Origin of the sequence: Pigmentiphaga sp. H8, from assembly GCF_003854895.1 — a bacterium.
Taxonomy (GTDB): domain Bacteria; phylum Pseudomonadota; class Gammaproteobacteria; order Burkholderiales; family Burkholderiaceae_B; genus Pigmentiphaga.
In genome coordinates this window covers 4,673,211-4,729,272 of sequence record NZ_CP033966.1, presented here as the reverse complement: position 1 = coordinate 4,729,272, position 56,062 = coordinate 4,673,211, and the positions used below count along the sequence as shown (strand labels likewise).

The 56,062-nt window shown below is 68.2% G+C and carries 51 protein-coding genes (2 of these 51 only partly in view); 20 read left to right on the top strand and 31 right to left on the bottom strand.

Annotated elements, in window-relative coordinates; translation table 11 throughout:
* The 9 genes from bcsA to groES form a co-directional block, all read right to left on the bottom strand.
* Positions 1-2,033, bottom strand: the 5' portion of a protein-coding gene (gene bcsA, locus EGT29_RS22250; protein WP_124691032.1) for a UDP-forming cellulose synthase catalytic subunit. 178 nt of this gene lie to the left of the window's left edge; 2,033 of the gene's 2,211 nt are visible here — the first part of the coding sequence; it begins with the start codon at positions 2,031-2,033; the stop codon falls past the left edge of the window.
* A gap of 35 nt (positions 2,034-2,068) precedes the next feature.
* Positions 2,069-2,473 (bottom strand): hypothetical protein, encoded by a 405-nt coding sequence (locus tag EGT29_RS22245; RefSeq protein ID WP_124691031.1) that lies wholly within the window; start codon positions 2,471-2,473, stop codon positions 2,069-2,071.
* A 7-nt stretch (positions 2,474-2,480) separates the two neighbouring features.
* Positions 2,481-2,954, bottom strand: coding sequence for a cellulose biosynthesis protein BcsD (gene bcsD / locus EGT29_RS22240; protein ID WP_124691030.1), 474 nt, complete (start codon positions 2,952-2,954; stop codon positions 2,481-2,483).
* Between the two features lie 348 nt (positions 2,955-3,302).
* The gene (locus tag EGT29_RS22235; protein WP_124691029.1) at positions 3,303-4,022 is read right to left on the bottom strand and encodes a 2OG-Fe(II) oxygenase; all 720 of its coding nucleotides are present in this window, start codon (positions 4,020-4,022) and stop codon (positions 3,303-3,305) included.
* A gap of 14 nt (positions 4,023-4,036) precedes the next feature.
* Positions 4,037-4,603 carry a methylated-DNA--[protein]-cysteine S-methyltransferase gene (locus EGT29_RS22230; protein ID WP_124691028.1) on the bottom strand — a complete coding sequence of 189 codons (567 nt, stop codon included), beginning with the start codon at positions 4,601-4,603 and terminating at the stop codon, positions 4,037-4,039.
* A gap of 102 nt (positions 4,604-4,705) precedes the next feature.
* On the bottom strand, positions 4,706-5,686 hold the full coding sequence (locus tag EGT29_RS22225; protein ID WP_124691027.1) for a bifunctional helix-turn-helix transcriptional regulator/GNAT family N-acetyltransferase: 981 nt from the start codon (positions 5,684-5,686) through the stop codon (positions 4,706-4,708).
* A gap of 76 nt (positions 5,687-5,762) precedes the next feature.
* Positions 5,763-6,281, bottom strand: coding sequence for a hypothetical protein (locus tag EGT29_RS22220; RefSeq protein ID WP_124691026.1), 519 nt, complete (start codon positions 6,279-6,281; stop codon positions 5,763-5,765).
* Positions 6,282-6,452: 171 nt separating this feature from the next.
* Positions 6,453-8,099 carry a chaperonin GroEL gene (gene groL, locus EGT29_RS22215; RefSeq protein WP_124691025.1) on the bottom strand — a complete coding sequence of 549 codons (1,647 nt, stop codon included), beginning with the start codon at positions 8,097-8,099 and terminating at the stop codon, positions 6,453-6,455.
* A 60-nt stretch (positions 8,100-8,159) separates the two neighbouring features.
* Positions 8,160-8,447 (bottom strand): co-chaperone GroES, encoded by a 288-nt coding sequence (gene groES / locus EGT29_RS22210; protein ID WP_087781765.1) that lies wholly within the window; start codon positions 8,445-8,447, stop codon positions 8,160-8,162.
* Positions 8,448-9,107: 660 nt separating this feature from the next.
* Here groES and EGT29_RS22205 point away from each other — a divergent pair.
* Positions 9,108-9,320, top strand: coding sequence for a hypothetical protein (locus tag EGT29_RS22205; protein ID WP_124691024.1), 213 nt, complete (start codon positions 9,108-9,110; stop codon positions 9,318-9,320).
* A gap of 176 nt (positions 9,321-9,496) precedes the next feature.
* Here EGT29_RS22205 and EGT29_RS22200 read toward each other — a convergent pair whose 3' ends face one another.
* From EGT29_RS22200 to EGT29_RS22175, 6 genes are all read right to left on the bottom strand, one after another.
* A complete protein-coding gene (locus tag EGT29_RS22200; RefSeq protein ID WP_124691023.1) occupies positions 9,497-10,807 on the bottom strand; it encodes an HdeD family acid-resistance protein in 1,311 nt (436 codons plus the stop codon).
* An 8-nt stretch (positions 10,808-10,815) separates the two neighbouring features.
* The gene (locus tag EGT29_RS22195; protein WP_124691022.1) at positions 10,816-12,051 is read right to left on the bottom strand and encodes an MASE1 domain-containing protein; all 1,236 of its coding nucleotides are present in this window, start codon (positions 12,049-12,051) and stop codon (positions 10,816-10,818) included.
* 83 nt (positions 12,052-12,134) lie between these two features.
* Positions 12,135-12,578 (bottom strand): copper resistance protein NlpE, encoded by a 444-nt coding sequence (locus EGT29_RS22190; RefSeq protein WP_124691021.1) that lies wholly within the window; start codon positions 12,576-12,578, stop codon positions 12,135-12,137.
* A 97-nt stretch (positions 12,579-12,675) separates the two neighbouring features.
* Complete coding sequence (locus EGT29_RS22185; RefSeq protein WP_124691020.1) at positions 12,676-14,307, bottom strand: sensor domain-containing diguanylate cyclase; 1,632 nt, start codon at positions 14,305-14,307, stop codon at positions 12,676-12,678.
* 87 nt (positions 14,308-14,394) lie between these two features.
* The gene (locus EGT29_RS22180; RefSeq protein ID WP_192901769.1) at positions 14,395-15,552 is read right to left on the bottom strand and encodes a D-alanyl-D-alanine carboxypeptidase family protein; all 1,158 of its coding nucleotides are present in this window, start codon (positions 15,550-15,552) and stop codon (positions 14,395-14,397) included.
* A 3-nt stretch (positions 15,553-15,555) separates the two neighbouring features.
* Positions 15,556-17,352 (bottom strand): chloride channel protein, encoded by a 1,797-nt coding sequence (locus EGT29_RS22175; RefSeq protein ID WP_238160167.1) that lies wholly within the window; start codon positions 17,350-17,352, stop codon positions 15,556-15,558.
* An 82-nt stretch (positions 17,353-17,434) separates the two neighbouring features.
* Between EGT29_RS22175 and EGT29_RS22170 the strand changes: the two genes are divergently transcribed.
* On the top strand, positions 17,435-17,887 hold the full coding sequence (locus tag EGT29_RS22170) for a MarR family winged helix-turn-helix transcriptional regulator (RefSeq protein ID WP_238160166.1): 453 nt from the start codon (positions 17,435-17,437) through the stop codon (positions 17,885-17,887).
* Positions 17,888-17,900: 13 nt separating this feature from the next.
* On the opposite strand, the gene EGT29_RS22165 is transcribed toward EGT29_RS22170, so the two are convergent.
* Positions 17,901-18,821, bottom strand: a complete 921-nt coding sequence (locus EGT29_RS22165; protein ID WP_124691018.1) for a LysR family transcriptional regulator — start codon at positions 18,819-18,821, stop codon at positions 17,901-17,903.
* Between the two features lie 119 nt (positions 18,822-18,940).
* Here EGT29_RS22165 and EGT29_RS22160 point away from each other — a divergent pair, with 119 nt between their 5' ends.
* A complete protein-coding gene (locus EGT29_RS22160; RefSeq protein ID WP_124691017.1) occupies positions 18,941-19,915 on the top strand; it encodes a tripartite tricarboxylate transporter substrate binding protein in 975 nt (324 codons plus the stop codon).
* A gap of 41 nt (positions 19,916-19,956) precedes the next feature.
* On the top strand, positions 19,957-20,481 hold the full coding sequence (locus tag EGT29_RS22155) for a heme-binding protein (RefSeq protein ID WP_124691016.1): 525 nt from the start codon (positions 19,957-19,959) through the stop codon (positions 20,479-20,481).
* Between the two features lie 21 nt (positions 20,482-20,502).
* Here the strand turns inward: EGT29_RS22155 and EGT29_RS22150 are convergent, their stop codons facing one another.
* Positions 20,503-21,249 (bottom strand): GntR family transcriptional regulator, encoded by a 747-nt coding sequence (locus tag EGT29_RS22150; protein ID WP_161567914.1) that lies wholly within the window; start codon positions 21,247-21,249, stop codon positions 20,503-20,505.
* A gap of 207 nt (positions 21,250-21,456) precedes the next feature.
* On the opposite strand from EGT29_RS22150, the gene EGT29_RS22145 reads away from it, so the two are divergent.
* The 8 genes from EGT29_RS22145 to EGT29_RS22110 all read left to right on the top strand — a co-directional run bounded on the left by EGT29_RS22145 (position 21,457) and on the right by EGT29_RS22110 (position 32,568).
* Positions 21,457-22,518 (top strand): aromatic ring-hydroxylating dioxygenase subunit alpha, encoded by a 1,062-nt coding sequence (locus tag EGT29_RS22145; protein WP_124691014.1) that lies wholly within the window; start codon positions 21,457-21,459, stop codon positions 22,516-22,518.
* Complete coding sequence (locus tag EGT29_RS22140; protein ID WP_124691013.1) at positions 22,515-23,681, top strand: ABC transporter substrate-binding protein; 1,167 nt, start codon at positions 22,515-22,517, stop codon at positions 23,679-23,681. Before EGT29_RS22145 ends, EGT29_RS22140 begins: the two co-directional genes overlap by 4 nt.
* Positions 23,682-23,848: 167 nt before the next feature.
* A complete protein-coding gene (locus EGT29_RS22135) occupies positions 23,849-27,598 on the top strand; it encodes a nitrate reductase subunit alpha (RefSeq protein WP_124691012.1) in 3,750 nt (1,249 codons plus the stop codon).
* Between the two features lie 16 nt (positions 27,599-27,614).
* Positions 27,615-29,159: a nitrate reductase subunit beta gene (narH, locus tag EGT29_RS22130; protein WP_124691011.1), complete on the top strand. Its 1,545-nt coding sequence runs from the start codon at positions 27,615-27,617 to the stop codon at positions 29,157-29,159.
* Positions 29,156-29,824 carry a nitrate reductase molybdenum cofactor assembly chaperone gene (gene narJ / locus EGT29_RS22125; RefSeq protein ID WP_124691010.1) on the top strand — a complete coding sequence of 223 codons (669 nt, stop codon included), beginning with the start codon at positions 29,156-29,158 and terminating at the stop codon, positions 29,822-29,824. The genes narH and narJ overlap by 4 nt, the downstream gene beginning before the upstream one ends.
* Positions 29,817-30,506: a respiratory nitrate reductase subunit gamma gene (narI, locus tag EGT29_RS22120; protein ID WP_124691009.1), complete on the top strand. Its 690-nt coding sequence runs from the start codon at positions 29,817-29,819 to the stop codon at positions 30,504-30,506. The genes narJ and narI overlap by 8 nt, the downstream gene beginning before the upstream one ends.
* A gap of 11 nt (positions 30,507-30,517) precedes the next feature.
* Positions 30,518-31,261: a peptidylprolyl isomerase gene (locus EGT29_RS22115; RefSeq protein ID WP_124691008.1), complete on the top strand. Its 744-nt coding sequence runs from the start codon at positions 30,518-30,520 to the stop codon at positions 31,259-31,261.
* 50 nt (positions 31,262-31,311) lie between these two features.
* On the top strand, positions 31,312-32,568 hold the full coding sequence (locus tag EGT29_RS22110; protein ID WP_370282552.1) for a nitrate/nitrite transporter: 1,257 nt from the start codon (positions 31,312-31,314) through the stop codon (positions 32,566-32,568).
* A 13-nt stretch (positions 32,569-32,581) separates the two neighbouring features.
* Here the strand turns inward: EGT29_RS22110 and EGT29_RS22105 are convergent, their stop codons facing one another.
* The 4 genes from EGT29_RS22105 to EGT29_RS22090 all read right to left on the bottom strand — a co-directional run bounded on the left by EGT29_RS22105 (position 32,582) and on the right by EGT29_RS22090 (position 36,646).
* Positions 32,582-33,643 carry an aromatic ring-hydroxylating dioxygenase subunit alpha gene (locus EGT29_RS22105; RefSeq protein WP_124691006.1) on the bottom strand — a complete coding sequence of 354 codons (1,062 nt, stop codon included), beginning with the start codon at positions 33,641-33,643 and terminating at the stop codon, positions 32,582-32,584.
* Positions 33,644-33,749: 106 nt separating this feature from the next.
* The gene (locus EGT29_RS22100) at positions 33,750-34,682 is read right to left on the bottom strand and encodes a LysR family transcriptional regulator (protein ID WP_124691005.1); all 933 of its coding nucleotides are present in this window, start codon (positions 34,680-34,682) and stop codon (positions 33,750-33,752) included.
* 33 nt (positions 34,683-34,715) lie between these two features.
* Positions 34,716-35,885, bottom strand: a complete 1,170-nt coding sequence (locus EGT29_RS22095; protein ID WP_238160165.1) for an ABC transporter substrate-binding protein — start codon at positions 35,883-35,885, stop codon at positions 34,716-34,718.
* A gap of 161 nt (positions 35,886-36,046) precedes the next feature.
* Complete coding sequence (locus tag EGT29_RS22090; RefSeq protein ID WP_161567913.1) at positions 36,047-36,646, bottom strand: MarR family winged helix-turn-helix transcriptional regulator; 600 nt, start codon at positions 36,644-36,646, stop codon at positions 36,047-36,049.
* A 169-nt stretch (positions 36,647-36,815) separates the two neighbouring features.
* Between EGT29_RS22090 and EGT29_RS22085 the strand changes: the two genes are divergently transcribed.
* Complete coding sequence (locus EGT29_RS22085) at positions 36,816-37,838, top strand: tripartite tricarboxylate transporter substrate binding protein (RefSeq protein ID WP_124691002.1); 1,023 nt, start codon at positions 36,816-36,818, stop codon at positions 37,836-37,838.
* 25 nt (positions 37,839-37,863) lie between these two features.
* Positions 37,864-39,045, top strand: a complete 1,182-nt coding sequence (locus EGT29_RS22080) for an aromatic ring-hydroxylating dioxygenase subunit alpha (protein ID WP_124691001.1) — start codon at positions 37,864-37,866, stop codon at positions 39,043-39,045.
* On the opposite strand, the gene EGT29_RS22075 is transcribed toward EGT29_RS22080, so the two are convergent.
* The gene (locus EGT29_RS22075; protein ID WP_238160164.1) at positions 39,011-40,000 is read right to left on the bottom strand and encodes a LysR family transcriptional regulator; all 990 of its coding nucleotides are present in this window, start codon (positions 39,998-40,000) and stop codon (positions 39,011-39,013) included. The genes EGT29_RS22080 and EGT29_RS22075 overlap by 35 nt on opposite strands.
* Positions 40,001-40,124: 124 nt before the next feature.
* Here EGT29_RS22075 and EGT29_RS22070 point away from each other — a divergent pair, with 124 nt between their 5' ends.
* On the top strand, positions 40,125-41,117 hold the full coding sequence (locus EGT29_RS22070; protein WP_124691000.1) for a tripartite tricarboxylate transporter substrate binding protein: 993 nt from the start codon (positions 40,125-40,127) through the stop codon (positions 41,115-41,117).
* Positions 41,114-42,085, top strand: a complete 972-nt coding sequence (locus EGT29_RS22065; RefSeq protein ID WP_124690999.1) for a hypothetical protein — start codon at positions 41,114-41,116, stop codon at positions 42,083-42,085. The genes EGT29_RS22070 and EGT29_RS22065 overlap by 4 nt, the downstream gene beginning before the upstream one ends.
* A 21-nt stretch (positions 42,086-42,106) precedes the next feature.
* On the opposite strand, the gene EGT29_RS22060 is transcribed toward EGT29_RS22065, so the two are convergent.
* The 5 genes from EGT29_RS22060 to EGT29_RS22040 all read right to left on the bottom strand — a co-directional run bounded on the left by EGT29_RS22060 (position 42,107) and on the right by EGT29_RS22040 (position 47,901).
* On the bottom strand, positions 42,107-42,862 hold the full coding sequence (locus EGT29_RS22060) for an SDR family oxidoreductase (RefSeq protein WP_124690998.1): 756 nt from the start codon (positions 42,860-42,862) through the stop codon (positions 42,107-42,109).
* Between the two features lie 139 nt (positions 42,863-43,001).
* Positions 43,002-43,643 carry a protocatechuate 3,4-dioxygenase subunit alpha gene (gene pcaG / locus EGT29_RS22055; protein WP_124690997.1) on the bottom strand — a complete coding sequence of 214 codons (642 nt, stop codon included), beginning with the start codon at positions 43,641-43,643 and terminating at the stop codon, positions 43,002-43,004.
* Positions 43,644-43,657: 14 nt separating this feature from the next.
* A complete protein-coding gene (gene pcaH / locus EGT29_RS22050; RefSeq protein WP_124690996.1) occupies positions 43,658-44,389 on the bottom strand; it encodes a protocatechuate 3,4-dioxygenase subunit beta in 732 nt (243 codons plus the stop codon).
* Positions 44,390-44,512: 123 nt separating this feature from the next.
* Positions 44,513-45,460 carry a LysR substrate-binding domain-containing protein gene (locus EGT29_RS22045; RefSeq protein ID WP_124690995.1) on the bottom strand — a complete coding sequence of 316 codons (948 nt, stop codon included), beginning with the start codon at positions 45,458-45,460 and terminating at the stop codon, positions 44,513-44,515.
* A gap of 68 nt (positions 45,461-45,528) precedes the next feature.
* On the bottom strand, positions 45,529-47,901 hold the full coding sequence (locus EGT29_RS22040) for a membrane-bound PQQ-dependent dehydrogenase, glucose/quinate/shikimate family (RefSeq protein ID WP_124690994.1): 2,373 nt from the start codon (positions 47,899-47,901) through the stop codon (positions 45,529-45,531).
* 245 nt (positions 47,902-48,146) lie between these two features.
* Here EGT29_RS22040 and EGT29_RS22035 point away from each other — a divergent pair, with 245 nt between their 5' ends.
* Positions 48,147-49,346: a multidrug effflux MFS transporter gene (locus EGT29_RS22035; protein ID WP_124690993.1), complete on the top strand. Its 1,200-nt coding sequence runs from the start codon at positions 48,147-48,149 to the stop codon at positions 49,344-49,346.
* A 7-nt stretch (positions 49,347-49,353) separates the two neighbouring features.
* Here EGT29_RS22035 and EGT29_RS22030 read toward each other — a convergent pair whose 3' ends face one another.
* Entirely contained in the window at positions 49,354-50,244 is an 891-nt protein-coding gene (locus EGT29_RS22030; RefSeq protein WP_124690992.1) for a LysR family transcriptional regulator, read from the bottom strand.
* Positions 50,245-50,345: 101 nt separating this feature from the next.
* Here EGT29_RS22030 and EGT29_RS22025 point away from each other — a divergent pair, with 101 nt between their 5' ends.
* Genes EGT29_RS22025 through EGT29_RS22015 form a run of 3 tightly spaced genes read left to right on the top strand, consistent with a single transcriptional unit; the run spans position 50,346 to position 52,993 of the window.
* Complete coding sequence (locus EGT29_RS22025) at positions 50,346-51,305, top strand: tripartite tricarboxylate transporter substrate binding protein (RefSeq protein ID WP_124690991.1); 960 nt, start codon at positions 50,346-50,348, stop codon at positions 51,303-51,305.
* Positions 51,306-51,309: 4 nt separating this feature from the next.
* Complete coding sequence (locus EGT29_RS22020; RefSeq protein WP_124690990.1) at positions 51,310-52,656, top strand: acyclic terpene utilization AtuA family protein; 1,347 nt, start codon at positions 51,310-51,312, stop codon at positions 52,654-52,656.
* A 25-nt stretch (positions 52,657-52,681) separates the two neighbouring features.
* Positions 52,682-52,993 (top strand): hypothetical protein, encoded by a 312-nt coding sequence (locus tag EGT29_RS22015; protein ID WP_124690989.1) that lies wholly within the window; start codon positions 52,682-52,684, stop codon positions 52,991-52,993.
* 13 nt (positions 52,994-53,006) lie between these two features.
* Here EGT29_RS22015 and EGT29_RS22010 read toward each other — a convergent pair whose 3' ends face one another.
* The 3 genes in view from EGT29_RS22010 to EGT29_RS28810 are tightly spaced (at most 30 nt apart) and all read right to left on the bottom strand, a layout consistent with a single transcriptional unit that may run on beyond the window.
* Complete coding sequence (locus EGT29_RS22010) at positions 53,007-53,462, bottom strand: hypothetical protein (protein WP_124690988.1); 456 nt, start codon at positions 53,460-53,462, stop codon at positions 53,007-53,009.
* A 30-nt stretch (positions 53,463-53,492) separates the two neighbouring features.
* Entirely contained in the window at positions 53,493-55,796 is a 2,304-nt protein-coding gene (gene mdoH, locus EGT29_RS22005; protein ID WP_305037039.1) for a glucans biosynthesis glucosyltransferase MdoH, read from the bottom strand.
* 4 nt (positions 55,797-55,800) lie between these two features.
* Positions 55,801-56,062: the end of a glucan biosynthesis protein G gene (locus EGT29_RS28810; RefSeq protein WP_124692473.1), read on the bottom strand. It continues 1,283 nt past the right edge of the window; 262 of the gene's 1,545 nt are visible here — the last part of the coding sequence; the start codon falls outside the window, past its right edge; its stop codon occupies positions 55,801-55,803.

The window sequence follows — 56,062 nt, the reverse complement described above, 5'->3', positions numbered from 1 at the left end:
CGCGCGAAGGTCATCTCGGCCATTTCCACCTGCTGTTGCAGCGTCAGCGATTCGAAGCGCAGGCCCAGGTGGTGGTCGGTCGAGAACACGATGGTGGCGGGAAAGACCCGCTGCTCGGTGCCGCGGAACAGGGCCACGTGCAGTTCCTGCCCGATCTCCAGCCGTTCCAGTTCCGGCGGCAGCTGGATGCCCAGGCCGGTCGCGGAATAGTCGGTGGTGCTGCACGCCACGGTCTTGCCGTTCGGCAGGCGCAGCATGGCCGGGATCTGCGCGGCGACGCGGGGCTGCGAGCGGAACTGCCGCTCCTCGCGGGCGACGGCGATGCTCGCGCTGGTGATGATGATGTTGTAGAGGGTCCAGACCAGGTTGATCGCCAGGGTGAACAGGCCGCCCGAGTCATAGTCGACGACGGCCAGCGAGATCAGGCCGGCGATCAGGCCGGCGATGTTCAGGGCCAGCAGCACGAGGTAGGGCTTGGCCATGTCCCAGTCGAACCACGCCTGGCCCTGGGCGCCGCCCTTGGCCGTGACGTTGAACTTGCCCAGCTTGGGGTTGATCAGGGCCAGCAGTGCCGGCCGCATGATGTACCAGGCCAGTACCGATTCGTAGACCTCGTTCCAGAACGAGTGGCGGAAGCGCCCCTGCATCCGCGAGCTGGTCAGGTTGGCGTGGATCAGGTGGGGGAAGGCATACAGCGTGATCATCAGCGCCGACGCCTGGAACACGTGCGCGCCGAAGAACAGGAAGGCCAGCGGCGCGGTCAGGAACACCAGGCGCGGCAGGCCGTAGAAGAAATGCAGCATGGCGTTCAGGTAGCACATGCGCTGGCTCAGGCTCAGGCCCTTGCCGAACAGCGGGTTGTCGACGCGGAAGATCTGGGCCATGCCGCGCGCCCAGCGCACGCGCTGGCCGATGTGGCGGGACAGGTTTTCCGTCGCCAGGCCGGCCGCCTGCGGGACGGCCAGGTAGGCCGTGTTGTAGCCCGCGCGGTTCAGCTTGAGGGCGGTGTGGGCGTCCTCGGTCACCGTCTCGGTGGCGATGCCGCCCACTTCCTCGAGCTGGCTGCGGCGCAGGACCGCGCACGAACCGCAGAAGAACGCCGCGTTCCAGAGGTCGTTGCCGTCCTGGACCAGGCCGTAGAACAGCTCGCCCTCGTTGGGCACCGCCCGGAAGGTATGCAGGTTCTTCTCGAACGGATCGGCCGAGAAGAAATAGTGGGGCGTCTGCAGCATCGCCAGCTTCGGATCCTTCAGGAACCAGCCTATGCAGATCTGCAGGAAGGAGCGGGTGGGGATGTGGTCGCAGTCGAACACGGCCACGTACTCGCTGCTGGTCAGCTCCAGCGCCGCGTTCAGGTTGCCGGCCTTGGCCGATTCGTTGTTGCTGCGCGCGATGTAGCCCACGCCCAGCTCGGAACAGAAGTCCTGGAATTCCTTGCGGCGGCCGTCGTCCAGCACGAAGATGTGCAGGCGGTCGGCCGGCCAGTCCAGCGAGACGGCGGTCAGCACCGACTGCTTCACCACGTCCAGCGGCTCGTTGTAGGTCGGGATCAGGATATCCACCGACGGCCAGGTCGCCGGATCGGCGGGCATCGCGGCCGGCAGCCGGCGCAGCGGCCAGATGGTTTGCAGATAGCCCAGCAGCAGTACCGACAGGGCATAGATCTCGGCCAGCAGCAGGCCATAGCCGAAGGCGATGTCCAGCCAGCTCTGGAAGTCCAGCGTCGAGGTCAGCCGCCAGTACATGTAGCGCAGCGACATCGTCGCCGACAGGAGCACCATCAACACCGTCGGCAGGCGCCCCGCGACGTTGCGCAATACCAGCGCGGCCACCAGGGCCACCAGGGACAGCAGCAGTTGCGGCAGCGCTTCCAGCGGGGCGGTGATGACGACGGCCAGGCTGAAGCAGGCCACGGCGGCCAGCACGATCCGGACAAGCGGGTGGCTCCACAGCGGCAGCGCGGCCAGGCGGTCGGCGCGGGCGTCTGCCGGTGCCTGGTGGGAGGTGGGAACGGCTGGCGGCAGCGGACTCACGCCGTTCTCCTTCGGGTCTGGCTCGGCTTCATGGATCAGTTCCTGAGCAGGCGCCGGAACAGCGCGGGCATGGCCTGGGGATCCGGCCGGCCGTCGTCGGCGTAGCCGCGCAGGCGTGCGAAGATCCCCGCGATCGGCTCGTCCGCGGAGGCAGGCAGTGACGGAGCCGGAGGCGGCGCGGCGGTCTGCGCCAGGGCGGGTTGGCCGGCGTCCGGGCCGGCGGCCGGCTCCTGGGCCACGGATGCTTCATCGGTGGCGTGGAAGCGGGTGGGCGGGACGTACACGGTGGACGGCTCCGCCGCCTGGTCGCCCGCGACGCTGCCCACGGCTGGCACCGCGCGGCGCTGGGCCAGGGCGGGCCAGCGGCTCACGGGCGGCAGGGCCGATGGCATGGCGGGCTGGGGCGTATCCCCCGCCTCGGGATGATTGGTCGTATCCATGGCCACCTCAGGCCGCTACGGGCGATCCCAGGCGCAAGCCTATGCCGCCGATGCTGTCGAAGTCGGAAACCTGCGAGACGCGCAGCCTGTCGCCGGCGCCCAGTTGCTCGAACCACTGCTGGTAGACACCCTCCAGGAACGAGGGCGTCCAGGCCAGGGCTTCACGGCCCAGCGCGGCCTCGAGGGGGGCGCAATAGTGCTGCAGGTGCAGATGATCGGTTTCGTCCGTGATCTCGACCCAGCCCCAGTCCAGGCGCGTCCAGATCTGGCTCATGGCCAGCTGGATGTCGTCCAGCGTGGTGCAGGCCGGCACGGGCAGCTCACGCCCGAAGCGCCCGCCCACGCGGCGCATGAAGGTGCGCAATTCGGCGGCCGAGAATTTCTCGGCCAGTTCCTGCGCGGTCGATAGCAGGAAGATCTTCCACTGCACCGCGCACTGGCGGCCGGAAAGATAGCTGATGACGGAAGAAGTGGCGTCCATGGGAAGTCCTTGTCATGAGTGAACATTTCGTCCACACGTGCCAATACACGACGCTTCCGGACGCGGGTGCGAACGGAGCGCGAAGGAATGCGGATACGGGTAACGGTGCCCGTTGGGGCGGGACAAGGGCCTCAGTGGGCCGGGGGGATTCGCTTCATGGGGTCTGCGCCCATTCTGGCAAGGCGGAGCTACGTGTTTCCGGCACGTATTCTTGAAGCATGACCTTGCGTCTTGATTAGTCTGCCCCCAGGGTAAAACAGGAGAGACATTCGGAATTTAGCCTAGATGCATGACCCACGCAATGTTTTGTTGCGTTGGTTTCATGTTTGTTTACGTTGCTTATCTGCATCATATCGGGGTACTGGACCGGGGGGGCGGCGCGCCGTGGAACGACAGCTCCGCGCCCAGGCGTTCGCCTTGGTGCACGCGGCTGATGGCGTGCTTCAGATAGACGCGGTAGTGGCCGCCCGAGCCCTTGGACGGGCGCGCCGCCGTGGCGATGACGGCCGCGTCGCCGAGCCTGAGCGGCAGCACCATGGGACGCGATTGCATGCGGGGACGCTGCTCCGTCATCACGAACTCGCCACCCTGGAAATCCCGGCCGGCTTCGGACAGCAGCGCCACGACTTGCAGCGGAAACACGTGCTCGCCTTCGCCGCGCTGGTGCAGCGGCACGTGCTCGCCCGCGCGCAGCCGGCTCAGGTACGACTGCGGCCAGTCCTGTCCCGCGCGCCGGTCGCGCTGGAGGAGTGCATCCAGGTCCGCGGGATAGCGGTCATCGTTGCCCAGCAGCGCGTTCCAGCGGTTGGCGATGATGGCCAGATGAGGATAGAACGTGACGCGCCACTCGGCCCACGGCGCCGGCAGCGGCATGCCGAAATGAAACCATTCGCCGTGGCCAGGTTTGCCGAAGGCCGGGGCGGCCCGCGTGGCCGCTGTCCGCCGAGCCAGGTCGCGTGCCGCCTCCGGGTCCAGCAGGCCCGGCAGCAGCGCATGGCCGTCCTGGTCCAGCCGTTCGGCGATGCCGGCCCAGTCCAGGCGGTCGATGGCGGTGGTGGATGCATGCATGCGAGCGCCCCTGGTCAGAACCCGGGAAGCGCCGCGGTTTCCACGGTGGCGGACTGTGGGGAGATCGCCTTCTCGTGTTCCAGCAGCCAGCGCTTGCGGGGCAGGCCCCAGGCATAGCCCTTCAGATCGCCGCTGCTGGCAATGACCCGATGGCACGGCACGATAATGGCGATGGGATTGGCGCCGTTGGCCGTGCCGATCGCGATAGCCGCGCGCGGATCGTCGAAGCCCAGTTCGTGGGCCAGCTTGCCATAGCTCGTGGTGGTGCCGGCCGGGATGCCGCGCAGCGCGGCCCAGACCCGGCGTTGCAGCGGCGAGCCGGCCGTCTCCGTCGGCAGGGCGTCGAGCGCGTCCAGCGTACCCGCGAAGTACCGGGCCAGGGCCCGCGCGATTCCGGCGGGCGGGGAAGCTTCGGCCAACTCGACACGGCCGTAGTGTTCGCGCAAGCCTCGATGCAGGTGCGCCTCATGGTCGGCGAAGTCCAGCGCGCGCACGACCTGCCGCGCGTCCGTGACGAGCAGCATGCCGCCCATGGGCGACTCGATGCGGCTCAGCAAAAACAGGGTAGAGGGGGTGTTCATGGCGCATCACTCGCTTCGTTGAAGGTGAGGCCAGTGTAGGAACCCGGGCGCGGCCCGGCACTCCGCTCCTTGCGGTCGAATTCGCGGGATGGCCAGGCGCCGTCAATCCGGGTGGGGATTCGGGCGAAGACGGCTGAACCGCTGTTCGGTGACTCTCGCCCCCCATTGTTCGCCTTCCGATTCCTGCACCAGGCGAAAGCCGAACGATTCGTACAAATGGCGCGCCGCGTCCAGGCCCTTGAACGTCCACAGACAGGTTTCCTGGAAACGGTCGTCCACGAACCGCATCGCGCGCGCCATCAGCTCCCGTCCGACGCCCGTGCCGCGCAGCGCATCGTCGACGATGAACCATCGCAGATGGGCGATGCCCGAGGCCGGATTGCCGTCCATGGCCAGGGAGGCCAGGGTGCGGCGGTTTTCCACGTAGAGCCACAAGGCCTTGCCGTCGGCGGGCAGCGCCTGCGCGAAAGCGGCCAGTTCCGTGGCCACCTTCTTCTCGAAGAAGACGCCGAAGCCCCAGTTTTCCGAATAGAAGCGGGCGTGCAGGCTGGCGATGTCGCCGACGCAGCCCGGGAGGTAGCCTTCATGGATGCCGGCGGAGGGCCCCCGGGCCGCGGCTCCGGAGCCGGTGCCTGCGGCCAGGGCCTCCGCATACTGGGCCAGCGCGCGGACGAGGGCCCGCTGGTCGACGGGAACGAGGCGCCGCAGCGCATCCGACACCTGGGCCGTGGCGAACCGGTCGATCTTCCTGCGCAGCGCCTGCCCCGCGGGGGTCAGATGAAGCGCCGCCGAACGCCCGTCGTCTTCGGCAGCCTGACGCCTGAGCAGGCCCCCCGCCTCGAGCCGGGCCAGTTGGCGGCTCGTATTTGACTTGTCCAGTTTCAGCAGATGACCGAGATCCTTCGCATGGATGCCGGGCGCGGCGCCGATCTCGAGAACGGCATGGACCGCCGAGGGCGCCAGATCCGTATCCGCCAGCGTGGCGCGCATGAAGCCGAGTTCGCGGACCAGCTTGCGGGAGAACTCGCGGAGTTCCTGGATGACAGAGTCGGCGGGAGGAGGGGGCGCTGCTATGGTTTCCATGGATTCTTGTTCATGGGTTGCGTATCGCAACAAATGTAGTTGCGATACGCAACCCGGTCAAGAGCCCAGGCCAACGTCAATTCGAATTGAACTTGCCTTCGAGGATGTATTTGCGTTTCGGGACCTTCTCGCGCGCCTGGTTGTTGGATCCTGAAACGAAGATGACGTTGATGGAGTCGACGGGCTCCAGGTGGATCGGATACACCTCGCCGACTTCGCTGCTGTCGATGGCTTCGACGATGACAGCCTGGGCGAGGCCGGAATAGCCCCCGCTCCGTTGTATGACCAGCTTGTAGCTGAGTCGATTCCGGTCCTCGTCGAAGCCCGAGGATAGCCAGAGCGGCTCCGGGGTCTGGTAGTTCCGGTGGGTGATCAGCTCGATGATCGTGCTTGGGGTGCAATCGTTGACGGCCACCGGTTCGCCCTTGAACCGGGCCGTGTCGATACGCACTGTGAACTTGCGGTTGCCCCCGTCGTCGCGATTGACGAACGAGCAATACGTCGCGCCGGAGGCGGCGCCGCAAAACAGCGTGGCCGCCCCGAGCAGGGCGAGCCGGGCCAGGCGGCGATGGAAGATCCTGTTGTCCGAGTCCATGGCGGAGCGGTCCTTGCCAAGTGTGTATGCACGCCCATGGTATGAACCGCTATTCGGCGAGTCATCCTCCAAATGCGGTAGCACCCGCCGAAACGAAAAACCCGCGAGCGCGGACGCTCGCGGGTTTCGAAGCAGTGTCCCGGGCGGGCCCGGGACCGGCGGCAGGACTTCTTAGAAGTCCATGCCACCCATACCGCCCATGCCACCCATGCCGCCGGGGGCGGGAGCAGCGGGCTTGTCTTCGACCAGCTCGACCACGGTGGCTTCCGTCGTCAGCAGCAGCGAAGCAACCGAGGCGGCGTTCTGCAGGGCGGTGCGGGTGACCTTGGTGGGGTCCAGCACGCCGGCTTCGACCATGTCGCCGTATTCGCCGGTGGCGGCGTTGTAGCCGTAGTTGCCCTTGCCGTTCAGCACGTTGTTGACGATGACGCTGGGCTCGTCGCCGGCGTTGGCGACGATGGTGCGCAGCGGCTCTTCAATGGCGCGCAGGACGATCTTGATGCCGGCGTCCTGGTCGGCGTTGGCACCCTTGGTGTCCTTGATGGCTTGCTTGGCACGCAGCAGGGCCACGCCGCCTCCGGGCACCACGCCTTCTTCCACCGCGGCACGCGTGGCGTGCAGGGCGTCTTCGACGCGAGCCTTCTTTTCCTTCATTTCGACTTCGGTGGCAGCACCGACCTTGATCACGGCAACACCGCCGGCCAGCTTGGCCACGCGCTCTTGCAGTTTTTCACGGTCGTAGTCCGAGGTCGCTTCTTCGATCTGGGTGCGGATCTGCTTGACGCGGGCCTCGATGGCCTTGCTGTCGCCGGCGCCGTCGATGATCGTGGTGTTTTCCTTGGCCACTTCGATGCGCTTGGCCTGGCCCAGCTCTTGCAGGGTGGCCTTTTCCAGCGACAGGCCGGTCTCTTCCGAGATCACGGTGCCGCCGGTCAGGATGGCGATGTCTTCCAGCATGGCCTTGCGGCGGTCGCCGAAGCCCGGGGCCTTGACGGCGGTGGTCTTCAGGATGCCGCGGATGTTGTTGACGACCAGGGTGGCCAGGGCTTCGCCGTCGACGTCTTCAGCGATGATCAGCAGCGGGCGGCTCGACTTGGCGACTTGTTCCAGGACGGGCAGCAGTTCGCGGATGTTGCTGATCTTCTTGTCGTGGATCAGGACGAAGGGATCGTCCAGGGCAGCGACTTGCTTGTCGGGGTTGTTGATGAAGTAGGGCGACAGGTAGCCGCGGTCGAATTGCATGCCTTCGACGACGTCCAGTTCATTGTCCAGCGACTTGCCGTCTTCGACGGTGATGACGCCTTCCTTGCCCACTTTTTCCATCGCGTCGGCGATGATCTGGCCGATCGACGAATCGCTGTTGGCCGAGATCGAGCCGACCTGGGCGATTTCCTTGCTCGACGAGCAGGGCTTGCTGATCTTCTTCAGTTCTTCGATGGCGGCGGCGACGGCCTTGTCGATGCCGCGCTTCAGGTCCATCGGGTTCAGGCCGGCGGTCACGTACTTCTGGCCTTCGTGCACGATGGCCTGGGCCAGCACGGTGGCGGTGGTGGTGCCGTCACCGGCGTTGTCGCTGGTCTTGGAGGCCACTTCCTTGACGAGCTGGGCGCCCAGGTTCTCGAACTTGTCCTTCAGTTCGATTTCCTTGGCGACGGACACGCCGTCCTTGGTGACGGTGGGGGCGCCGAAGGAGCGCTCCAGAACCACGTTGCGGCCCTTGGGACCGAGGGTGACCTTGACGGCGTTGGCGAGGACGTTCACGCCGCGGACGACGCGGGCGCGGGCGTCATCACCGAACTGGACTTGTTTGGCAGCCATTTACGAAATTCCTTGAATAGTGTGTTGAATGCTGGGGGATCGGACAGCGGGCCGCGAGGCTTACTGGATCACCGCCAGGATTTCTTCTTCACGGATGACGAGCAGTTCGTCGCCGTCGACTTTCACGGCCTGGCCGGCGTACTTGCCGAACAGGACCTTGTCGCCGACCTTGACGTCGACCGGCAGCACTTTGCCGTCTTCGGTCTTCTTGCCCGGGCCGACGGCCAGCACTTCGCCCTGGTCGGGCTTTTCGGCCGCGCTGTCGGGGATGACGATGCCGGACGCGGTTTTACGCTCGTTGTCCAGGCGCTTGACGATCACGCGATCGTGCAGGGGACGGAGGGCCATACAAACTCCTGATGTTCGAAGTTGACGTCTATTTGTCAGAAAAAGAGGCTGGAAAGCCGCATTTGGCCGGTGCCACGCCGTAACGCGGCGCCTCGGCCGGTTGCCGGAGGCCTGGACGCCGCGTGGGCGGCGTTGTTAGCACTCTCTGCAATCGAGTGCTAATTATAGGGATGGCATGGGGGGCTTTCAAGGGGGGGGGTATTCGGGAGAGCCCTTACCCGGACCTTCTTGTCCCGTGGGCATTGCGGTCCGATGTTCCGCCCTGCGAATAAGGCCGGCGGGACATACTTGCCGCCTCACGGATTCATGGGCACGGAAGGGGCAATGGGGGTCAATTGGAACGAGGGCATGATGCGCTGGGCACCTCATGTCGATGCGGCCGGCCGGGTCTATCCACTGACTCACCTGCATCCTTTCCGGTATGAGTTGCCCATCAGCGACCAGAGGCGCGTCGAAATTCGCGTGGCATTCGCCATGCACTGTTTCACGCGCGCGCGTGCAGAGAGTGGTGGCCATTCACAGCTCTATAAGGATGAGCGCGAAACGCGCTGCTTCTGTCCCGGTCGTTATGCTTTGTCCCCGCGATTGCCGACGATTGCGCGTGGATTGGCCACCCGCAGGTGCGGCTACGCCTAGAATGAGAACTATGTGACGGTAGACGTGCCTGTCACTGAGGGGAAGACCGCGCTGTATGGCGTGTTTTTCAACGTCCTCAGGGTCAAGGATTCAGCCGGTCCGGCAGTGTTGCTGACCATCCAGAGTGCCTATGAACTGGCCTTGAGCCGGCAATTGTCCATGCGGGGCTCCATCAAGTTCACACGGCTGGTCGAACTGACGCTGCAGGGCGTCAAGCCTCGGCCTCCCAGGAGCTGAAAAAGCGAAGGCCCCCGAAGGGGCCCCGTAGTCTGGCTGTCTGTTGCCTCCGCTTTTGGCGGAACCGCTTGCGCGGCAGTCAACGCTTTTGCCCTTAGGCTCACCAGCTATTGCGTTGTCGTCATTATTGCTCGAATTCGAGCAATGGGCAATCGTCCGTGCGGGCCTGCCCCGCCTCAGGCCCCGCTACGCGAGGTCATCCGCGTGGCGGCCGCCAGGAAGCGCGAGAACCAGGATTGCTGGACCGGGTGGATGACCGCGCGCAGGGCGCGGCTGTAGTCCAGCGTCAGGCCGGGGGTCCAGGCCATGACCTGGGCGCGTTGGCGCACCTGCGCGGCGATCCACAGTTCGGGCATCAACAGGGTGCGCAGCACCTGCCGCACGCTGCGGCTGCGGTCGTCCAGCACGCCGTCCAGGGCGGATTCCAGCGCGTAGGAAACGGAGCTGGAGCAGTTGCGCCGCGTCAGGTTGTAGATTTCCTGGCCGCGGTAGCGCAGCCAGAAGTCCTGGAGCTTCTGGTGGTCGTACCGCTCGAACCTGACCTGCCAGTTCGACGGGCACCAGGCCTTGGACTCGGTCGCGTAGTCGGGCTGGAACTTGCCCGGGACGTCGTTCTCCTTGACCGCCTTCAATAGATTGAAGAACTCGGACGGCGATCGGTCGATGTCCACCGCGGGGTACAGGCTGATGTAGGTCGAAGGCGGGACTTCCATGGCGGCGTGCCCGGTCGAGATCACGCCCTGCACGTCGACGGCGGCGATGTAGCGGTTGAACACCGGCCGCGACACGGTCTTGTCCTTGGCCGAGCCTTCCGGGGTCCAGACGTGGACGGTCAAGGGGCCGTCGGGCGCCGGCTGCTGCGCGGGCGGCGGCTCGCCGGCGTTCGTCCCGCGCAGATCCACGGGCGCCAGCAGGTCGAACATGGACGACTGCTCGCTCAGCTTCCGCGCCCGGGCGGCCACCCGCATGGTGTTGACGCCGGCGACCAGCATGGTGATGCCGATGAAGTACGAGACGGTGCCGGCGTAGTGGGTGGGGTAGGGCTGGAACAGGAACAGGCCGAACAGGACCTGGGCGCAGCCGCCCAGCACGGACAGGCGCCAGCGGTCGTAGCGCAGCACCCAGGCCGAGGCGATCTGGAACACGCCCAGCACGAAGTAGGTCAGGCCCAGGATGATGGCCAGCAGCAGGTTGCTGATGGATCCGCCGGCCAGGATCAGCAGGGCGACCAGCAGGAAGATGCCGCCCTTGAAGGCCAGCACCGCTTTCTGGGCGCCCATGCCGCTGCCGGCGACCGTCAGCGTGACCAGGCTTTCCAACAGCAGCAGCGCGCCGAATAGCGTCAGGGGGAAGTAGCGCGCGCCGTCCACGCCGTCCAGGGTGATGACCACGCCCAGGGCGGCCCAGACGAGGCCGACCAGGATGAGCAGATGGATGTTCCTGCGGACGAAGCCGGCGCCGAACAGAAGCAGGGCGAGCTGGATCATGGGTTCCCTTATGCGCCGTGGTGCGGCGTGGGCAGCCGCCAGCTGCCGATGATGAAGGCGCCGTCGGGCCCCATCATGGCCCCCCGGTTCAGGTCGACGACGGTCGTCCAGTGGTCGGGCGCGGTCGCCAGGCGGAACGGAAACGGGCGGTCCAGCCCGGGCGTTCCGTCGGCGGCCCGCAGGCGTTCCCGCAGGCCCTGGCGGTCGTCGGGGTGGACCTGCCGCAGCACTTCGTCCAGCGTCCCGGGGCCCGGACGGGCATCGGGCGGCGCGTCCCAGACGATGGTGCCCGAGGCGAGGTCCAGCCGGTACAGGGTCTCGCGGCCGTCGGCACCGGCCGTGCGCGGGCGCCGGATGCCGCGGGTCAGCACCCGCACGAAGACCTGCAGCATGGCGACCGAAACCAGGTAGCACTGGACCAGCAGCAGGGGTTCGCCCGGCAGGAAGCCGCGCAGGAAGAAGGGGCCGCGCCCGGCGTTGGAGTGGTAGATGACGATGGCCGCCATGGTCAGCACGGCCAGCGAACCCATGCGGTTGCCGCCGCTGAGCGTCGCCACGGTGGCCAGCGCGAGCGGGATGCAGGCCAGCCCCAGCAGCAGCGGGGCTTCGGACGTGGACGGGCGGTGCACGCCGAACACGTACCAGGTCATGGCCGCCAGCAGCAGCCAGGCGGCGATGCCCACGGTGCGGCCGATCGGCCCCGGCGGCGCCTCGACCGTGCGAAAACCCATGAATCCCATCAGCACCGAGACGCCGAACAGCACGCCGGTCACGGTGGCGGCCCACCATATCCACGCCAGGTCGGAGACGGCCTCCCACAGGACTTCGTGCTTGATCAGCGCCAGTCCCGCGCTGCCGGCCACGGCGGCGAGGGCGCTGACCACGAAGGTGACGGCCACCCAGCCGAGCACCGCGTGCAGATCGTCCCGGCCCTGGGCATAGCGCTGCGAGAGCCAGGCGATGCCGAGCGTGGAGGCGAGCGACAGGCCGGCGAGCCAGGCCGAGGGAACCAGGGGATGGCCGGTCAGCGCGGACAGGCCCAGGTCGGCGGCGAACAGCGCGGCCACCAGGGGCGCCCAGGCGCCGCGCGGCATGGCGAAGAAGGCGGCGACGGCGACGCCGGCGGGGAACCAGACGAAGGACACCTGCGTGACGGGATCGTCCAGGGAGAACGACAAATAGGCGCAGGCCACATAGAGCGCGGCCCAGAGCGCGAGGCGGCCAAGCAAGCTGGCGAAAGGCATGGCGGTTCCCGGTAGTTGTTCTTGTGGCCGTCGAAGCGGCTTTGCCCAGGCGAAAGTATAAGGAAAAAAGATGACCCGGCCGCTTAACGGCCGGGGTTCTCCACCTTCTGCAATTCATGGTTGCCGGCCAGCGGACCCTGGGGACGCGTGCCGTCCACATAAAGCTGGATGAGCCGCCCCTCGGCCACGAAATACTGCCGTCCGTCGCCGGCCTGGTCCAGGGTGATGCGCGTGCCGTCGGGCTGCCATGTGAAGCTGCCCTCGACGCGGTCGGCGCGCGGCTGGCGGTCGAGATACTGGGTCTCCAGTTCGTAGCGGCCATCCTGGCGCAGCGTGAGCCGGGTCCGGATGCCGGGGCAGTCGGCGCAGGGAAGCGTGCCTTCGTAGACGCCGTCCCAGTCCAGCGCGTTGCGGGCGTTGTGCGCGTCGGCGACGGGGCTGGCGGCTGGCGTGTCGTGTTCCCTGGGCGGCGTGTCGCAGCCGGCGATGAGTACGGCGGCGAGGCACGCGAAGGCGGCGGTTTTCATGATGGCTGCTCCGGTTGCCGGCGCGCGCGAGGCGCGGGGCTTCTCGCCAACGGTAGCAGGCGACGGCGGCCGCGCCGGCAACCGGATGTAAGGAGGTTCAGAACAAGGGGCGTTCCCGTGTCCGTTCGCCGGCGTCGGGGTCGAGCACGGCCTGGTTGCGGCCGCGGGACTTGGCGGCGTATAGCGCCGCGTCGGCGCGGCTGATCAATTCTTCCAGCGACGTGCCGGAGTGCGGGAAGACCGCGATGCCCGCCGAGGCGCCGACCTTGGGCGAGACGCCGGGATAGGGCTCGGACAGCACCGCCACCAGGCTGTTGGCGACGGCCTCGGCGGCGGCGGGACCGGCGCCGTCCAGCAGCACCATGAACTCGTCGCCACCGTAGCGGGCGACCACGTCGGAATGGCGGATGGCGTCGGCCATGCGGCGCGCGGCCATCTGCAGCACGGTATCGCCGGTGCCGTGGCCGTGGACGTCGTTGACGGTCTTGAAATGATCGAGGTCGATGGCCACCAGGGCGAGCGACGCCTGGGACCGCTGCGCGGCGGCGATCGCGCGGCGGGCCAGTTCCGCGAACAGGACCCGGTTGCTCAATTGGGTAAGCGGGTCGTAATAGGCAAGCTGGCGCGCGTGCTCGAGCGTATCGGCGGCGTGTTCGATGGCCTCGGCCACGGCCGCCGTTTCCTTGAAGTGCGGCGGCGGCACGCCGATGCGATGGCCGGCGCCCAGCGCCAGGGCGGGTTCCACGAGGTTGCCCACGGCCTGTTCGATCCGGCGCGCCAGCCGGTATGCCACGCCCAGGCCGAGCAGGATGGCCAGCAGGCCGCCGCCGGCCACCCAGGCCATGGCCCGGTAGAGATCCCCCGTGAAGGCGGCGGTGGGAGCGCCCACGGCGATCGTCCATTGGGTGGTGGCCAGGTGGCTGAACGCCGTCAGGACGGGGATGCCTTCCTTGGTCAGGCTTTGCAGCGTGCCTTCGCGCTCGCTTCGCACCGCGTCGGCCAGCGAGGACACGGCGCGCTGGCCGACGAACCGCGCCTCGTCGCGGGTCCGGCCGAGTATGGTCGCGTCGCGGTCGAGCAGCGCGGCCACCCAGCCTTCGCCCAGGGCATGGCGGTTCATCAGCGCGCTCAGGCGATCCGAGCCGAGGTCGGCGAAGAGCAGATAGCGGACTTCGTCGTCGATCAGGACGGGTACGCCGACGATGATCGTGAGGCCACGGCCCTGCCGAGGCGGGCCCAGCCTTGCGACCAGGGGATGGCTGCCGCCGCTGGAGACCTGCGGCAGGTCGGGCAGCCTGGTCGGAAGGGGAAGGGCGCCGGGATAGGACTGCGAGGTATCCAGCACCTCGTTGCCGCTGATGTCCGTCAGGACGTAGCGATCGATGTCCTGGTACTTCAGCGCCTCGATGGCCCGCCGGTGGAACGACGCCAGGTCCGCGCGCACCAGGTCGGTGGAGCTTGCCAGAACGCGCAGGCCGGATCCGATGCTTTCCAGTTCCTGGTCCAGGTCGGCGGCCACGCTGCGGGCGGTCAGGATGGTTGTTTCATAGATGCGCGTCTTGCGCAGCGCATAGGTTTCGTACACGGCCAGGCCGGCGACCAGCGTGGCGGGGAGCGTGCAGACGACGACCAGGGCGAGCAGGCCGACGCGTATCGAGATCGTTCCGCCGCGCCGGGCATGGCCGGCCGGCGTGTCGGATGAAGGGGACTGCGCTGGAACGGATGTCATCTGCCATGGAGCGGGACTGCGTGGCCCGCTGCCTTGTTTTTGCCCAGCCTACCATGCGAGACATCCGTTGCAAAATCCGTGCGCGCCTCAGGCGCCCAGGCCGCGCAGCCATAGGCGCAGTCCGTCCCAGGTACGGCCGAACCACGATGCCGCCGGCACCGGCTGGAGGGCGACCAGCGGCAGGCGCCGGGCCGGTTCGCCGTCCACGCGCACCTCGAGCTCGCCCACGCGCTGTCCCGCCGCCAGCGGTGCGATCAGCGGCGAGGCCGGATGCAGGGTGCGTTCGATCCGTGCGCCCGGGCGCACGGTAATGTAGGTATCGCGCTGGAAGCCCATCGGCACGGTCGAGCGGGCGCCCTTCCAGACGCGCGGCGAGCCGACCGGGGACCCGCCCGCATAGAGCCGCACCGTTTCGAAATTGCGGAAACCCCATTCCAGCAGTTCGCGGCTCTGCTGGGTGCGGTCGCGATCCGAGGCGGTGCCGACCACGACCGAGACCAGCCGCCGCTGCACGCCGGCGCTGGCGCGCCGCGCGGTCGCCACCAGGCTGTATCCGGCCGACTCCGTGTGGCCGGTTTTCATGCCGTCCACGCTGGCGTCCAGCCACAGCAGCCGATTGCGGTTGGGCTGCGTGATGCGGTTGTAGGTGTATTGGCGCGTGGCGTCGTAGGTGCCCGCCAGGTCGGGGAAGTCGCGCACGATCCGGGCCGCCAGCACGGACAGGTCGCGCGCGGTCGAATACGTTTGCGGATCGGGCAGGCCGTGGGGGTTGGAGAAGTGGGTCGAGGCCAGGCCCATTTCTCCGGCCTCCTGGTTCATGCGTGCGACGAAGGCCTCGACCGACCCGGCAACGCCCTCGGCCAGCGCGATCGCGGCGTCGTTGCCCGACTGTACCAGCAGCCCGTACAGCAGTTCGTCGACGCTGACCTGCTTGCCGGGTTCGAGGAACATGCGCGAGCTGCCCGGCGCCACCTTCCAGGCCCGTGTCGAGACCGTGACCCGCGTGTCGCGGGCCACGGCGTGGTCGCGCAGCGCCTGGAACACGACGTAGGCCGTCATCATCTTGGTGAGCGAGGCCGGCTCGATGCGCTTGTCCGGATCGTGCGCGCCCAGCACCTGGCCGCTGGTGGCATCCAGGAGCAGCCAGGCGCGGGCGGACAGGGCGGGGATGGGTACGGGCTGGGCGGCGGCGGTGGCGGTGCAAAGGGCGCAGACCAGCGCCGCCGCCATCTTCGATATGGGCATGTCTTAGCGGATGTCCTGAGTGGGGGGGCGACCGGCGTCCGCGTTCCATCGGAAATAGGCCATGCGATCGCGCTCTTCAGCCAGGCGCAGTGCCCGCAGCCGCAGGAGATCCTTGCGGCCCACGAGCCCCACCAGCTTTCCGCCGGCGCGGTCGACGATGGGTACGCGCCCAACGCCCGCGAGCGCCATGCGGTCGGCCAACTGGCTGGCGAGTTCGTCCGGATAGGCGACCAGAAGTTCCCGGTCGGCCAGCAGTTCGCCCATGGGCTGGTCGCGGTCTTCCTGTTCCACCGTCCAGGCCAGGCTGTCGGCGCGGGTGACTTCGCCCACCACCACGCCTTGCGCGTCCACCACGGGATAGCTGGTGTGGCGGCGCTCCAGCGTCGTGAAATGCTCCACGGCCTGGCCGACCGTCATCGACGCCGGCAGCGTTTCCACCTGCCGCGTCATCAGGTCGGTCACCCGCACGAGATCGAACGGATCCACGTGGTATTCGCGGGTGATGTGATGGCCGCGGCGGGCGATCTTCTCGGTCAGGATGGAGCGCTTGAGCAGCAGCACCGTCACGCCGTAGGCGAACGCGCAGGCAGTCAGCACGGGCACCATCACGCCGAAGTTGCCGGTCAGCTCCACGGCGAACAGCGTGGCGGTGAGCGGCGCGCGCATGGTGCCGCCCATCATCGCCGCCATGCCCAGCAGGGCCCAGAAGCCGGGCGCGGCTTCCGGCATGACAGGCGTCGCCAGGGCGCCCAGCGCGCCGCCGAAGATCAGCAGCGGGGCCAGCACGCCGCCCGAGGTGCCCGAGCCCAGCGCCACGGCCCAGATGACGACCTTGACCGCCAGCAGGAGCAGCACCGCGTGCAGCGCCAGGTCGCCGGCCAGCAGGTGGCGGATGTTGTCGTAGCCCACGCCCAGCGCGGCCGGTTCGATCAGGCCGCCCAGCCCGATGACGAGACCGCCGATGGCGGGCCACCACATCCAGTGGAAGGGAAGCTTGGCGAAGCCGTCTTCGGCGGCGTAGACCAGCGTCGTCAGCACGCCCGACCCCAGTCCGGCGACGATGCCGAGCGCGGCGAAGGCCGCCACGTGCGCGGCCGAGACATCGACCGAGCCGATATAGGGGAACAGCGGCGCGCCGCCCATCACGAGCGGGCGGACGGCGGCGGCGACCACGGCGGCCACCGCCACCGGCAGGAAGCTGCGGGGCTTCCATTCGAACAGCAGCAGTTCCACCGCCAGCAGCAGCGCGGCCACGGGCGTGCCGAAGATGGCCGTCATGCCCGCCGCGGCGCCGGCCACCAGCAGCGTCTTGCGCTCGGCCGAACTCATGTGGACCATCTGCGCCAGCAGCGAGCCGATGGCGCCGCCGGTCATGATGATCGGTCCTTCGGCGCCGAACGGGCCGCCGGTGCCGATCGATATCGCCGACGACAGCGGCTTGAGCACCGCCACCTTGGGCTGGATGCGGCTGCGGCCGATCAGGATGGCTTCCATGGCCTCGGGGATGCCGTGGCCGCGGATCTTCTCCGAACCGTAGCGCGCCATGAAACCGATGATGAGGCAGCCTGCCACCGGCACGAACACCGTGGTCCAGCCCAGCGGCGTGCCGGCGATGGGGAGGTCTTCGAGCGACAGGCGACCGTAGTAGGCCAGGTTGGTGCACAGCGTGATCAGCCGCAGCAGCAGCCATGCGGCGCCGACGCTGCACAGGCCGATGGCCGCGGCCAGGGCCATGAGCAGCAGGACTCGACGGTCGGTCGTGAAATCGCCGAGCCGGGAAGCGGGAACGGAATGAGACATGATGAAGGAGGGAAGGGAAGAGGGCGCCCCGGACATGGGGCGGCCATATATATCGTACCACGACATATATTAGAATGCCCCGGTGAAGAAAGCCGCTTCCTCGTCGCGCGGCGCGCGACCCAGCCTGTCGACCGCCGACTATGCGCTGCTGGCCGAGTTCCGCTACGCCCTGCGCCGCTTCATCGCGTTCAGCGAGGACGCCGCGCACGCGATCGGCCTGGCGCCGCAGCAGCACCAGGCCTTGCTCGCCATCAAGGGCGCGCCGGGACGCGATGGGCTGTACGTGGGAGAGATCGCCGAGCGCCTGCTGATCAGGCCGCATTCGGCCGCCGAGCTGGCCGGGCGGCTGGTGCGCATGGACCTGGTCGCGCGCATGGCGGATCCCGACGACGGCCGCAAGGTGCGGCTGGTGCTGACGGCGCATGCCGAACAACTGCTGGAGGAGTTGTCGGCGGCGCACCTGGAGGAACTGCGGGCGATCAAGCCGCTGCTGACGCGGCTGCTCGCGCGCTTCGACGACGGCGCGGCGGACTGAACGTTCCCGCCCGTCAATCCCTGGCGGACGCGCGGCGCAGCCGCCGGATGCCGGCGTGCCCCAGGACGAAATCCATGAAGGCCTGGGCCGCCGGCGAGACCGCCACGGTGGCGCGGTGCACGATCGACACTTCGCGCCGCACGACCGGGTCCTGCAACGGTTTCCAGGCGATCACGCGCCGGTCGGCCAGCGCGGTCGCGTAGCCGGGCACGATGCCCACCCCCTGCCCGGCCGACACCAATCCGATCAGCGTGCCGACGTAGGTCGCTTCCCCCGCCGGATCGAGCGCCATGCCCGCCGCGTTGCAGCCCCGCTCGGCCAGCTCGCGGAACACGCTGCCGCGCGGCAGCGTCAGCACGCGTTCCTGTTCCAGCCGGCGCCAGGGCAGGCGCCGCGCGCGCGCGAACGGATGGTCCACCGGAAATATCGCGACCAGCGATTCCTCGAACAACTGTGTGTGCTGCAACTCGGCCTCGGTGCGCCGGAAGGTGCCTATGCCGAGGTCGGCCGCGCCGCTGCGGACCTGCGGCAGCACTTCGTCGGGCAGTGAATCCTTCAAGACGAGTTCGATGCCGGGGTGGCCGGCCCTGAAGTCCGCGACCAGCGGCGGCAGCAGGGTGCCGGACAGCACGAGCGGCGCGGCCACGACCACGCGTCCGCGCTGGTGCGCCACCCATTGGTCGACGTTGGCGATGGCGTGGCCGATGTCGTCCAGGATGCGCTCGGCGCTGGCCAGGAATTCCCGGCCGACGGCGGTGACGCTGACGCTGCGCGTGGTGCGGTCGACCAGGCGCGTGCCCAGTCCCGTCTCCAGTTCGCGGACCAGCAGGCTGAGCGCCGACTGCGTGACGTGCATGGCGTGGGCGGCCTTGGTGAAGCTGCCCAGCCGCGAGACGAGCACGAAGGCTTGCAACTGACGCACCGTCAAATTCATGAGATCAGCTCATTTCTAGATAAGAAATATTCGTTTGAATTATAAGTGAGCCGATCGTGTAATACGGCCATCCGTCATGAGAGCGGCCGGGCGGACCGGCCCCAGTCCAGGGAGACACGATGAATCACCGCACATGGCTGGCCGCGTTCTGCGTGGCCGCATCCGCGTGCGTGCCGGCGGCGGCCGGCGCGCAGGACAAGTATCCTTCCCAGCCCATCAGGATCCTGGTGGGCTTTCCGCCGGGCAGCTCCACCGACGTGGGCACGCGCCTGATCGCCGGCAAGCTGGCGGCGGAACTGGGCCAGAGCGTCGTGGTCGAGAACCGGCCGGGCGCGAGCAGCGACATCGCGGCGCGCGCCGCCGCCAGTGCGCCCGCCGACGGCTACACGCTGTTCGTGGTCACCATCGCCAACGCCATCAATTCCAGTTCGCGCAACCCCGATCTGGTGGACGTGGTCAAGAGTTTCGCGCCGGTGGGGCTGGTGGGCAACGTGCCCAACGTGCTGGTCGCCCACCCGTCCCGCAACCTGAAGTCGGTGGACGACCTGATCCGCGCGGCCAAGGCCAGGCCCGGCGGCATCACGTTCGCCTCGTCGGGCAACGGCACCTCGCCGCATCTGGCGGGAGAACTGTTCGCCAGCAAGGCGGGCGTGCAGTTGCTGCACGTGCCCTATCGGGGCAGTTCGCCGGCCATGGCCGACCTCCTGGGCGGCCAGGTCGCCATCATGTTCGCGCCCGCGTCCACCGCGCTGCCGCACATCCAGTCCGGCAAGCTGGTGGCGCTGGCGGCGGCCAGCAAGGACCGCATCGCCGCGCTGCCCGACCTGAAGACCTTGTCGGAACTGGGACTGAAGGACTTCGACACCTCGGTCTGGTTCGGTCTGGCGGCGCCGGCGGGGACTCCCGATGCGGTCAGGCGGCGGCTGTCAGCGGCCATCCAGTCCGCGCTCGATACGCCTGACCTGCGGGCACAGTTCCGCGCGCAAGGGATCGAACCGTTCAAGGCCGGTCCCGAGGAAACCGCCCGCTACATCCGGGCCGAGGTCGACAAGTGGGCCGAGGTCATGCAGGCGGCGGGCGTCAAGCTGGAATAACCCCAAGCGGGCCTCATCATCACCACAGGAGCAAGACAAGCATGGCAAGAATCCAACTGGCCGAATGCCGGGAATTCATGCGCGCGGCGCAGGAAAAGGCGCTGGAGATGGGCGTGCCGGTGTCGATCGCGGTCGTCAGCGCCGAAGGGCACCTGATCGCGCTCGAGCGCATGGACGACGCGGGCTTCATCACCCCCGACACGGCGCGCGGCAAGGCCTATACCGTGGCCGCGTTCCGCTCCATGAGCCCGCGCTTCCAGGACGGGTTGATCATCCAGCAGTGGTTCAAGGAGCGCAATCCGCAGATGCTGATGAACGCCTCGGTGTTCACCAACGGCCAGGTCGTGGCCTCGGGCGGATGCGCCCCGGTGTTCAAGGGCGACGAGATGGTCGGTGCCTACGGCATCAGCGGCGCGACCTCGGACCAGGACGAAGTCATCGGCCGCTACGCGCGCGAGAAGGCCGGCTGGGCGCACAAGCCCGCCACCGACGACACGCCGGAGGACGTGAAGCGGCACGTCAACGAGATCTACGCCAAGGTCGGCCTGGGCGACCGCGCCCTGTAGGCAGGCGCTGTGCGCCCGCCCTCAGGTCCGGCGGGCGCGCAGCGCGGCTTCCAGCCCGCCGGGAAGCGCGACCGGCTCCGGCAGGTGCAGCATCAGGTTGAGGTATTTCCACGTCGAGCGCGAATGCTCGATCATCAGCGCCTGCGCGCGCGTTCCTTCCCGGTTCTCGATGGCGTCGACGATGTTGCGGTGCTGCTCCTGCGCGCCGCGCAGGATGTCGCGCACGCTGGCCTCGGCCGACGCGGGAACGTTGGTGAACGAATTGTTGACCGAGAAGGGAATGGCCACCAGCCGCTCGAGCGCCCGGGCCACCATGGGGCTTTGCGCGGCGCCGCAGATCAGGTCATGCAGCCGGTCGTTCAGGACGACGTAGTCGTTCTGGCGCCCGGCGACATCGGACGATCCCACCACCGCATCCAGTTCTTCCAGGCATTCGTGCATGGCCTTGAGGACGCGCGCCGGCGCGCCTTTTTCGGCGGCCATCCGCGCCGCCATGCCCTCCAGCGTGCCGCGGATCGAGATGGCGTCGAACACGTCGTCTTCCGTGAAGCTGGACACCACATAGCCGCCCGAGGGCTGGAGGGAGATCAGTCCTTCCTCGCTGATGCGCTGCATGGCGGCGCGGGCCGGCGTGCGTGACACGCCGAAGGCGTCGACCAGCGCCTGTTCCAGCACCCGGTCGCCGGGTTTGAGCTTGCCTTGAACGATCAGGCCGCGCAGTCCGTAGACGGCTCTTTCGGTTTGCGACAGGTTGGGATCGATGTCCATGTGAGAGCGTGAGGCAGGGAAGCGGCCATTATGGTCCAGAACCTTCATTTTCCGTTTTTCGAATACGTTGCGTATACAAAAATAGGGTTTTATGCGTAATAAATAAGCAAAAAATTGTCTTATTCAAATTTTACGTATACGCTGATTGGAAAATAAAGAACATGATTCCGTAAAAAAGTTTCTCCATCGTCCGCCCAAGGAGGCGAAATGTTCGTCAAGAATGCCTGGTACGTTGCCGCCTGGGCGAGCGAGGTGGAGGCCGCGCCCTTCTCCCGCACCCTGTGCGGTGTGCCCGTCGTGCTGTTCCGGGATCCGGGCACGGGCAAGGTGGCTGCCTTGCTCGACCGGTGCTGCCACCGCGGCACGCCCCTGCGGTTCGGCCAGGTCGTGCCGGAGGGCCTGGAGTGCGGCTATCACGGCATGGTGTTCGACGCGGCGGGCGCCTGTGTCCGGATTCCCGGCCAGGCCTCGATTCCACCCAAGGCCAGGGTGCAGTCGTTCCCGGTGGTCGAGCAGGACGAGCTGGTGTGGATATGGCTGGGCGAGCCGCAGCAGGCCGATCCCGCCCGCATCGTCTCCTACCCCTTCCACAACGATCACGCCGCGTGGCCGCACAAGTGCCAGGTCTATCACGTCAAGGCCAGCTCCATGCTGCTGGTGGACAACCTGATGGACCTGACCCACCTGGCCTTCGTCCACAAGAACACCATAGGCGGCAATCCGAAGGCGCATGTCGAGGCCAGGATGACGGTCACGCCCGCCGACGACGGCCTGCACTTCATCCGCTGGCTGATGGACTCCGCGCCGCCTCCCACCTACACCAAGGCGGTGTCCCTGGCCGACCGCATCGACCGGTGGATGGAGTTCCAGTACATCGCGCCGGGCGCGGTACTGCAATGGACCGGCGGCATAGACAGCGGCAAGGGCGCGGTGGAAAACCGCGACCAGCCGGGCTTCTCGCTGCGCATCTTCCACGGGCTGACGCCGGAAACCGAGACCACCTGCTTCTATTTCTGGTCGGCGGCCAACGGCTACCGGCAGGACGACCCCGCCGCGACCGACGCGCTGTTCCACGAGATCGACACGGCCTTCCGCGAGGACAAGGCCATCGTCGAGGCCCAGCAGGCCATGCTGGCCGACCGCGGCGAACAGGGCCTGATCGACATCGTCTCGGACGCCGCCCGGATCCACATGCGGCGCGCGGTCAAGCGGATGATCGCGGCGGAAACCCAGGCCGAAGCCGGCCACACTCCAGGAGCAGGAGCATGACCATGCACTTATCGCGATCCCTCGTTCTGGCCGCGCTGTTCGCCTGCGGCGCCGCCGCGGCGGCGCCGGTGAAGATCGGTTTCCTGTCGACCTTCTCGGGCCCTGGCGCGGCGCTGGGCGTCGACCAGTACGACGGCTTCATGCTGGCCGTGGACCAGGAGAACGGCCGGCTGGGCGGCGTCGAGGTCAAGGTCCTGCGCGAGGACGACGAGATGAAGCCGGAGAAGGGCGTGCAGATCGCGCGCCAGCTGATGGTGCGGGACCAGGTCCCCATCGTGACCGGCATCGTGTTCTCGAACGTCATGATGGCCGTGCATCGGCCCATCACGTCGGGCAAGGTCTTCCTGGTCGGCTCCAACGCCGGCCCGACGCCGATCACGGGGAAGGGCTGTTCGCCCTTTTTCTTCTCGACCTCGTGGAACAACGACCAGTTGCACGAAGCGGCCGGCGAACTGGTCAACCGCATGGGCTTCAAGCGGGTCTATCTGCTGGCGCCCAACTACCAGGCGGGCAAGGACGCCATGGAGGGGTTCAAGCGCACCTACAAGGGCGAGATCCTGGGCGAGGCCTTCAGCCGCGTGAACCAGCCGGACTATTCGGTGGAGATCTCCAACCTGGCCGCGGCCAGGCCGGATGCGATCTATACGTTCTACCCGGGCGGCATGGGAGTGAACTTCACCAAGCAGTACCAGCAGGCCGGCCTGATGACGAAGATCCCGATGATCTCGGTCTCGACCATCGATGGCTCCACGCTGCCGGCCCTGGGCGACCTGGCCCTGGGCGCGGTCACGAGTTCGCCCTACGCGCCGGACCTGGACAATGCGGCGAACCGCGAGTTCGCCGGCGCCTTCCGCAAGAAGTACGGCCGCGAGCCTTCCCTGTATGCGGCCCAGTCCTACGATGCCGCGCGCCTGATCGCCTCGTCGCTGCGGCGCACGGGCGGCAATGTCGACGACAAGGCGGCGTTCCGCGCGGCGTTGAAGGCGGCGGACTTCCAGTCGGTGCGCGGGTACTTCGCGTTCAACACCAACCAGTTCCCGATCTCGCCGTTCTATCGCGTGGACGTGGTCAAGGGCCAGGACGGGAAGGCGGCGCTTTCCAGCAAGGGCGTCATCTTCGAACGCAGCCGCGACTCCTTCGCGCAGGAGTGCCGGATGGATTGAAGCGCCTGGCCGGCTGACATCCGCATGTCGTTGACTATCGATCGAAACACTTGTTAACGTAGGCCCGCACGACCGCTCGTGCGGCCTTCATCGCACCCCCCGCTCTTTCCGCCTTGCCGTTCCGCCCAGCCGGCCCATGGCCGTCGACGACGTCTGGAGGTACCGCGGTGAGTTACCTGATCGATCGCCTCAAGTATTTCAGCCGGATCAAGCAATCGTTCTCCGGCGGCCACGGCACCGTCGTCCAGGAGGACCGGTCCTGGGAGAACGCCTACCGGGACCGCTGGCAGCACGACAAGATCGTGCGCTCGACCCACGGAGTGAACTGCACCGGCTCCTGTTCGTGGAAGATCTACGTCAAGGGCGGCATCGTTACCTGGGAAACGCAGCAGACCGACTATCCGCGCACGCGGCCGGACATGCCCAATCATGAACCGCGCGGCTGTTCGCGCGGCGCGTCGTACTCCTGGTATCTGTATAGCGCCAACCGCCTGAAGTACCCCATGCTGCGCGGCCGCCTGGCCCGCATGTGGCGCGAGGCGCGCAAGACCATGGCGCCGATGCAGGCCTGGGAACACATCGGCACTACGCCGGCGCTGGCGGCGGAGTACAAGTCCATGCGCGGCATGGGCGGGTTCGTGCGCACGACCTGGGACGAGGCCAACGAACTGGTGGCCGCCGCCAACGCGTATACCGTCAAGCGCTACGGCCCCGACCGGGTGGTCGGGTTCTCGCCCATCCCCGCGATGTCCATGGTGTCCTTCGCGGCCGGCAGCCGTTATCTCTCGCTGCTGGGCGGCACCATCCTGAGCTTCTACGACTGGTACTGCGACCTGCCGCCATCCAGTCCACAGACCTGGGGCGAGCAGACCGACGTGGCCGAATCCGCGGACTGGTTCAACGCCAGCTTCATCATGATGTGGGGCTCGAACGTGCCGCAGACGCGCACGCCCGATGCTCACTTCATGGTCGAGGCACGCTACCGCGGCGCCAAGATCGTGTCGATCTTCCCGGACTACGCGGAAGGCTCGAAGTTCGGCGACATCTGGCTGCATCCCAAGCAGGGAACCGACGCCGCGCTGGCGATGGCGATGGGGCACGTCATCCTCAAGGAATACCACCTGGGCGGCAAGAGCGAGTATTTCCGCGAGTACTGCCGCCGGTATTCCGACATGCCCTTCCTGGTCTGCCTGGAGCGCCACGGCGACCGCTACGTGGCCGGGCGCTTCCTGCGGGCGGCGGACCTGCCCGACGCGCTGGACCAAACCAATCATCCGGACTGGAAGACCGTGGCCATCGACGAGCACTCGGGGCGGCTGGTCGCGCCGCTGGGCTCGGTTGGCTTCCGCTGGGGCCAGAAGGAAGGGGGCGACCAGGGCAAGTGGAACCTGGAGTCCCGCGACGCCTCGGGCGGCGATGTCAGCCTTCGACTGTCACTGGTCGGCAGCCACGACGACGTGGTGCCGGTGGCCTTTCCCTATTTCGGCGGGGCCCAGCACGACTATTTCCAGGGCACCGACCACGACGAGGTCCTGCTGCGCAACATGGCGGCGCGGCGGGTGGCGACCCGCGAGGGCGAGGCGCTGGTGGTGACGGTATACGACCTGCTGATGGCCAACTACGGGCTGGACCGCGGCCTGGGCGGCGGCAACGTGGCGGCGTCCTACGATGACGACGTGCCCGGCACGCCGGCCTGGCAGGAGCGCATCACCGGCGTGCGGCGCGACGACGTCGTCACGGTCGCGCGCCAGTTCGCCGACAACGCCGACAAGACGCAGGGCCGGTCCATGGTGATCCTGGGCGCGGGCCTGAATCACTGGTACCACATGGACATGGCCTATCGCGGCATCATCAACCTGGTGGTGATGTGCGGCTGCGTGGGCAAGTCGGGCGGGGGCTGGTGCCACTACGTCGGGCAGGAGAAGCTGCGGCCGCAGACGGGCTGGACCACCGTTGCCTTCGGGCTGGACTGGGCCCGCCCGCCGCGGCACATGAACGGCACCTCGTTCTTCTACGCGCACACCGACCAGTGGCGCTACGAGAAGCTGAAGGTGCAGGATCTCCTGTCGCCGCTGGCCGACGCGGCGCAGTTCCAGGGCACCATGATCGACTTCAACGTGCGCGCCGAACGCATGGGCTGGCTGCCGTCCGCGCCGCAGTTGCAGACCAATCCGCTCGAGGTCGTCCGGGCCGCGCGCGCGGCCGGGCAGGAGCCGGCGGCCTACGTGGTGCAGGCGCTGCGCGAGGGGCGCCTGAAGATGTCCTGCGAGGACCCCGACCATCCCGACAACTTCCCGCGCAACATGTTCGTCTGGCGCTCCAACCTGCTGGGGTCCTCGGGCAAGGGCCACGAGTATTTCCTCAAGCACCTGCTGGGCGCGCGCCACGGGGTGCAGGGCAAGGACCTGGGCGAGACCGGCCAGCAGAAGCCCGACGAAGTCGCCTGGCGCGACGAGGCGCCTCAGGGCAAGCTCGACCTGCTGGTCACGCTGGACTTCCGCATGTCCACCACCTGCATGTATTCCGACGTGGTGCTGCCCACGGCCACGTGGTACGAGAAGAACGATCTGAACACCTCGGACATGCATCCCTTCATCCACCCGCTGTCGGCGGCGGTGGATCCGGTCTGGGAGTCGCGCAGCGACTGGGAGATCTACAAGGGCATCGCCGCGGCCTTCTCGGGCATCGCGCGGGACGAGCTGCCGGCCGCGCAGGACCTGGTGCTGACGCCGCTGCAGCATGACACGCCGGGAGAGCTGGGCGACCCCTATGGCGTGCGCGACTGGAAGCGCGGCGAGACCGAACCCGTGCCGGGCAAGACCATGCCGTCGATGACGGTGGTCGAGCGCAACTATCCCGAGCTGTACCGCCAGTTCACCTCGCTCGGCCCGCTGACGCGCAAGCTCGGCGTGGGCGGCAAGAGCATCTCGTGGAGCGCGGACAGCGAGTGCGACCTGCTCGCGCAGCTGAACTACGCGGTGGACGAAAGCGGCCCCAGCCACGGCCTGCCGCGCCTGGACACGGACATCGACGCGGCCGAGGCCATCCTGACCCTGGCCCCGGAGACCAATGGCCACGTGGCCGTCAAGGCCTGGGAGGCGCTGTCGGCCGTCACGGGGCGCGACCACACCCACCTGGCGGCCCCGCGCGAGCACGAGAAGATCCGCTATCGCGACATCCAGGCGCAGCCGCGCAAGATCATCTCGTCGCCGACGTGGTCGGGCGTGGAGTCCGAGCACGTGAGCTACAACGCCGGCTACACCAACGTGCACGAACTCATACCCTGGCGCACCCTGACGGGCCGGCAGCAGCTCTACCAGGATCATGCGTGGATGCGCGCCTTCGGCGAAGCCATGTGTACCTACCGGCCGCCCGTGGATACCGGCTCCATCCGGCCCATGCTGGAGGCCCCGCGCGACAACGGCAATCCGCAACTGGTGCTGAACTTCCTGACTCCGCACCAGAAATGGGGCATCCATTCGACCTATACCGACAACCTGCTCATGCTGACGCTGTCGCGGGGCGGCCCCATCCTCTGGATGTCCGAGATCGACGCGGCGAAGGCCGGCATCGCCGACAACGACTGGATCGAGGCGTACAACGTCAACGGCGCGCTGGTGGCGCGCGCGGTGGTCAGCCAGCGCGTGCCGCAGGGGATGACGATGATGTATCACGCCCAGGAGAAGATCGTGAACACGCCGGGGTCGGAAATCACAGGCACCCGCGGCGGCATCCACAACTCGGTGACGCGGATCGTGCTCAAGCCCACGCACATGATAGGCGGGTACGCCCATCTTTCGTACGGCCTGAACTACTACGGCACGGTGGGTTCGAACCGCGACGAGTTCGTGATCGTCCGCAGGATGGCCAAGGTCGACTGGCTCGACACGCCGGCCGCAGCCCAGGCAACCCGCTAGAGATCGGGAGACGACGATGAAGATCCGCGCGCAGATCGCGATGGTGCTGAACCTGGACAAGTGCATCGGCTGCCATACCTGTTCGGTTACCTGCAAGAACGTCTGGACCTCGCGCCAGGGGGTGGAATACGCCTGGTTCAATAATGTCGAGACCAAGCCCGGCGTCGGCTTTCCCAAGGATTGGGAGAACCAGAAGCGCTGGAACAGCGGCTGGCGGCGCCGCCCGGACGGCAGGATAGAGCCGCGCCAGGGCGGCAAGCTCAAGCTGCTGGCGAACATCTTCGCCAATCCCAACCTGCCCGAGATCGACGACTACTACGAACCCTTCACCTTCGACTACGACCATTTGCAGTCGGCGCCGGAACAGCAGGCCGCCCCTACCGCCCGGCCGCGCTCGCTCATCACCGGGCAGCGCATGGAGAAGATCGAGTGGGGGCCCAACTGGGAAGAGATCCTGGGCGGGGAGTTCTCCAAGCGATCCCAGGACTACAACTTCGAGGACGTCCAGAAAGAGATCTACGGGCAGTTCGAGAACACCTTCATGATGTACCTGCCGCGCCTGTGCGAGCACTGCCTGAATCCCAGCTGCGTGGCGAGCTGCCCGTCGGGTTCGATCTACAAGCGCGAGGAGGACGGCGTGGTGCTGGTCGACCAGGACAAGTGCCGCGGCTGGCGCATGTGCGTGTCGGGCTGCCCCTACAAGAAGATCTACTACAACTGGCACAGCGGCAAGGCGGAGAAGTGCATCTTCTGCTATCCGCGCATCGAGGCTGGCCAGCCTACCGTCTGTTCGGAAACCTGCGTGGGGCGGATCCGCTACCTGGGGGTGCTGCTGTACGACGCCGACCGCATCGAACAGGCGGCGGCGGTCGAGCACGAGAAGGACCTGTACCAGGCGCAACTGGACGTATTCCTGGATCCGCACGACCCGGCCGTCGCCGCCCAGGCGCTGGCCGACGGGGTCCCGCAGTCGTGGCTGGACGCGGCGCGCGTGTCCCCGACCTACAAGATGGCGGTGGAGTGGAAGATCGCGTTTCCGCTGCACCCGGAGTACCGCACGCTGCCCATGGTCTGGTACGTGCCGCCGCTATCGCCCATCCAGTCCGCCGCCCACAGCGGACAGATCGGCTCCTTCGGCGAGCTGCCCGACGTGAAGTCGCTGCGCATCCCGCTGCGCTATCTGGCCAACATGCTGACGGCCGGCGACGAGGCGCCGGTGGCCCTGGCGCTGGAGCGCCTGCTGGCGATGCGCGCCTTCATGCGGGCCCGTACGGTGGACCGGCAGGAGCGGCGCGACATCCTGGACCAGGTCGGCCTGACCCTGGCCCAGGTCGAGGACATGTACCGCTATCTCGCCATCGCCAACTACGAGGATCGCTTCGTCATCCCCACCGCCCATCGCGAGTACGCCGAGAACGCCTTCGACCTGAAGGGCTCCTGCGGCTTCACCTTCGGCGACGGCTGTTCGAACGGCGTCTCGCAGACCTCGCTGTTCGGCGCGCCGCCCCGCGACCGCGCGGAGCAGCCGGTGACGTTCATGGAAGTGCAGCGCAGCCGATGACCTATACCGTGCTTTCCACCCTGCTGGCCTATCCCGACGCCGAGATGGTGGCGGCGCTGCCCGAGCTGCGGTCGGCCCTGGCGCCGGCCGACGCCGCCACGCTGGCGCCGCTGTTCGCGATGATGGAGGGCAAGCCCGACCTGATCGCGCTGCAGGAGGAGTACGTGGCGACCTTCGACCGGCGCCCGGCCCATTCGCTGCACCTGTTCGAGCATGTCCACGGCGAATCGCGCGACCGTGGACAGGCCATGGTGAACCTGCGCGAGGAATACCTGCGGCATGGCCTGGAGCCCCGGCCCGGGGAACTGCCGGACTATGTGCCGATGTTCCTGGAGTTCCTGGGCCAGTTGCCGGCGCCGCAGGCGGCGGTCCTGCTGGGCGATGCGATCCACGTGCTGGCCCGCATCGGCGACAAGCTCGACGCGGCGGGCAGCCCGTACGCCCGGGCCTTCGACGTGCTGCGGCGCCTGACCGACGTCCAGCCCGAGGCCCTGCCCGAGCCGCCCGAGGGGGACATGGAGGAAGGCATGGTCACGTTCGGCCCCGGGGCCGGCATGACCGAGCCGGCCCTGCGCGCGCACGGCCAGCCGCAGCCGGTGCGCTTCCACGCAACCGACCCGCGGCGCGCGGCGGCCGGGACGGGCAAGGGAGGAAACCATGGGTGACTACCTGTACCACTTCTTCTTCGCGATCTATCCGTACATCGCGCTGGCGATCTTCCTGCTGGGCAGCCTGGCCCGGTTCGAGCGCGGGCAGTACACGTGGAAGAGCGACTCCAGCCAGTTGCTCAAGCGCGGCACGCTGCGCTGGGGCAGCAATCTTTTCCACATCGGCATCATCTCGCTGTTCTTCACGCATCTGGTCGGCCTTTTGACGCCGCCCGCCGTCTATCATGCGATGGGCATTTCCACCGGGCTCAAGCAGACGATGGCGATCGTCGTCGGGGCCATCCTGGGGCTGGTCTGCCTGGCGGGGCTGCTGCTGTTGATCTGGCGGCGCTGGTCCGAGCCGCGCATCGCGGCGACCTCGCGTTTCTCCGACTGGCTGACCCTGGTCTGGATACTGATCGTCCTGGCGCTGGGGCTCCTGTCCATCCTGACCTCGATGCAGCACAAGGACGGCGCGGTCATGATCGCGCTGGGCGAGTGGGCGCAGCGCATCGTGACCTTCCGCGGCGGCGCCGCCGAGGCCATGGCGGGCACGCCCGTCATCTACCACGTGCATATGGTGCTGGGCATGACGCTGTTCGCGATCTTTCCGTTCACGCGGCTGGTGCACGTGTGGAGCGGATTCGGCTCGGTCGCCTACCTGGGGCGCGCCTGGCAGCTGGTGCGGCCGCGCGGATGAGGGGGGACGGCATGATATCGGTCAACGGCGTCATCATCGACGAGGCGCGGCTGGCGTCGGAGGCCCGGCGTCACCAGGAGGCCGTCGATCCCATGGAAAGCGCCGCGCAGGAACTGGTGCTGCGGGAACTGTTGGTCCAGCGGGCCCGCGCGCTGGGCGTCGGCACGCAAGGCGACGAGGCGGTACGGGCCGTGCTGGCGGCGGACGTGCGCACGCCCAGCGCCGACGAGGCCGCCTGCCGCCGTTACTACGACATGCACGGCGAGCGCTTCGTGGTCGATGCGTGGGTCGAGGTCGAACACATCCTGTTCCAGCTGACGCCGCGCATCCGCGCGCCCGTGCTGCGCCATCGGGCCGGCGAGATCCTGCAGGCCCTGGCGCAGGCAGGCCCGGCGGCCTTCGCCGACATGGCGCGGCAATATTCCAACTGTCCCTCGGCCGTGGCCGGCGGCGGGCTGGGCACGATACGGCGCGGCGAAACGGTGCCGGAGTTCGAGGCCGAGGTATTCGCCATGCCGGCGCATACGCTGCGCGAGCGGCTGGTCGAGACCCGGTACGGTTTCCACATCGTCCGTACCGGCGCCCGGGACCCGGGCCGCACGCTGGCTTTCGAGGACGCCCACGCGCGCATCGCCGAGTGGCTGCAGGCCGCCAGCCTGCGCCGCGCCACCCACCAGTACCTGCAATGGCTCGTGGGCCAGGCCGACATCAAGGGGTTGGACATGCAGGGGGCGGATTCGCCGCTGCTGCAATAGCGCGTGGTGCGAACGCAGGCGCCGGACGGGGCGGGCCGTCGATCGGGAGAATGCTCATGACGACTCCATTCAAGGCGTACTCGGTGCTGTATGCCAGCACCCTGGCCTTCATGGTGTGTTTCGTGGTGTGGATGATGTTCGGCGTGCTGGGCATACAGATACGCGAGGAACTGAGCCTGGATGCCTTCCGTTTCGGCCTGCTCACCTCCACGCCCGTGCTGACCGGCGCGGTGTTCCGCCTGCCGCTGGGAATATGGACCGACCGGTTCGGCGGGCGCATCGTCATGACCGTGCTGCTGCTGGTCTGCGCGGTTCCGGTCTATCTCGTCAGCTATGCGCAGCAGCTCTGGCAGTTCCTGGCCATCGGGCTGTTCCTGGGCCTGGTGGGCGCTTCGTTCGCGGTGGGCACGCCCTATGTCGCGCGCTTCTTCCCGCCCGAGCGGCGTGGCTTCGCGATGGGCTTCTTCGGCGCCGGCACGGTCGGGGCCGCGGTGAACCTGTTCCTGACGCCGGTGCTGCTGGAGCTCTACGGCTGGCGTACGGTGCCGCGGATCTATGCCGTCGCCCTGCTGGCGACCGCCGCGATCTTCTGGCTGGCCGCCGCGCCCGATCCGGGCGCGGGCAAGAAGGGCGCGGGCTTGCGCGAGTCGATGGCCGTGCTCAGGAACCCCAAGGTCTGGAAGTACTGCCAGTACTACTCGATCACCTTCGGCGGCTTCACGGCGTTGTCGCTGTGGATCCCGCAGTACTTCAAGGCCGAGTACGGGCTGTCGCTGGCCATGGCGGCGGGGCTGGCGGCCGGGTTCTCGCTGCCCGGCTCGGTGCTGCGCGCGGTGGGCGGCGTGCTGGCCGACCGTTTCGGCGCCCACAACACGACCTGGTGGTGCCTGTGGGTGGCCTGGGTCTGCCTGTTCCTGCTGTCCTATCCGGATACCACGCTGGTGATCAAGACCATGGACGGCACCGCGAACCTGCACATCTACCTGCCGATGTGGCTGTTCACCGCGCTGCTGTTCGTGCTGGGCATGGTGTTCGCATTCGGCATGGCATCCACCTTCAAGTACGTGGCGGACGATTTCCCCGAGAACATGGGGCTGGTGTCGGGCGTCGTCGGGCTGGCCGGCGGCCTGGGCGGCTTTCTGCTGCCGCTCATGTTCGGCTTCCTAGCCGATCTCCTGGAGGTGCGTTCGAGCTGCTTCATGCTGCTCTACGGCGTGGTCTGGGTGTCGCTGATCATCATGTACCTGTCCGAGGTCCGGCGGGTGCAGATCTCGGGCGAAGTCATGGGCGCGGCGCCGTCCCGGTAGGCGCCGCGTCGGGTCAGGAGGCGGCCGTGCGCGGTTCGCGCGCCGCCTCGCGTTCCCGCTCCGCCATGCGCGCCAGCACCTGGCGCGTCAGCAGCGATCCGGCATCGAAGGGCACGCTGACGGCCCCGTGGACCACCGCGCCGTCCCGCAGGTGGTCGTGCAAGGCCTGCTGCGCTTCCAGCGCGATCACGTCCTGGTCCGCCACTTCCCGCGCGCCGCGGTCCATGCGTTCGAGCGTGGCCGGATCCACGCCTTCCCATTCCAGGGACACCCACGACCAGTAATGTGTGGCGCCGCAGCCGTCGGGTGTCATGAAATGGGTGGTCGAGAAGGGATAGCGTTGCTCCGGGACCTGCGAGGCCCAGACGGCCTGGCGGATGCAGACGGCGGAAGGCGCCCGGAATTCGAAGCGCTGGTCATGGTCCATGGGCGCGCCCAGCGGCAGTCCCATCACGTCCGACCACAGCGGCGGCGTGCTGGATTCGCGCATGATGCGCGTGCTGACCACCGTGTCGCCGTGCTCGCGCGCGCGGGGGATGACGCGGGCCAGTTCCGGGTGTCCCTGCTGATCGTGATGGACGTAGGGCACGTGCGAGAAATCCAGCAGGTTCTCGATCAGCAATTGGTAGTGCGCGCGCAGGTGGGCGTAGTACGAGACCTTGGCCGAGCCGTCCAGCCATGGACAGTCGGGTATGAGCGCGGGGTCGGCAAGCGCGGGATCGCCCGGCCATATCCACAGCATGTCGTGGCGTTCGGCCAGGGGAAAGCGCTGGACGCGCGCGTCGCGCGGAATGCGCGGGGACGAGGGGATGTGGACGCACTCGCCGCTGCTGGCGAACGTGAAGCCGTGGTAGCCGCAGCGGATGTCGTCGCCGACCAGGGCGCTGCGCGACAGGGGAAATTGCCGGTGCGCGCAGGCATCGAGCAGGGCGACGGGCTCGCCCGCCTCGGTCCGGTACAGCACGACGGGCGTGCCCAGCAGATGGCGTCCCAGCAGGGTGCGGCCGACCTCGGCCGAGGTGGCGGCGGCATACCAGGCGTTACGGATGAGGGGCGAAGTGGACGGCGCGGACATGGCGGTGTTTCCGTGAACGGGGGAAAGCCATCACGCTACCGGCGCGCCGCCGCCGCGGCCAACGAATAGTGGAAATACCCGGCATTCCCGCTGCAAATGCCGGCGCTTACGCAGGCGCGGCGCCGCCGTCCTGGAACAGGTCGGCGATGGTGCGGCGCAGCCAGGCGTGGCCCAGGTCGCGGTGGAAGCGTTCGTGCCACTGCTGCGTGATGTCCACCAGCGGCGCGTCGAACGGCAGCGGCAGGAAGCGCACGCCGGGGCTGCCCGCGCAGGCCTGCGCCAGGCTGGCGGGAACGGCCACCAGCATGTCGGTGCCGGCGATGATCTCCGGTAGGCCCAGGCCATGGGTGACCTGCAGCACCACCTGGCGGCGCAGGTTGTGTTCGGAGAACAGCTTGTCGATGACGTCCTCGAAGAACGCGTGGCTGCCCACGGCCGGGCGGTACACCACGTGCGGCGCATGCATGTATTGCGCCAGCGTCATCGGGCCCCGTATGGCGGGGTGGTCGGCCGCCGCCATGCAGACGTAGTGATCGCTGAACAGCTTCTGGCGGTAGAAGCCCGCCTGGAAATGCAGGAAGAATCCCAGCGCGAGATCGATCTCGCCCGCCGCCATCAGCCGCGGCGCGTCGCGGGGCGAGGCCTGCAGGGTGACGAGCTGTACGCCCGGGGCCTCGCGCCGCAGCCGCCCCAGCAGGCGGGGCAGGAAGACGCGCTGGCCGGTGTCGCTGGCGTACAGGACGTACTGGCGCTGCGACGCGGCCGGCAGGAAGTCCTCGCGGTCGTCGATGGCCTGCCGGATCCTGTCCAGGCCCTCCCGCAGGGACGGCGCCAGGCGTTCGGCCATCGGCGTCGGGCTCATGCCCTGCGGCGTCTTGATGAACAAGGGATCGTCGAAGGCGGCCCGCAGCCGGCGCAGTCCGTTGCTGACCGCCGACTGCGTCAGGCCCAGCTCTTCGCCGGCCAGGGTGGTGCTGCCGGTGCGCAGCACCGCGTCGAAGACCAGCAGCAGGTTCAGGTCCAGTGTGTTCAGGTTCATGGCCCGGCGGCTGCCTTCAGGGCATGCCCGCCGTCAACGCATGGTACATCCATCGTGGTAGGCGTCCTGGACGCCCTTCATCGGGGTTTCCACCGTCTTGAGGGCGACCTGGTTCTCGCCGTCGCGCACGACCTGGAACACGTGCAGGTCCTGGATGGGGAAGTGGTTGTTGCCGAACTTGAAGTTGCCGCGCACCGAGTCGAAGCGGGCGGCCTTCAGCGCCGCCATGAAGGCGGGCTTGTCCGCGACGTTGCCCTTGACCGCGCCGATCGCCGCGTCCAGCAGCCGGGCCGCGTCGTAGCTGGTGGCGGCGTATTCCGACGGGGTGCGGCCATAGGCGGCCTCGAAGGCGGATACGAAGCGGCGGTTCGCCTCGGCCGGCAGGTCGGGGCCCCAGGTGCTGCCCAGCAGCACGCCCAGCGCTGCCTCGCGTAGCGCGGGCAGCGACACGCCGTCGACCACCGCGACGGACATCAGCGGGGTGCGCTCGGCCAGCCCCAGCTGGCGGTACTGGCGGACGAAGTTCACGCCGGGGCTGCCGGGGTAGAACGCGAAGACCGCGTCGGGCTTGTGGGCGGCGACGCGCGACAGCTCGGCCGAGAAGTCGAACTGGTCGAGCGGCGTATGGATCTCTTCCACGACCTCGTTCTTGAAGTAGCGCCGGAAGCCGGCCAGCACGTCCTTGCCCGCCTGGTAGTTGGGCGCCATCATCACGACGCGCTGGTAGCCCCGCTGGGTCGCGTACTTGCCCAGCACCTCGGCCTGCTGGTCGCCCTGGCGCGACACGATGAACTGGTAGGGCGAGCACTTGTCGCCGGCGATCGGCGAAGGCCCGGCGTTGGTGCCGATGACGAAGACTTCGCGCCGCGTGGCCAGCGGCTGTACCGACATCATGATGTTCGAGAACGTGATGCCGGCGATGATGGGCACCTTCTCCTTCTCGATCAGCTTGCGCGCGACCTGGACCGCCACGTCGGGCTTGAGCTGCGTGTCTTCCCGCAGCACTTCCACGGGGACGCCGCCCAGCTTGCCGCCGGCCTGCCGGATGCCCAGCATGAAGCCGTCGTACATGTCCTGGCCGAGGCCGGCCTGGGGGCCGGAGAATTCGCCCAGGAACCCGATCCTGACGGGCGTCTGGGCGAAGGCGGGCAGGGTACAGGCGGCGGCCAGCAGCGCGGCGGCCGGAAGGGCTTTCAGGGGCATCATCGTCTCCATCGTTCTGGGCGGCTCGCGGCCGTTCTTCCAGGGCCCGCGTGGCGGGACACTGGCCAGGAGACGGTATCACCGGGGTCCGGGCGGAATCTAACGAATAGCGTAAATACCCGGCATTTACCGGCGAAATGCGCGCGGCGCTGCTGGCCCGCCTATCCGCGGGCCAGCAGCGCCGCCAGCTGCTCGTGCAACTGCTGCAGCTTCGCCCGTTCGACCAGCAGGAGCCCGCGGGTCTCGATGCCGTCCCCGGCCTCCTGGCGCGGGGCCGCCGGCTGCCCCGAGGCGGCTTCCTCCCGCGCCAGCATGGCCTGGGAATGCGCGGTCAATTGCGCGACGCATTCGAGGAATACGCCGCGCCGGGCGGAGGGCAGCCCGTCCAGCCATTCGGCGTTGCGCTCGACCGCGTCGGCGTGGATGCGCGCGTGCATGTCCGCACCCTGCGGCGTCAGGAGAAGATAGAACGAACGCTTGTCGGCGGGATCGTCGCAGCGTTCGAGCAGCCCGCGTTCTTCCAACCTGGCGACCAGACGGCTGCCGTGGCTCTTGTCCAGTCCGAGTTCGGCGCACAGACGGCGCAGCGAAATGGGCGCCTGCGCCCCGACGATGCCCAGGACATGGCACTCGACGCTGCGCAGGCCGAAGCGGCGCTGGTGCCGCAATTCGTTGCGGCTGGCCACGAGCGCGGCCAGCATCTCGAGCTGGAATGCCGGCAGGGTCTTGAAGGATGCGAGCTTCTTCTTGGCGGCGGGCATGGAGGGGACGGAAAGGCGAAACGCCAATGATAGGGGGTGGCCGCGCGCGGCGGGGCGATTTTGCATGTCGTTGACAATGCAATGATATGCCGTTAATTTTAATATCGTTGCTAAAGCATATAAAGGGCCGCGGCGTATCCATCGCGCTCCAGGCCCCGAGGAGACGACCATGTCCTGTATCCGCCGTGCGTGGCACGCCCACGTCCGCATTGCCGCGCGGGGGTTCGCCGCCGCGTCGCTGGCCTGGTTCGCGGCCGGCGCCGTCCATGCCCAGCCAGCGGGCGCCGGCGGCTTTCCCTCGCGCCCGGTGCGCATCATTCCCTACGGACCGGGCGGCAGCCCGATCGACCTGCTGGCCCGGGCCTATGCCGAACAACTGCGGCTGGCCTGGGGGCAGCCCGTGGTGGTCGACCCCAAGCCGGGGGCCAGCGGCATCCTGGCCGCGGACGCGGTCGCCAAGGCGCCGCCGGATGGCTACACGCTGCTCGTCACCCTGCAGACCACGCACATCAACAATCCCATTCTCCACGACAAGCTGCCCTACGACGCGGCCCGGGATTTCCAGCCGCTGTCCCAGCTCGCCATCGGCTCCGGCCCGGTGCTGGTGGCCGCCGCCTCGGCGCCGTACTCGAACCTGGCCGAGCTGGCGGACTACGCCAGGAAGCATCCCAGCCTGACCTACGGCACCTGGGGCGCGGGCACGATCGCCCATCTGTTCGGCGAACTGCTCAGGCGCGAAGCCATACCCGGCCTGATACACGTGCCCTACAAGACCGAATCCATCGCCCATCAGGACATGGAGGCGGGGCGGCTGGACCTGGCATGGGCCAATCCGGGCACCGCCCGCAACATGTCGCAGGCGGGAAAGATGAAGGTCCTGGGCGTACCGGGGCGCCAGCGCGCGCCCATACTCGCGGCCGTGCCCACGTTCCTGGAACAGGGCTTCAAGGGCTTCGAACTCGAAGGATGGATAGGCGCCTATGCGCCCGCCGGCATTCCGTCCGCGGTGCGCGACAAGCTCGTGGCCAGCCTGCAGGCGGCCACCCGCACGGACGAGGTGCGCACCCGCATCGTCGATATCGGATTCCAGCCGGTGGCCAACCGGCCCGACGAATTCACGGCCAATGCCCGCGCGGACTACGCCCGCTTCAAGCGACTGGTGGACGCCGCCGGGGTGACGCTGAAGAACTGAACCCAGGACACGAGGACGAGGAAACATGACGACCACGACATCGCCGGATGCCGGCACCGCGTACGAGCGCAAGCCCGCCACTTACAACGCCACGCTGACGCAGGTCGGACGCGGCACGCCCATGGGTGAACTGCTGCGCCGCTACTGGCATCCCATCGGCGTGTCGGCCGACGCGAGCGAAGTGCCGCGCCAGGTGCGCGCGCTGGGCGAGGACCTGATCCTGTTCCGCGACGGCCAGGGACGGCCCGGCCTGCTGTATCCGCACTGCGCCCACCGCGGCACCTCGCTGTACTACGGCCGTGTCGAGGACGGCGGCATACGCTGCTGCTACCACGGCTGGCTGTTCGACGTGCAAGGCCATTGCACCGACCAGCCCTGCGAGCCGCAAGGCGGCCTGTCGCGCGACCGCATCCGCCAGCCCTGGTACCCCGTGGAGGAGCGCTACGGCCTGATCTTCGCCTACATGGGCCCGCCGGGCAGGAAGCCGGTCCTGCCGCGCTACGCCGCGCTGGAAGACCTGGCCGAAGGCGAGTTCATCGAGGCCAACGACCAGAGCATAGGCGGGGGCGGGCCGCCAATCATCCCGTGCAACTGGCTCCAGCATTTCGAGAACGTGGTCGATCCCTTCCACGTCGCGATCCTGCATTCGAGCTTCAGCGGCACGCAGTTCGTGCCGCAGATGGGCGTGATGCCCGAAGTCACGTTCGACTACACGGACGCGGGCGTCAGCGCCACGGCGGTGCGGCGGCTGGACGACGGCAAGACGCTGCGCCGCGTGGGCGAGGCCGCGCTGCCCACCCTGCGGGTGATACCCAGCCCCCGGCTGGCCTACTACGGCACCGTGGAGTCGCTGGGCTGGGTGCTGCCCATCGACGACACCAGCTTCCGGATCTACACGGCGGGCCGGGTGCGCCGCGAAGGCGACATCGCGCGTTCGCGCTCGCGCATGAACGGCAAGCTCTGGGAGGAACTGACCGAGGCGGAGCACCAGCGCATGCCGGGCGACTACGAGGCTCAGGTCAGCCAGGGCGTGATCGCCTGGCATTCGGAGGAAAACCTGGCGACCTCGGACCGCGGCCTGGTCCTGTTGCGGCGCATGTTCAAGCAGCAGCTGGACATTGTGGCGGCCGGCGGCGACCCCATCGGGGTGAGCTTCGATCGCGCCGCGCCGCCTATCGTTTTCGCGGCGGGGAATTTCCTGGAATAGCGGCTCCCGTTCTTTCCTCCAGCACCCGCAGGATCTCGCCCCGCACCCAGGTATGCAGGGGCGAGGTGTGCTGCCGCTTGGACCACACCATGAAGAACTCGATGTCGCGCAGCGGCTCGGGCAGCTCGATCGAGACCAGCGGGAAGTGCCGCTGGTGCACCTCGGCCACGCAGGCGGGAAGGGTGGTGGCGTAGTCGGTCTCCAGCAGCACGTAGGGCGTGATGCCGAAGCCCGACAGATAGGCCGAGAACGCCAGGTCGCGATGGCGCGGCTTGAGCAGCCGGTCGAAGTTGGTGGGGCGCCCGTACATCTGCGCGAAAGCGAACCACTTGATGCGTTCCAGGTCGTCCAGCGACAGGCGCTTGCGCCGGGCCATGGGGTGCGCGGCCGACAGCAGGCAGACCCGGCGGTCGGCGAACAGCCGCATGGCGTGGAAGCGCCGGGGGACCTCGCTGAACAGGCCGATGGCGATGTCCATGCGTTCGGCATCCAGGTCGTCCGGGATGAAGTCCCCGTGCACGGACTGGAAGCGCACGACCAGGCGCGGCGCCGCCGCGCGCAGGCGCTGCAGCAGCGGCGCGCCCAGCAGCAGTTCGATATGGGCGCCGGTGCCGATGTTGATGGTGCCGGTGGCGCCGGCGGGATCGAAGGCCTCGGGCGGGCTGAGCGCGTGTTCGATCCGGTCCAGCGCGTCGCGCACCACGGCATGAAGCTCCAGCGCGCGCTCGGTGGGCGTGAAGCGGCCCTTGGTCACCACCAGCAGAGGATCGTCCAGGGTGCGCCGCAGCCGGGCCAACTCGCGGCTGATGGCCGGCTGGGTCTTGTGCAGCAGCGCGGCCGCCGCGGTGGCACTGCGCGTCTTCATGAGCGCGTCGAAGGTCAGCAGCGCGTTCATGTCCATCCGGCGCAGGTTGGGCAGCTTCGCGCGGTCGGTCAGGGTATGTCTGGTGGTCATGATGGAGAAAGACTATAGCAACAATGGTATGGATGTCTTGCGATCCCGGCATTGGCCCGGCAGACGGCGGGCTGGATATAGTGCCCGGCATCCGGCCGTCCACAGGCCCATACAGGAGACATCGATGCATTCCATCCCGCACGAGCGTGCCCGCCGCTGGACCGCGGCGCTGGCCGTCGGCCTTGCCGCCATGGCCGCATGCGGCGGCGCCATCGCCGCCGACTTCCCCGCCAAGCCCATCACCGTGGTCGTGCCCTATCCGCCGGGCGGCACGCCCGACATCCTGGCGCGGGTGCTGGGCGAGACCCTGTCCAAGACACTGGGCCAGCCCCTGATCGTCGAGAACCGTGTCGGCGCCAGCGGCAACATCGGCGGCCAGGCCGTGGCGCGGGCCGAGCCCAACGGCTATACGCTGCTGATGTGCGCGTTCGGCTGCGCCGTCGCACCGTCGCTGTACAAGCCGGCTCCCTATGACGTGGTCAAGGACTTCGCGCCGGTGGCCATGATAGGCACCGTGCCCAGCGTGCTGGTCGTCAATCCCGGCGTGCCCGCCAAATCGGTGGCCGAACTGATCGCCTACGCCAAGGCCAATCCCGGCAAGCTCAACTCCGCTTCGTCCGGCATCGGCACCTCGGCCCACCTGGCGACGGAACTGCTCAACACCAAGGCCGGCATCCAGCTCACGCACATCCCGTACAAAGGGGCGGGCCAGGTCGCGGCGGATCTGCTGGGCGGCCAGGTCGACATGTACTTCGACAACCTGCCCGCGTCGCTGCCCAGCATCCGCTCGGGCAAGCTGCGCGCGCTGGCGGTGGCCAGCCAGAAGCGTTCGCCGTCGATTCCCGACGTGCCGACCTTCGCCGAGGCGGGGGTGCCCGATTTCCTGATCACTCCATGGTTCGGCATCATGGCGCCGGCACGCACGCCCGAGGCCGTGCTGGAGCGCTTGAACCAGGCCGTCGTGGCGGCCCTGAAGGCGCCGGAGGTGCAGACGCGGATGCAACAACTGGGCGTGGACGTCGCGCCGGGCTCGCGGCAGGCCCTGGCCCGGTTCATCGCGGGCGAGAACGAGAAGTGGAAAGCCATCATCCAGGCCAACAAGATCCGCGTCGAATGAGCAGGAAACCAGCCGCCGGCGATGCCCGGCCCGGGCGCGCCGGCCCCTTGCGGCTGCGCGACATGGGCGCCTTCCACGTCGGCGGGCGCGAGGTCGAATTGCGGGGCCTGCCGCCGCGCGAGCTGCTGATGGCCGAAGGCGGGCAGCCCGTGCGGGTGGACCCGAACGGCCACTACCGGGTCGAGCAGATGTACGCGCAGTATTTCCTGGCCGACCCCGCGCCCGATCGCGCGCCCATCCAGTTCTGGCACGGCGGCGGCATGACGGGCGCGGCCTGGGAGACCACGCCGGACGGCCGGCCGGGCTGGCTGCACTATTTCGTGCGGCGCGGCTGGGACTGCTATCTGTGCGATGCGGTCGAGCGGGGACGCTCGGGTTTCGCCCGCGTGCCCGAGGTCTGGCCCGAGGCGCCCGTCATCCAGACCGCCGAGGACATCTACGAGCGCTTCCGCATCGGCCAGCCCGGCAAGGCCGGGCAACGGTCGTCGCAGCCCTATGCAAACACCCGCTTTCCGGTCGAGGCTTTCGACAGCCTGGTGCGTCAGATGGTGCCCCGCTGGACCAGCACCGACGCGGCCGTGCTGGCCGGCTACCTGGCCCTGCTGGAGAAGACCGGTCCGGCCATCGTGGTCTGCCATTCGCAAGCGGGCGTGTTCGGCCTGCGCGCGGCCCACGCCCGCCCGGACCTGGTGCGGGCCGTGGTGGCGCTGGAACCGGCCAGCATTCCCGCGCTGGAACCCCATCGCCCCTACCGCGTTCCCACGCTGGTCGTAATGGGCGACAACATGGATACCGATCCGCGCTGGCCGCGCATGCGCGCCCGCATCCGCGGCTTTGTGGCCGCTCATGACTCGGTGCGGCTGCTGTCGCTGCCCGAAAGCGGCATTGCGGGCAATTCGCACATGTTGATGATGGACCGCAACAGCCTGGAGATCGCGGACATCGTGCACGAGTGGCTGGCCGGATAGCTACTTCAGTCCGTGCAGTTGTCAGAACGCGTGGCGCGACATGCCGCCGTCGACCGGAATGACTGTGCCGGTGACATAGGCGGCACGCGGCGAGCAGAGGAATATCGCGACGTTGGCCAGCTCCTCGGCTTCGCCGAAGCGACCGGCGGGTATCTCGTGCCGGGCGAACTCCAGCTCGCTTTCGATGGTGGGGTAGCGCAGCGTCATCTGTTCGCTGTGGATGCGCCCCGGCTGCAAGCAGTTGACCGTGACGTTGTCCGCTGCGACCAGGCGCGACAGGCCCTTGGCCCAGATGTGCACGGCGGCCTTGGCGCTGAACGCGGCGTTCAGTATCTTGGGTTCGGACGTGCCGGTGATGTTGACCACGCGGCCCCACCGCCGCTCGCGCATGCCCGGGATCAGCGCCTGGGTCAGTTCGCGCAGGCGGAAGAAGTTGAGCGTCATCCCTTCCAGCCACAGGTCCGGACCGGCGTCGAAGTCCAGCGGCCGGCTGCCCCCTCCTGCATTGACCACGATGTCGACGTGCCCGAAGGCCGTCCGCGCCGATTGCACGATGCGTTCCACCGCGGTTTCCTGATAGAGATCGGCCTCGATGATGTGCGGCGCAGGGCCGCCGGCGGCCAGGATTCCGGCGGCGATGTCTTCCAGCAGCGGCCGGCGGCGTGCCACCAGGGCAACCCGCACTCCCTGTGCGGCAAGACCGATGGCGGTGGCCTTGCCTATGCCCTGGCTGGCGCCGGTGACTATTGCGGTGCGATCGCGCAGCTGCAGATCCATGTGGGCTCCTTCAGTGTGGGCTCGATGCGTGCATGCATGAAGCGTTGTCGCGACGACGCCCCCGTTCTTGACGCCTGGGCGTCTTGAAGCGGGGGCGTCCGGGGCCCGCCTGTCGGCGGGCCGTTCGCGACGGCTGTGGTCAGACGTCGAAGAACACCGTTTCCTTGCCGCCGTCCGGCGTGTCCTGGATACGGATGTCGAAGCGATACACCACCTTGCCGTCGCGTTCCTCGCGCTTGGCGATCAGCGTGTCGCGGCGGACTTCCCATTCGATGCCGTTGATGATGGGATCCTTGGCGTTGGCTGCCTTCTCGTCCTCGAAGTAGACGCGGGTATGCAGGCCGAGGTTGATGCCGCGGGCGAACAGGATCAGGCAGATGTGCGGGGCCTGCATCGTGCCGGGCTTGGCGCCGGGGACGGCGCCGGGCTTGATGGTCTCGAAGCTGTAGAAGCCGGTGTCGAAGTCGGCGCCGGTGCGGCCCCAGCCACGGAAGGCGGGGTCGATGGGCTTGTCCTGCGTGTCGGCCGGGTGGGCATACTTGCCGGCGGCGTTGGCCTGCCAGATTTCGACCAGCACGTCGCGCAGCACGGTGCCGCTGCCGTCGTACACCTGGCCTTCGAGGCGGATGCGTTCGCCCTTGGTCTCGGGCTTGACCAGCTTGTCGTCGAAGTTGTTCTCGAAGATGTCGAAGCCGGCCTGCTTGGGGGCGAGGCCGATATGCACGTACGGGCCGCCCGTTTGCGAGGCGGTTTCAGGAAGGAAGGTGATTTGGGTGCTCATGGTCCTGCCCTCGATCAATTTTCAAACCAGGTGGCGGTGCGGCCGCGCACCGTGATGTCGAAGCGGTAGCAGCGGCTGTCCAGCGCGATGAAGTTGCCGATGTCCTGCATGGCGATCAGGCCGCGGACCTGCTCTTCGTTGTTGATGGTCTTGAGGATGGGGCAGTGCGGGATGAGCGTGTCGCCCTCGAAGTACTGCTGCGTGATCAGGCGCTGGGCCCAGCCGTCGGCCAGGATGGAGAAGTGGATGTGCGAGGGGCGCCAGTCGTTGATGCGGTTGCGCCAGGGGTACGGACCGGGCTTGATGGTACGGAACATGTAGTAGCCGTTCTCGTCCGTCAGCATGCGTCCACAGCCGCCGAAGTTGGGGTCCAGGCTGCCGATGTAGGTGTCGTTCTTGTGGCGGTAGCGGCCGCTGGCATTGGCCTGCCACACTTCGATCAGGGCGTTCTTGACGGGGCGGCCGAACTGGTCGCGCAGGAAGCCGTGGACGATGACGCGTTCGCCGATGGGCAGGCCATCCTTGGCGAAGTTGGTGATCAGGTCGTTGTCCTTGGGGCCCAGCTCCTGGGGCTGGAAGACGGGCGAGGTGATCTCGGACAGCGTGCCGACGTTGGAGATCAGGGCCTTGCGCGGCGAGCGCAGCACGCTGGTCTTGTAGCCGGGAGTGAAGGCGGGCGGATGCGCGTCGCTGTCGCGCTGCACGAAGACGCCGGTCGTGGAGGGAGGCAGAAGGGGATTGCTCATGTCTCTGTACCGTTTGTGGGAATGTTCGCAGGGGCCACTGTAGTCACGCACCGGTCCAGGGGCAAGTGAAGAATATGCCGCTATGATATAACGGTGAGGAATATCTTGGGGCCCGGCCGGCCTTTAGGCGGGATCCCAGCCCAGGTCTTCGCACGCGGCCCGCCAGCGCACCGCCACGCCGCGCACCGTATCGGCCATGTCCCCGGCCAGCGGCCGGCTGGTGCCCGGCTGCGCCTGGGTGAAGAGTCCGACCGCCTCGGTCGCGGCCCCGGGCACGCGGCGCGCCACCAGCACGCCCTGTTCGAGGTCGGCCTTGACGGTGCTGAGCGAGGCGAACCACAAGGCATCGCTGTTCAGGGCCAGATTGCGCGCCAGGGGGATGGCCAGGGTTTCCAGGCGGTCATGGCTGGCGCCGGACCGCAACTGGCCCAGGAAACTGTCGGCCGCCTGGTAGATGCTGGTGCCGGGCAAGGGCAGAATGACCGGGTGGGCCGGCGCCTGCCAGGCCTGCCACTCGGTGCGCGCCAGCGGGTGCTGCGGCCGCATGGCCACGACCAGGGGTTCGCTCCATAGCGGCTCGAAGCGCAGTTCCAGCATGTGGTCGGGCTCGGCCAGCCGGCCCACGACCACGTCCAGCTCGCCTTGCCGCAGCCGCGCCAGCAGCTCCGGATTCATGCCGGTCTCCAAACGCACCGGGCCGTGGCGTCCGCGCGCGCGCCAACTGCGCAGGATCTCGTGCGGCAGGTCCACCGCCAGCGAGGGCAGCACGCCCAGCTTGACGGCATCGCCTTCCGGATCGCGCGCTTCGCCCAACGCCATTTCCAATGCCATCACGCCCTGGCGGGCATGCTGCACGAAGGCCATGCCCGCCGGCGTAAGGGCGACGCCGTGGCGCTGGCGGACCACCAGCGGCTTGCCGACGATCTCTTCCAGCTCCTTGATGATCTTGCTGACGGCGGGCTGGGTGATGGACAGGAACTCGGCCGCGGCCCGCATGTTGCCGTGCTGCGCGGTGGCGAGCAGGCAGCGGATGTGTTGCAGTCGGATGCGGTTGAGTTGCGGCGAGGTCATGCGGGCGGGCACCGTAAAGCCGTGATGGTACGGGCTTCCGGTGCCGCGGGCCAGCCGTCGCGGCGGGCTTATGGCCCTTTCGGCAGCGCGTACGCGATCACGTAATCCCCGCGGTCGGGCGACTGCCGCGCGCCGCCGGCCGAGATCACGACGAACTGCCGGCCGCTTTCGGGCGACATGTAGGTCATGGGCGTGGCCTGCGCGCCCACCGGCAGCCGGCCCTTCCACAGCTCCTTACCGGTCAGGACGTCGATGGCGCGCAGGTAGTAGTCCTGCGTGCCGGCATAGAACACCAGGCCCGATGCGGTCGTCAGCGGCCCGCCCAGCGTCGGCATGCCGATGGGGATCTGCAGGCCGGTCTTCATGCCGAGCGGCCCGGTGTCCTGCAGGGTGCTCAGCGGCGCCTGCCAGACGATCTTGCGGGTCTTCAGGTCGACGGCGGTCATGGTGCCGTAGGGCGGCGCGTGGCAGGGCACGCCCAGCGGCGACATGAAGCCGTTCTTCGAGATACCGTACGGCGTACCTTCCTGCGGCGCGTAGCCTTCATGGACCGAGGCGGCCTTGGTCGGATCCGGCGTCTCGTCGCGCGGGATCAGGCGGGCCCACTGCGGCATCCGGATGTCGTTGATCACCAGGTAGTCGAGCGCGGGCACGACCGAGACGCCGCCCCAGTTCATGCCGCCGTAGTAGCCGGGGTAGATCAGCGTGCGGCGGTCGGTGCGCAGCGGGGTGAAGTCGCCTTCGTAGCGCATCTTGCGGAACTCGATGCGGCACCACAACTGGTCGAAGAAGGTGGCGCCCCACATGCTGGCTTCGGTGAAGGGCGTGGTGCCGATGCCGGGCATGCCGACCGAATAGGGTTGCGTGGGCGAGGTCCAGTCGCCTTCCTGCGCGCCCTGCGGCACGGGGACTTCCTTGACCTCGGCCAGCGGCGTGCCGTCGCGCCGGTCCAGCAGGAAGATCTGGCCGCGCTTGGTGGCCTGGATCAGCGCGGGGACCGTGCCGCCCTTGCCGTCGGGCAGGTCGTGCAGGGTGGGCGGCGTGCCCACGTCGTAGTCCCAGAGGTCGTGGTGGGTGGTCTGGAATTTCCAGCGTTCGCGGCCGGTCTCGATGTCCAGCGCGACGATGGACGAGGCATATTCCTCGGCGGCCTTGCTGCGGTGGGCGCCCCAGAAGTCGGGCGGCGAATTGCCGGTGGGCAGGTACAGCAGGCCGAGCTTGTCGTCATAGGCCGGCGTGGACCAGACGTTGGGCGTGCCGCGCGTATACGAGCCGCCTTCGGGCGGCAGCTTGGTGATGGCGGGATTGCCCAGGTCCCAGGCCCAGACGAGTTCGCCGTTTTTCGCGCTGAAGGCGCGCACCGCGCCCGAGGGTTCGTCCACCGCGCGGTTGTCGTACACCCAGCCGCCGATGATGATGAGGTCGCGCGCGACCGTGGGCGCGGAGGTCTGGAAGTAGTAGCCGGGCTTGACCTCGCCCATGCCGGCCTTGAGGTCCACCGTGCCCTGGTTGCCGAAGGCCGTGCACGGCTTGCCGGTCCGGGCGTCGAGCTGGATCAGGCGGGCGTCGATGGTGCTGAGCACGATGCGTTGGCGGCAGGCGGCGTCGGCGGCGGCATCCGTCATCGAGGCGCCGGCGTCGTAGTAGCTCACGCCGCGGCAGCGCTGCCAGACCGGCGAGCTGGCCTTGGGATCGAATTTCCAGCGCTGCTCGCCGGTTTCCGCGTTCAACGCGAAGACCTGGTTGTGCGGCGTGCACAGGTACACGGTGTCGCCCACCTGCAGCGGCGTGTTCTGGTCCTCGGCGCCGTTGATGGCCGGCTCGCCGGTGCGGAAGGTCCACGCGACCTGCAGGTTGCCGACGTTGCTCTTGTCGATCTGGGTGAAGGGCGCGTAGCGGGTGCCCGCCGCGTCCCGCCCGTAGTGGTCCCAGTCGCCGCCCGAGGCGGCCGCCGGCACGGCGGTGGGAGCGTCACCGGTGGCGCTTACCGGGAAATGGGGCTGGAACATCAGGAAGCCGAAGCCGGCCAGCGCCAGCACGCACAGCACGGCCAGCGAATAGGCGCCCCGGTTGCCGCCCGGCGCGCCCACCGGACGCAGCAGCGGATGCAGCAGCGCGGCCACCAGCGCCAGCACGATCACGCCGACCAGGCGCGGCACCAGTTGCCAGAAGTCCGGTCCGACTTCCCAGAAGGACCAGATCAGCGTGCCGACGAAAACCAGCGCGAACAGCCAGGCCCCGGCGCGCGAACCCCGGGCATAGCCCAGGCCGGACAGCACCAGCCCCACGCCGGCGATCAGGTAGTACCACGAGCCGTCCAGCGAGACGAGGCGCACGCCGCCGGCGCCGAGCACGAGGCCGATCAGGATGAGCAGGATGCCGAAGATCAGGAGCGGAACGCGGCCCCGGCGGTGGGAGGGATAGGTGGAAGGATCGGTCATGGATTTCTCCAAAAGTGGGCCTTCCGCGAGCGCAAAGCGAGGACATGGCACGGGCGCCGCCGGCGAGGGGGGCCTTGCGCAGCAGCACGGAGCAGGCTGCGTCGTTGTTCTGTAGTAAGAACATAACCCTTAGATGCGTAACGGTGTGTGACGTAAAGTTGCCGTGATGAGCAAAATTTAAGGGTTAACCCGTAATCAATCCGTATGGAACGCGTAGAATAGGCGGCCATTCCGATAGGTCCCCCATGCCCAAACATGCCCTGACCATCGTGCTGGCGCTGCTGACCATGGTCGGGCCGCTGGGCATCGATGCCTATTTGCCGTCGTTCCACGCGATCGGCGCCACCTTCGACGCGTCGCCGCTGGCGGTGCAGCAGACGCTGAGCCTGTACATCGCGGGCATGAGCGTCATGACCCTGTTCTACGGCACCTTGTCGGACTCGTTCGGCAGGCGGCCGGTCATGCTGGTATCGCTGGTGCTGTTCACGCTGACCTCGATCCTGGCCGCGCTGTCCACCAGCATAGGCATGCTGGTCGCGGTGCGGGTGCTGCAGGGGCTGTGCGCCGGAGCCGGCATGGTCATCGCGCGCGCCATGGTGCAGGACAAGTTCCAGGGCGGCGAGGCGCAGCGGATGATGGCCATGATCACCATGGTGTTCGGCGTGGCGCCCGCGCTGGCGCCGGTCCTGGGCGGCTGGCTGCAGGCCACGCTCGGCTGGCGGTCGGTGTTCTGGGCGCTGGCCTTGTTCGGCGCCGGCCTGTGGGCGGTCAGCCGGCGGGTCCTGCGCGAGACGCTGCCGCCGGCCGGGCGCACGCCGTTCGACCTGCGCAGCATCGCCGCCAATTACCGGCGCTCGGTCAGCAGCCCCCGGTTCGTGCTGATGTCCGCCGGGATCGGCCTGGCGTTCTGCGGGCTGCCCTTGTACGTGGGCTCGGCCGCGGCCTACATCATGGACATCCTGCACCTGCCCGAGACCGCGTTCGGCTGGCTGTTCGTGCCCATGGTCGGCGGCCTGATGCTGGGCTCGGCCATGGCGAGCCGCTATGCGCATCGCATCCCGGCCGAACGCATGGTCCGGCTGGGTTTCCTGGTCATGGGGTTCGGCGTCGTGCTGTCCGTGATCTATACGAGCCTGTTCACGGCGGCCGTGCCGTATGCGGTGCTGCCCTTCGTGTTCTATACCTTCGGCCTGTCGCTGGCCTCGCCCAGCATGACGGTGATCGCGCTCAGCATCTTCCCCGAGATGCGGGGGCTCGCGGCCTCGATGCAGGGCTTCATCCAGATGGCGCTGTTCGCGCTGGTTTCCGGCCTGGTCGCGCCCATGGTGTTCGGCAGCGCGGCGGGCCTGGCCTGGACCCATGCCTTGCTGCTGGCGGCGGGACTGGGGTTCTGGGAGGCGGGCAGCCGGGCGCGCACGGCGCCGGCCGCCGGACCGAGAGCCTGATCCGGCTTCAGACCTGGCGGCGCAGCACGTCCAGGAAGCTGCGCGCGGCGGCCGGCAGCGACCGGCCGCCGCGCGTCAGGATGCCCATCTCGCGCGAGACGCCGGGTCCGGCCAGCGGGATGGTGGCCAGCGCCGACATGTCGATCAGCCGGAGCGCCAGCCGCGGAATGGCGGCGATGCCCAGCCCCGCGGACACCATGGCGCCCACGACCGAGATGTTGGCGCATTCATAGCGCGCCTCGATGGCCAGGCCGCATTGCGCCATGACCTGGTCGGCGATCTGGCGGATGCTGCTGGCCGGCCCGCTGGCGACCAGCGGCCGTTCGGCCAGCACCGACCAGGACACCCGCCGGCGCGAGGCCAGGGGATCGTCGCGGCTGCACACGCAGACGAATTCGTCGCTGATCAGCGGCTCGAACGCGAGTCCGTCCCGCCGCGGCGGCGCCACCGAAATGGCGAAGTCCGCGCTGCCGTCCAGGACCCGCGTCCGCACGAATTCCGCCGACACCGGCTCGAGCGCGATCGTGACGCGCGGATGGGTGCCCTGGAATACCGACATGGCCCGGGGCAGCAGCGCCGCGGCGGCGGACGGCAGGCAGGCGATGGCGATGCGGCCGCGGCGGCCAGCCACGAATTCGGACAGGTCGCTGAGCGAGTCGTGGAATTCGCCCACGATGCGGCGGGCGATGGGCAGCAGTTCCTCGCCTTCGCGGGTCAGCTCCACGCGCCGCGTATTGCGGTCGAACAGGCGGGCGTCGAGCTTGTGCTCGGCGGACTGAACCGACCGGCTCAGAGCCGGTTGCGAGACGTGGACGCGTTCGGCGGCCAGGCGAAAATTGCGCAGCTCGGCCACGGCCAGGAAGGCTTCCAGTTCATGCACGGTCAAGGTCGATCGCATGCGGCGCCATCAATGATGAAAATGCATTAAATCAATATGATAAATGCACTTCTCATATCAAGACCGTCTCCCTACACTGGTCCGAAAAACCCGGAGACGCCATGAAAACCCGCCTGATCCCGTTTGTCGTGCTCGCCTGCTCGCTGGCCGGTCCCGCCTCGGCCCAGACCTATCCCTCGCAACCGATACGCATGGTGGTGCCGTTCGCCGCCGGCAGCGGCACCGACCAGGTGGCCCGCGTGCTGGGCCAGGCCATGACGGCGGCGGCCAACGTCACGGTGGTGATCGAGAACAAGCCCGGCGCCAATGGCTTCATCGCGGCCCAGGCGGTCGCGTCGGCCGCGCCCGACGGCTATACGATGCTGCTGACGACCAACACCACGCACGCGGCCAACCAGCATCTGTTCAAGCATCTGCCCTACGATCCGGTCAAGGACTACACCCCGGTCGCGCTGCTGCGCAAGGGCTACCAGATCATGGTGGTGCGCGCCGATTTCCCGACGCGCGACGTGGCCGATTTCATCGCGCTCGCGCGCAAGCAGCCGGGCAAGCTCAACTTCGGCAGCGGCAGTTCGTCCAGCCAGGTGGCGGGCGAGCTGTTCAAGCAGATGGCCAACGTCGAGCTGACCCACGTGCCCTACAAGAGCAACCCGCAGGCGCTGAACGATCTCATGGGCGGCCAGATCGACGTGGTGTTCGTCGACACCACTTCGGCGATCACGCTGGTCAAGAGCGGCAAGCTGCGCGCGCTGGCGGCGACCCGTCCAAGCCGCCTGTCCATGCTGCCCGAGGTGCCGACGCTGGACGAGGCCGGACTCAAGGGCTACGAGATGTCGTACTGGACCGCCGCCTATCTGCCGCGCGGCGCATCCAAGGAGGTCACGGCCACGCTCAACAAGTTGTTGATCGACGCCGTGCATTCGCCCGAGATGGCGCAGTTGATGGCCAAGACCGGAACCGAGGTCTCCACCAGTTCGCCGGCGGAGCTGGCCACCTTCCAGGCGGCGGAGTCGGACAAATGGGCCCGCATCATCCGCGCGGCCAACATCCAGCCGGAGTGAACCCATGACCAAGACGCGCGTGCGCATAGGCGCCGGTGCGGGATTTTCCGACGACCGGTTCGAGCCGGCGCTCGAGCTGGCCGAGCGCGGCGAGCTGGACTACCTGGTCTTCGAGTGCCTGGCCGAACGGACCATCGCGCGCGAGACGCTGTCCCGCATCAAGGATCCCGAGACGGGCTACACGCCCTACATGCGGGACCGCCTGCGCATGGTGCTGCCCGCGTGCATGCAGGCGGGCATACGCATCGTGACCAACATGGGCGCGGCCAATCCGCTGGGCGCGGCGCGCGTCATCCGGCGCGACGCGCTGTCGCTGGGGTTGCCGCCGCCGGTGGTGGCGGCGGTGGTGGGCGACGACGTGACCGAGATCGTGCGCGCGCATCCCGAGCTTCGGCTGCTGGATACCGGCGAGCCCGTGGAATCGCTGTTGCCGCGCATGGCCGCCGCCAATGCCTACCTGGGCGCGGACATCGTGCGCGAGGCCCTGACCCGCGATGCGCAGATCGTGGTGACGGGGCGCGTGGCGGATCCGTCGATGTTCGTGGGCTGCATGCTGCACGGACTGGGGTGGTCCTATGACGATTACTCCCGCCTGGCCGCCGGCACCTTCACCGGCCACCTGCTGGAGTGCGCGGCGCAGGTGACCGGGGGCTGTTTCGCCGACCCCGGGAAGAAGGAGGTGCCGGACATGGCCCGCATCGGCTTTCCCTATGCCGACGTCGACGCCGACGGGTCGGTCCGGCTCGGCAAGGTCGCGGGCTCGGGCGGCCGCCTGGACGTGGCGACCTGCACCGAGCAGGCGCTGTACGAGATCCATGATCCGGCGCGCTACATCACGCCCGATTGCGTGCTGGACATCACCGAGGCCGAGTTCGAGCAACTGGGCCCGGACCGCGTCGGCTTCCGGGGCACGCGCGCGGCGCCGCGCACCGACACCTATAAGGTCGTGGTGGGCTACCACGACGGCTGGATAGGCGAGGGCGAGGTCGGCTATGCCGGCCCCAACGCGCTGGCCCGGGCGCGCCTGTCCGAGCAGATCGTGCGCGAACGGCTGAAGCTGCGCGGTTTCTCGTATCCGGAAATCCGCGTGGACTACATAGGCATGAGCAGCCTGCACGGCATGGGGGCGGGACGCCCCGAGCCCTACGAGGTGCGATTGCGCGTGGCGGCGCGCAGCCCGGACAAGAAAGCCGCGCAGGCGGTGGGATTCGAGATGCGCACGCTCAACGTCAACGGCCCGGCGGGCGGAGGCGGAACGCTGGAGGCGCTGCGCGAAGTCATCGGCGTGCGTTCGCTGCTGCTGCCGCGCCATCTGGTCCACCCCGAGGTCGTCATCGAGGAGCGGCCGTGAACGAACAGAACTGGAGGAGCGTGCCGTGAGCACCAAGGTCCACGAACTGGCCCACTCGCGCGCGGGCGACAAGGGCAATACCTCGAACGTCTCGGTCATCGCCTACGACCAGCCGGCCTGGGACATCCTGCGCCGCGAACTGACCGAGGAGCGCGTCATGCGCGCCTACGCGCACCTGGCCAGCGGGCCGGTCACGCGCTATGAGCTGCCGCGCCTGCGCGCGCTGAACTTCGTCATCGAAGGAGCCCTGGGCGGCGGCGTGACGATCTCGCTGGCGCGCGACGCGCACGGCAAGACGCTGTCCTACCTGATGCTGGACATCGACCTGCCGGTGTAAGGGGGAACGGCCTTCAGTGATTGATGGCCGTGATCTTCACGTCGTTGCGCTTGCCCACGCCGCCGAACCAGATCTCGCCCGAGCCGACGGAGATACCCTGCCAGTTGGCGAAGAGTTCGGAATAGGTCTGCCGGGACACGGCATCCTTGACCTTGGGCGTGATGATCCTGTCGTAGTCCGCGATGAAGTGGCCGGCATCGCGTATGGTCACCGCCTTGCCTTCCACGCGGGTCCGGAAAGGATAGTCGGCCATCGCGGCAACCGCCGCCTTGTCCCCGGCCGCGACGGCCTGCTTCAGCTTGTCGAAGAAGCCGCGGTAGGGCGCGTGTTCGCCGAACAGCGTATCGAGCCGCGCATCCATGTCGGCCGCGGTCTGCGCCTGCGCCGCGCCGGCGCCCAGGGCGATGAAGGCCGCCAGGCATGCGCCCAGCAGTTGCCGCGTCACCGTCTTTCGTTTTCCGTCTTGCATGGCAGCGTCCAGGACAGGAGGAAGGGGGGCTCAGGCCGCGCGGGCCTGGGCCGCGGGTTGGGCCAGGGCCCGGTGTACACGGGCCAGGACTTCGGGGTCGTCCAGCAGCCGCATGCGCTTGAGATCCGGCAGACGCTCGGGATGCGTCTCCAGGACCTCGTCGACCAGCTGCGTGCGGGCCGCCTCGATCAGCGGATGGCCGGGCAGGTGGCGGCCGGTGGCGAAGGCCCGGGCCAGCGCATTGGTGGCGGGATCCGTCAGCGCGTCCATGAAGCCGGGAGCGGGGCGGGCCTGGTTTTCCTCGTTGTAGCGCGCGGTGTCGTGCAGTTCGCGCGGCGGGGACGTTTCCTCGGGGATGCAGAACAGTCCGTCGTCGAAGGCGCCGCGCCCCAGGCTGACCCGGCTGGACATCACCGACAGCGGGATGGCCAGCAGCAGCGACGCCAGGATGGGGATCATCCACCACAGGAAGTTCGGATTCAGCCAGGCGACCAGCAGGCCCCAGCACACGCCCAGCAGCGTCTGCAGGCCGTGGCGGCGGAAGGCTTCGCGCCAGGGCGTCTCGTTGTTGGCGCGGGCCGGCGATTTCCATTGCACTTTCCAGCCCAGGAACGCCGCCACGACGAAGCGGGTATGGAACAGCATGCGGATCGGCGCCAGCAGCATGGAGAACAGCACCTCCAGCAGCATGGACCACAGGAGCTTGCCGGACCCCGCGTAGCCACCCGCGCCTTTCACCCACGCCAGCAGCACGCTCAGTATCTTGGGCAGGAACAGCAGCACCGCCGTGGTCGAGAACAGCGCGATGGCTTCCTCGGGATGCCATTGCGGCCAGATCGGGAACAACTGGTGCGGCGTCACGAAATACTGCGGCTCGGTCAGCGTGTGGACCGCCAGCAGCGCGGTGGACAACGCCAGGAACAGGAACCACAGCGGCGCCGACAGGTAGGACATGACGCCGGTCAGGAACACGGCGCGGTGCACCGGGTGCAGGCCCTTGATCAGGAACAGCCGGAAGTTCATCAGGTTGCCCTGGCACCAGCGCTGGTCGCGCTGCAATTCGTCCAGCAGGTTGGGCGGCAGTTCCTCGTAACTGCCCGGCAGGTCGTAGGCGATCCAGACGCCCCAGCCCGCGCGCCGCATCAGCGCGGCCTCGACGAAGTCGTGCGACAGGATGGCGCCGGCGAAGCTGCCCTTGCCGGGCAGCGGGGCCAGCGCGCAATGCTGGATGAAGGGTTCCAGGCGGATGATGGCGTTGTGGCCCCAGTAGTGGGATTCGCCCAGTTGCCAGAAGTGCAGGCCGGCCGTGAAGAGCGGGCCGTAGACCCGGGTGGCGAACTGCTGCACGCGCGCGTACAGGCTGTCCATGCCCGAGGCGCGCGGCGCGCTCTGGATGATGCCGGCCTCGGGGTTGGCGTCCATCAGCACCACCAGGCGCTTGAGGCATTCGCCGCTCATCACGCTGTCGGCGTCCAGCACGACCATGTAGTCGTACTCGCCGCCCCAGCGCCGGCAGAAGTCATCGATGTTGCCGCTCTTGCGCTTGACGCGCCGCCGGCGCCGCCGGTAGTGGATGCGGCCGAAGCCCTCGACCGTCTTGCATAGCTCGACCCAGGCGCGCTGTTCCTGCACGCAGTTGTCCGGCTTGTAGCTGTCGCTCAGGATGAAGAAGTCGAACTTGTCGAGCACGCCGGCCCGCGCGACCGACTCGTAGGTCGCGCGCAGCCCGGCGAACACCCGGCCCACGTCCTCGTTGCAGATGGGCATGACGAGGGCGGTGCGGGTGCCGGCCGAGATGGGAACGCCCTCGGCCACGGTGGCCGAGATGCTGTAGCGGTCGCGCCCCATCAGCAATTGCAGGAAGCCCATCAGCGCGGTCCAGAAGCCGGCCGAGACCCAGCAGAACAGCAGCGCGAACAGCAGCAGGATCGCCACTTCCAGGATCTGTCCGCCCTGGTAGGGCAGGACGGCCTTCATGTACCAGGTGGCAACGGCGGTCTGCGCCACCACGGCCACCAGCAGGGTCAGCCGGCGCAGCCTGCCGGCGATCTTCCAGCGCGGCTCGGGCGGGCGCGCGAGCCGTTCGGCCCGCGTCTTGTGCATCCGGCCCTGCACGCGGCGCCAGCCGCGCACAAAGGGATTGGTGACCCAGGGTTCGGGCACCATGGACGAGCGCTTGATGGCCGGCGCGGTCTGTATGCAGACGCGTCCGGCTTCGTCGCGGTGGACGACGCCGTATTCGTCCAGTTCGGGGCCGTAGGCCTCCAGCAGGGTCCGTTCCTGGGTCTCGGCCTCGCTCGCGCGCAGGGCGTCTTCTTCGATCGCTGCGGACATGGGATCACTCACCCGTTTCATAGCCTGGCAGCTGGTAGCTCCAGGTCTCGGAAACGGGGTTCTGCCCGTTGACCAGGCCGGCCCGCATCTCGACCGGCTTGGCCGGATCCTTGACCTTGATCCGCAGCGTGACGCGCCATCCGCCGGTGACCGGGTTGCGGCGCAGGCTGTTCTCGAGCACGTCGGCATTGCCGCCGGTGGAGAAGTTCAGAGAGACCGGCAGCGGCGGGTCCTTGGGTTTGGCCGGCGCCGGAGCGGAGAAGTCG

Excerpts from the sequence above, each read along its gene's own strand:
- EGT29_RS22235 (WP_124691029.1), bottom strand. The coding sequence starts at position 4,022 with ATGCATGCATCCACCACCGCCATCGACCGCCTGGACTGGGCCGGCATC.
- EGT29_RS22245 (WP_124691031.1), bottom strand. The coding sequence starts at position 2,473 with ATGGATACGACCAATCATCCCGAGGCGGGGGATACGCCCCAGCCCGCC.
- EGT29_RS22155 (WP_124691016.1), top strand. The coding sequence starts at position 19,957 with ATGGCAAGAATCCAACTGGCCGAATGCCGGGAATTCATGCGCGCGGCG.
- EGT29_RS22160 (WP_124691017.1), top strand. The coding sequence starts at position 18,941 with ATGAATCACCGCACATGGCTGGCCGCGTTCTGCGTGGCCGCATCCGCG.
- EGT29_RS22010 (WP_124690988.1), bottom strand. The coding sequence starts at position 53,462 with ATGCAAGACGGAAAACGAAAGACGGTGACGCGGCAACTGCTGGGCGCA.
- EGT29_RS22165 (WP_124691018.1), bottom strand. The coding sequence starts at position 18,821 with ATGAATTTGACGGTGCGTCAGTTGCAAGCCTTCGTGCTCGTCTCGCGG.
- groL (WP_124691025.1), bottom strand. The coding sequence starts at position 8,099 with ATGGCTGCCAAACAAGTCCAGTTCGGTGATGACGCCCGCGCCCGCGTC.
- EGT29_RS22220 (WP_124691026.1), bottom strand. The coding sequence starts at position 6,281 with ATGGACTCGGACAACAGGATCTTCCATCGCCGCCTGGCCCGGCTCGCC.
- EGT29_RS22175 (WP_238160167.1), bottom strand. The coding sequence starts at position 17,352 with ATGTCTCATTCCGTTCCCGCTTCCCGGCTCGGCGATTTCACGACCGAC.
- EGT29_RS22075 (WP_238160164.1), bottom strand. The coding sequence starts at position 40,000 with ATGACCACCAGACATACCCTGACCGACCGCGCGAAGCTGCCCAACCTG.
- EGT29_RS22040 (WP_124690994.1), bottom strand. The coding sequence starts at position 47,901 with ATGACCGATCCTTCCACCTATCCCTCCCACCGCCGGGGCCGCGTTCCG.
- EGT29_RS22145 (WP_124691014.1), top strand. The coding sequence starts at position 21,457 with ATGTTCGTCAAGAATGCCTGGTACGTTGCCGCCTGGGCGAGCGAGGTG.
- EGT29_RS22070 (WP_124691000.1), top strand. The coding sequence starts at position 40,125 with ATGCATTCCATCCCGCACGAGCGTGCCCGCCGCTGGACCGCGGCGCTG.
- EGT29_RS22185 (WP_124691020.1), bottom strand. The coding sequence starts at position 14,307 with ATGACATCCGTTCCAGCGCAGTCCCCTTCATCCGACACGCCGGCCGGC.
- EGT29_RS22020 (WP_124690990.1), top strand. The coding sequence starts at position 51,310 with ATGACCAAGACGCGCGTGCGCATAGGCGCCGGTGCGGGATTTTCCGAC.
- EGT29_RS22030 (WP_124690992.1), bottom strand. The coding sequence starts at position 50,244 with ATGCGATCGACCTTGACCGTGCATGAACTGGAAGCCTTCCTGGCCGTG.
- EGT29_RS22100 (WP_124691005.1), bottom strand. The coding sequence starts at position 34,682 with ATGAACCTGAACACACTGGACCTGAACCTGCTGCTGGTCTTCGACGCG.
- EGT29_RS22225 (WP_124691027.1), bottom strand. The coding sequence starts at position 5,686 with ATGGAAACCATAGCAGCGCCCCCTCCTCCCGCCGACTCTGTCATCCAG.
- EGT29_RS22230 (WP_124691028.1), bottom strand. The coding sequence starts at position 4,603 with ATGAACACCCCCTCTACCCTGTTTTTGCTGAGCCGCATCGAGTCGCCC.
- EGT29_RS22035 (WP_124690993.1), top strand. The coding sequence starts at position 48,147 with ATGCCCAAACATGCCCTGACCATCGTGCTGGCGCTGCTGACCATGGTC.
- EGT29_RS22045 (WP_124690995.1), bottom strand. The coding sequence starts at position 45,460 with ATGACCTCGCCGCAACTCAACCGCATCCGACTGCAACACATCCGCTGC.
- EGT29_RS22090 (WP_161567913.1), bottom strand. The coding sequence starts at position 36,646 with ATGCCCGCCGCCAAGAAGAAGCTCGCATCCTTCAAGACCCTGCCGGCA.
- narJ (WP_124691010.1), top strand. The coding sequence starts at position 29,156 with ATGACCTATACCGTGCTTTCCACCCTGCTGGCCTATCCCGACGCCGAG.
- EGT29_RS22060 (WP_124690998.1), bottom strand. The coding sequence starts at position 42,862 with ATGGATCTGCAGCTGCGCGATCGCACCGCAATAGTCACCGGCGCCAGC.
- EGT29_RS22105 (WP_124691006.1), bottom strand. The coding sequence starts at position 33,643 with ATGTCCGCGCCGTCCACTTCGCCCCTCATCCGTAACGCCTGGTATGCC.
- EGT29_RS22085 (WP_124691002.1), top strand. The coding sequence starts at position 36,816 with ATGTCCTGTATCCGCCGTGCGTGGCACGCCCACGTCCGCATTGCCGCG.
- EGT29_RS22115 (WP_124691008.1), top strand. The coding sequence starts at position 30,518 with ATGATATCGGTCAACGGCGTCATCATCGACGAGGCGCGGCTGGCGTCG.
- EGT29_RS22190 (WP_124691021.1), bottom strand. The coding sequence starts at position 12,578 with ATGAAAACCGCCGCCTTCGCGTGCCTCGCCGCCGTACTCATCGCCGGC.
- pcaG (WP_124690997.1), bottom strand. The coding sequence starts at position 43,643 with ATGAGCACCCAAATCACCTTCCTTCCTGAAACCGCCTCGCAAACGGGC.
- EGT29_RS22195 (WP_124691022.1), bottom strand. The coding sequence starts at position 12,051 with ATGCCTTTCGCCAGCTTGCTTGGCCGCCTCGCGCTCTGGGCCGCGCTC.
- EGT29_RS22025 (WP_124690991.1), top strand. The coding sequence starts at position 50,346 with ATGAAAACCCGCCTGATCCCGTTTGTCGTGCTCGCCTGCTCGCTGGCC.
- EGT29_RS22180 (WP_192901769.1), bottom strand. The coding sequence starts at position 15,552 with ATGCCCATATCGAAGATGGCGGCGGCGCTGGTCTGCGCCCTTTGCACC.
- EGT29_RS22110 (WP_370282552.1), top strand. The coding sequence starts at position 31,312 with ATGCTCATGACGACTCCATTCAAGGCGTACTCGGTGCTGTATGCCAGC.
- EGT29_RS22200 (WP_124691023.1), bottom strand. The coding sequence starts at position 10,807 with ATGATCCAGCTCGCCCTGCTTCTGTTCGGCGCCGGCTTCGTCCGCAGG.
- EGT29_RS22095 (WP_238160165.1), bottom strand. The coding sequence starts at position 35,885 with ATGCCCCTGAAAGCCCTTCCGGCCGCCGCGCTGCTGGCCGCCGCCTGT.
- mdoH (WP_305037039.1), bottom strand. The coding sequence starts at position 55,796 with ATGTCCGCAGCGATCGAAGAAGACGCCCTGCGCGCGAGCGAGGCCGAG.
- EGT29_RS22150 (WP_161567914.1), bottom strand. The coding sequence starts at position 21,249 with ATGGACATCGATCCCAACCTGTCGCAAACCGAAAGAGCCGTCTACGGA.
- groES (WP_087781765.1), bottom strand. The coding sequence starts at position 8,447 with ATGGCCCTCCGTCCCCTGCACGATCGCGTGATCGTCAAGCGCCTGGAC.
- narH (WP_124691011.1), top strand. The coding sequence starts at position 27,615 with ATGAAGATCCGCGCGCAGATCGCGATGGTGCTGAACCTGGACAAGTGC.
- EGT29_RS22065 (WP_124690999.1), top strand. The coding sequence starts at position 41,114 with ATGAGCAGGAAACCAGCCGCCGGCGATGCCCGGCCCGGGCGCGCCGGC.
- narI (WP_124691009.1), top strand. The coding sequence starts at position 29,817 with ATGGGTGACTACCTGTACCACTTCTTCTTCGCGATCTATCCGTACATC.
- EGT29_RS22080 (WP_124691001.1), top strand. The coding sequence starts at position 37,864 with ATGACGACCACGACATCGCCGGATGCCGGCACCGCGTACGAGCGCAAG.
- bcsD (WP_124691030.1), bottom strand. The coding sequence starts at position 2,954 with ATGGACGCCACTTCTTCCGTCATCAGCTATCTTTCCGGCCGCCAGTGC.
- EGT29_RS22140 (WP_124691013.1), top strand. The coding sequence starts at position 22,515 with ATGACCATGCACTTATCGCGATCCCTCGTTCTGGCCGCGCTGTTCGCC.
- pcaH (WP_124690996.1), bottom strand. The coding sequence starts at position 44,389 with ATGAGCAATCCCCTTCTGCCTCCCTCCACGACCGGCGTCTTCGTGCAG.